General features: G+C 66.5%; 48 protein-coding genes and 1 tRNA gene. 20 read left to right on the forward strand and 29 right to left on the reverse strand.

Annotation, left to right across the window (positions count from 1 at the left end; all coding sequences use genetic code 11):
- Positions 1-594, forward strand: a 594-nt coding sequence (locus IP86_RS29005; RefSeq protein WP_502693987.1) for an alpha/beta hydrolase family protein, incomplete at its 5' end; no start/stop codon positions are given.
- Between the two features lie 138 nt (positions 595-732).
- Here IP86_RS29005 and IP86_RS07255 read toward each other — a convergent pair.
- Positions 733-826, reverse strand: a tRNA-Ser gene (locus tag IP86_RS07255).
- Positions 827-1494: 668 nt separating this feature from the next.
- On the opposite strand from IP86_RS07255, the gene IP86_RS07260 reads away from it, so the two are divergent.
- Positions 1495-2964, forward strand: a complete 1470-nt coding sequence (locus tag IP86_RS07260; protein ID WP_054161847.1) for a porin — start codon at positions 1495-1497, stop codon at positions 2962-2964.
- A 243-nt stretch (positions 2965-3207) separates the two neighbouring features.
- On the opposite strand, the gene IP86_RS07265 is transcribed toward IP86_RS07260, so the two are convergent.
- Positions 3208-5496, reverse strand: a complete 2289-nt coding sequence (locus tag IP86_RS07265; protein ID WP_156332432.1) for a lytic transglycosylase domain-containing protein — start codon at positions 5494-5496, stop codon at positions 3208-3210.
- A 220-nt stretch (positions 5497-5716) separates the two neighbouring features.
- Between IP86_RS07265 and IP86_RS07270 the strand changes: the two genes are divergently transcribed.
- A complete protein-coding gene (locus IP86_RS07270) occupies positions 5717-6616 on the forward strand; it encodes a DMT family transporter (protein WP_054161849.1) in 900 nt (299 codons plus the stop codon).
- Between the two features lie 57 nt (positions 6617-6673).
- On the opposite strand, the gene IP86_RS29685 is transcribed toward IP86_RS07270, so the two are convergent.
- On the reverse strand, positions 6674-6991 hold the full coding sequence (locus IP86_RS29685) for a BA14K family protein (protein ID WP_502693988.1): 318 nt from the start codon (positions 6989-6991) through the stop codon (positions 6674-6676).
- Positions 6988-7224 (reverse strand): hypothetical protein, encoded by a 237-nt coding sequence (locus tag IP86_RS29690; protein WP_502693989.1) that lies wholly within the window; start codon positions 7222-7224, stop codon positions 6988-6990. Before IP86_RS29690 ends, IP86_RS29685 begins: the two co-directional genes overlap by 4 nt.
- On the opposite strand from IP86_RS29690, the gene IP86_RS29010 reads away from it, so the two are divergent.
- Both IP86_RS29010 and IP86_RS07280 read left to right on the forward strand, forming a co-directional pair.
- Positions 7223-7417: a hypothetical protein gene (locus IP86_RS29010; protein ID WP_197279678.1), complete on the forward strand. Its 195-nt coding sequence runs from the start codon at positions 7223-7225 to the stop codon at positions 7415-7417. The genes IP86_RS29690 and IP86_RS29010 overlap by 2 nt on opposite strands.
- 124 nt (positions 7418-7541) lie before the next feature.
- Positions 7542-7952, forward strand: coding sequence for an NADH:ubiquinone oxidoreductase subunit NDUFA12 (locus tag IP86_RS07280; protein ID WP_054161887.1), 411 nt, complete (start codon positions 7542-7544; stop codon positions 7950-7952).
- 42 nt (positions 7953-7994) lie between these two features.
- Here the strand turns inward: IP86_RS07280 and IP86_RS07285 are convergent, their stop codons facing one another.
- A complete protein-coding gene (locus tag IP86_RS07285) occupies positions 7995-8699 on the reverse strand; it encodes a DJ-1/PfpI family protein (protein WP_054161850.1) in 705 nt (234 codons plus the stop codon).
- Between the two features lie 109 nt (positions 8700-8808).
- On the opposite strand from IP86_RS07285, the gene IP86_RS07290 reads away from it, so the two are divergent.
- Positions 8809-9747 carry a GlxA family transcriptional regulator gene (locus IP86_RS07290; RefSeq protein WP_054161851.1) on the forward strand — a complete coding sequence of 313 codons (939 nt, stop codon included), beginning with the start codon at positions 8809-8811 and terminating at the stop codon, positions 9745-9747.
- Here IP86_RS07290 and IP86_RS07295 read toward each other — a convergent pair whose 3' ends face one another.
- The 3 genes from IP86_RS07295 to IP86_RS07305 all read right to left on the reverse strand — a co-directional run bounded on the left by IP86_RS07295 (position 9748) and on the right by IP86_RS07305 (position 13080).
- Positions 9748-11103, reverse strand: a complete 1356-nt coding sequence (locus IP86_RS07295; RefSeq protein ID WP_054161852.1) for a glycoside hydrolase 5 family protein — start codon at positions 11101-11103, stop codon at positions 9748-9750.
- A gap of 223 nt (positions 11104-11326) precedes the next feature.
- Positions 11327-12271, reverse strand: coding sequence for a LipP1 family hormone-sensitive lipase (gene lipP1, locus IP86_RS07300; protein ID WP_054161853.1), 945 nt, complete (start codon positions 12269-12271; stop codon positions 11327-11329).
- A 29-nt stretch (positions 12272-12300) separates the two neighbouring features.
- The gene (locus tag IP86_RS07305) at positions 12301-13080 is read right to left on the reverse strand and encodes an SDR family NAD(P)-dependent oxidoreductase (RefSeq protein ID WP_054161854.1); all 780 of its coding nucleotides are present in this window, start codon (positions 13078-13080) and stop codon (positions 12301-12303) included.
- Between the two features lie 236 nt (positions 13081-13316).
- On the opposite strand from IP86_RS07305, the gene IP86_RS07310 reads away from it, so the two are divergent.
- Positions 13317-14267 carry a DUF2155 domain-containing protein gene (locus IP86_RS07310; protein ID WP_054161855.1) on the forward strand — a complete coding sequence of 317 codons (951 nt, stop codon included), beginning with the start codon at positions 13317-13319 and terminating at the stop codon, positions 14265-14267.
- 6 nt (positions 14268-14273) lie between these two features.
- On the opposite strand, the gene aat is transcribed toward IP86_RS07310, so the two are convergent.
- The 10 genes from aat to IP86_RS07360 form a co-directional block, all read right to left on the reverse strand.
- A complete protein-coding gene (gene aat, locus IP86_RS07315) occupies positions 14274-14948 on the reverse strand; it encodes a leucyl/phenylalanyl-tRNA--protein transferase (RefSeq protein ID WP_054161856.1) in 675 nt (224 codons plus the stop codon).
- A 46-nt stretch (positions 14949-14994) separates the two neighbouring features.
- A complete protein-coding gene (locus tag IP86_RS07320) occupies positions 14995-16212 on the reverse strand; it encodes a citrate transporter (RefSeq protein WP_054161857.1) in 1218 nt (405 codons plus the stop codon).
- A 195-nt stretch (positions 16213-16407) separates the two neighbouring features.
- Positions 16408-17079, reverse strand: a complete 672-nt coding sequence (locus IP86_RS07325) for a spermidine synthase (RefSeq protein WP_054161858.1) — start codon at positions 17077-17079, stop codon at positions 16408-16410.
- A 12-nt stretch (positions 17080-17091) separates the two neighbouring features.
- Positions 17092-18180, reverse strand: a complete 1089-nt coding sequence (locus IP86_RS07330) for a sensor histidine kinase (RefSeq protein ID WP_054161859.1) — start codon at positions 18178-18180, stop codon at positions 17092-17094.
- Positions 18177-18620: a response regulator gene (locus tag IP86_RS07335; protein ID WP_054161860.1), complete on the reverse strand. Its 444-nt coding sequence runs from the start codon at positions 18618-18620 to the stop codon at positions 18177-18179. Before IP86_RS07335 ends, IP86_RS07330 begins: the two co-directional genes overlap by 4 nt.
- Entirely contained in the window at positions 18617-20149 is a 1533-nt protein-coding gene (locus tag IP86_RS07340) for a sensor histidine kinase (protein ID WP_054161861.1), read from the reverse strand. Before IP86_RS07340 ends, IP86_RS07335 begins: the two co-directional genes overlap by 4 nt.
- Before the next feature lie 115 nt (positions 20150-20264).
- Positions 20265-21620, reverse strand: a complete 1356-nt coding sequence (accC, locus tag IP86_RS07345; protein ID WP_054161862.1) for an acetyl-CoA carboxylase biotin carboxylase subunit — start codon at positions 21618-21620, stop codon at positions 20265-20267.
- A gap of 104 nt (positions 21621-21724) precedes the next feature.
- Positions 21725-22213 (reverse strand): acetyl-CoA carboxylase biotin carboxyl carrier protein, encoded by a 489-nt coding sequence (accB, locus tag IP86_RS07350; protein WP_054161863.1) that lies wholly within the window; start codon positions 22211-22213, stop codon positions 21725-21727.
- A gap of 39 nt (positions 22214-22252) precedes the next feature.
- A complete protein-coding gene (gene aroQ / locus IP86_RS07355) occupies positions 22253-22708 on the reverse strand; it encodes a type II 3-dehydroquinate dehydratase (RefSeq protein ID WP_054161864.1) in 456 nt (151 codons plus the stop codon).
- A 327-nt stretch (positions 22709-23035) separates the two neighbouring features.
- Positions 23036-23746: a DUF1236 domain-containing protein gene (locus IP86_RS07360; RefSeq protein WP_054161865.1), complete on the reverse strand. Its 711-nt coding sequence runs from the start codon at positions 23744-23746 to the stop codon at positions 23036-23038.
- 239 nt (positions 23747-23985) lie between these two features.
- On the opposite strand from IP86_RS07360, the gene IP86_RS07365 reads away from it, so the two are divergent.
- From IP86_RS07365 to IP86_RS07375, 3 genes are all read left to right on the forward strand, one after another.
- Positions 23986-24198, forward strand: coding sequence for a hypothetical protein (locus IP86_RS07365; RefSeq protein ID WP_054161888.1), 213 nt, complete (start codon positions 23986-23988; stop codon positions 24196-24198).
- Between the two features lie 317 nt (positions 24199-24515).
- A complete protein-coding gene (locus IP86_RS07370) occupies positions 24516-25469 on the forward strand; it encodes a cation diffusion facilitator family transporter (protein ID WP_054161866.1) in 954 nt (317 codons plus the stop codon).
- Positions 25466-26149, forward strand: coding sequence for a TetR/AcrR family transcriptional regulator (locus IP86_RS07375; protein WP_054161867.1), 684 nt, complete (start codon positions 25466-25468; stop codon positions 26147-26149). The genes IP86_RS07370 and IP86_RS07375 overlap by 4 nt, the downstream gene beginning before the upstream one ends.
- A 63-nt stretch (positions 26150-26212) precedes the next feature.
- Here the strand turns inward: IP86_RS07375 and IP86_RS07380 are convergent, their stop codons facing one another.
- From IP86_RS07380 to IP86_RS07395, 4 genes are all read right to left on the reverse strand, one after another.
- Positions 26213-26980, reverse strand: coding sequence for a DsbA family protein (locus tag IP86_RS07380; protein WP_054161868.1), 768 nt, complete (start codon positions 26978-26980; stop codon positions 26213-26215).
- A gap of 222 nt (positions 26981-27202) precedes the next feature.
- A complete protein-coding gene (locus IP86_RS07385) occupies positions 27203-27832 on the reverse strand; it encodes a peroxiredoxin (protein ID WP_054161869.1) in 630 nt (209 codons plus the stop codon).
- A 211-nt stretch (positions 27833-28043) separates the two neighbouring features.
- Positions 28044-28406 carry a BA14K family protein gene (locus IP86_RS07390; RefSeq protein ID WP_054161870.1) on the reverse strand — a complete coding sequence of 121 codons (363 nt, stop codon included), beginning with the start codon at positions 28404-28406 and terminating at the stop codon, positions 28044-28046.
- 128 nt (positions 28407-28534) lie between these two features.
- Positions 28535-29917: a M48 family metalloprotease gene (locus IP86_RS07395; protein WP_502693990.1), complete on the reverse strand. Its 1383-nt coding sequence runs from the start codon at positions 29915-29917 to the stop codon at positions 28535-28537.
- A gap of 152 nt (positions 29918-30069) precedes the next feature.
- Here IP86_RS07395 and IP86_RS07400 point away from each other — a divergent pair, with 152 nt between their 5' ends.
- The gene (locus IP86_RS07400) at positions 30070-31275 is read left to right on the forward strand and encodes a pyridoxal phosphate-dependent aminotransferase (RefSeq protein ID WP_054161872.1); all 1206 of its coding nucleotides are present in this window, start codon (positions 30070-30072) and stop codon (positions 31273-31275) included.
- Between the two features lie 336 nt (positions 31276-31611).
- Positions 31612-32955, forward strand: coding sequence for a dicarboxylate/amino acid:cation symporter (locus tag IP86_RS07405; protein ID WP_054161873.1), 1344 nt, complete (start codon positions 31612-31614; stop codon positions 32953-32955).
- 549 nt (positions 32956-33504) lie between these two features.
- On the opposite strand, the gene IP86_RS07410 is transcribed toward IP86_RS07405, so the two are convergent.
- Positions 33505-36756, reverse strand: coding sequence for an Rne/Rng family ribonuclease (locus IP86_RS07410; protein ID WP_054161874.1), 3252 nt, complete (start codon positions 36754-36756; stop codon positions 33505-33507).
- A 694-nt stretch (positions 36757-37450) separates the two neighbouring features.
- Between IP86_RS07410 and IP86_RS07415 the strand changes: the two genes are divergently transcribed.
- The 5 genes from IP86_RS07415 (at position 37451) to IP86_RS07435 (ending at position 44610) form a co-directional block, all read left to right on the forward strand.
- Positions 37451-38755 carry an N-acetylmuramoyl-L-alanine amidase gene (locus IP86_RS07415; RefSeq protein WP_054161875.1) on the forward strand — a complete coding sequence of 435 codons (1305 nt, stop codon included), beginning with the start codon at positions 37451-37453 and terminating at the stop codon, positions 38753-38755.
- Between the two features lie 187 nt (positions 38756-38942).
- A complete protein-coding gene (locus IP86_RS07420) occupies positions 38943-41438 on the forward strand; it encodes a penicillin-binding protein 1A (protein ID WP_054161876.1) in 2496 nt (831 codons plus the stop codon).
- A 118-nt stretch (positions 41439-41556) separates the two neighbouring features.
- Positions 41557-42688 (forward strand): peptide chain release factor 2 gene (prfB, locus tag IP86_RS07425; protein WP_156332433.1). Its coding sequence is split into 2 segments (ribosomal slippage): positions 41557-41625 and positions 41627-42688, totalling 1131 coding nucleotides; the frame shifts between segments, so codons are not numbered across the junction.
- 2 nt (positions 42689-42690) lie between these two features.
- Positions 42691-43584: an NAD(P)-dependent oxidoreductase gene (locus tag IP86_RS07430; RefSeq protein WP_283804772.1), complete on the forward strand. Its 894-nt coding sequence runs from the start codon at positions 42691-42693 to the stop codon at positions 43582-43584.
- Between the two features lie 99 nt (positions 43585-43683).
- Complete coding sequence (locus IP86_RS07435) at positions 43684-44610, forward strand: DMT family transporter (protein WP_054161878.1); 927 nt, start codon at positions 43684-43686, stop codon at positions 44608-44610.
- Here the strand turns inward: IP86_RS07435 and IP86_RS07440 are convergent.
- Both IP86_RS07440 and IP86_RS27990 read right to left on the reverse strand, forming a co-directional pair.
- Positions 44607-46010, reverse strand: coding sequence for a M23 family metallopeptidase (locus tag IP86_RS07440; protein ID WP_054161879.1), 1404 nt, complete (start codon positions 46008-46010; stop codon positions 44607-44609). The genes IP86_RS07435 and IP86_RS07440 overlap by 4 nt on opposite strands.
- 86 nt (positions 46011-46096) lie before the next feature.
- Positions 46097-46759, reverse strand: coding sequence for a peroxiredoxin (locus IP86_RS27990; protein ID WP_082363879.1), 663 nt, complete (start codon positions 46757-46759; stop codon positions 46097-46099).
- A 188-nt stretch (positions 46760-46947) separates the two neighbouring features.
- On the opposite strand from IP86_RS27990, the gene IP86_RS07450 reads away from it, so the two are divergent.
- Complete coding sequence (locus IP86_RS07450) at positions 46948-50667, forward strand: YhdP family protein (protein WP_054161880.1); 3720 nt, start codon at positions 46948-46950, stop codon at positions 50665-50667.
- Positions 50668-50792: 125 nt separating this feature from the next.
- Here IP86_RS07450 and IP86_RS07455 read toward each other — a convergent pair whose 3' ends face one another.
- The 3 genes from IP86_RS07455 to tyrS all read right to left on the reverse strand — a co-directional run bounded on the left by IP86_RS07455 (position 50793) and on the right by tyrS (position 54113).
- Positions 50793-51353, reverse strand: a complete 561-nt coding sequence (locus IP86_RS07455; protein ID WP_054161881.1) for a cytochrome b — start codon at positions 51351-51353, stop codon at positions 50793-50795.
- 192 nt (positions 51354-51545) lie between these two features.
- Positions 51546-52778 carry an MFS transporter gene (locus tag IP86_RS07460; RefSeq protein WP_054161882.1) on the reverse strand — a complete coding sequence of 411 codons (1233 nt, stop codon included), beginning with the start codon at positions 52776-52778 and terminating at the stop codon, positions 51546-51548.
- Positions 52779-52856: 78 nt separating this feature from the next.
- Positions 52857-54113 carry a tyrosine--tRNA ligase gene (tyrS, locus tag IP86_RS07465; RefSeq protein ID WP_054161883.1) on the reverse strand — a complete coding sequence of 419 codons (1257 nt, stop codon included), beginning with the start codon at positions 54111-54113 and terminating at the stop codon, positions 52857-52859.
- A 157-nt stretch (positions 54114-54270) separates the two neighbouring features.
- On the opposite strand from tyrS, the gene IP86_RS07470 reads away from it, so the two are divergent.
- Positions 54271-55374, forward strand: a complete 1104-nt coding sequence (locus IP86_RS07470) for an anhydro-N-acetylmuramic acid kinase (RefSeq protein ID WP_054161884.1) — start codon at positions 54271-54273, stop codon at positions 55372-55374.
- 100 nt (positions 55375-55474) lie between these two features.
- Here IP86_RS07470 and IP86_RS07475 read toward each other — a convergent pair whose 3' ends face one another.
- The gene (locus IP86_RS07475; protein WP_054161885.1) at positions 55475-56122 is read right to left on the reverse strand and encodes an alpha/beta hydrolase; all 648 of its coding nucleotides are present in this window, start codon (positions 56120-56122) and stop codon (positions 55475-55477) included.
- Positions 56123-56356: 234 nt separating this feature from the next.
- On the opposite strand from IP86_RS07475, the gene IP86_RS27995 reads away from it, so the two are divergent.
- Positions 56357-56770, forward strand: a 414-nt coding sequence (locus IP86_RS27995; RefSeq protein ID WP_156332434.1) for an aminotransferase class V-fold PLP-dependent enzyme, incomplete at its 3' end; no start/stop codon positions are given.

The following is a 56770-nucleotide window of genomic DNA, read 5'->3' on the forward strand; positions in this document are numbered from 1 at the left end:
GGCAAGCCGGTGATCGTCGTTGGTCACAGCATCGGCGGGTTTTTGCCGGGGCTGGCCGACAATGCGCGCGATATCGACCGCATGCTCACCGTCGGCGCGCAGTATGCCTGGTGGCTAGATTACGTCGCGCATCGCCGGCTTGGCCTGTTCCTCAAATGGCACGTGGCCATGCCGGCTCTGACGTTGGCGTGCGGCTATTTTCCGGGCCGCCGACTCGGCTGGCTCGAGGATCTGCCGGCGGGTGTCGCGCATGAGTGGAGTTTCCGCGGCCCGCGCTTCGAACGCAGCCATCCGCGAGCGGAACGGCAAAGCGCGCTCGCCCGAATGGCAGCGGTCGCGGCACCGATCCTGGCGGTCGCCGTAGCGGACGACGAATTCGGAACCGCGCCGGCGATCCGCCGCACGCTGCGATATTATGGCAATGCCGACCGGACCGCGGTGATGTTGCGGCCGGCGGATTACAGCCGGCAGAGCATTGGCCATTTCAGCCTGTTCCACGACAGCCACGCGTCCGGCTTCTGGATCGATTCCCTGCGATGGCTGCGCGATGGCGCCAATCCCTGGCCGGACCGCATCATCGACCACCGCGCCTGAGCGCCGCCCGTGTCGCGATCCGCAACGCGCCGTCGCCTTATAGAAGAGTCGATCGAGCTGCGCTGATGGGATGAGATTCGAACGGCCGAATCGAGGCGGGGAGTTCGCCGGTCGGACGTGGATGATTCGGCTGCAAACTGGCGGAGACGGAGGGATTCGAACCCTCGATAGGGCTTTACAACCCTATAACGGTTTAGCAAACCGCCGCCTTCAGCCACTCGGCCACGTCTCCGGCTGGCCCGATATGCCCGACACGGTGGCGGGCCGCAAGCGGGATTCCTCGCTTGATAACCGAGACTTCCGGATCGGGCGTTGTTCTGCCCAATCTTCTTGCGCCTCGGGTGGCTGACCGGTCCGGCATCGTCGCACAACGTGGGAACTTCGCGCCCAGCGGCAGAGTGACTCCTCCGCTCCGGGACGAGTTCCCTGCGGCAGATTCGGGCCGGCTGCGAGGATTCGAATCTTAAAAGAGACAGTTTTCGGCCATGCCGGCGAGCCGCTCGACGGCTGATCGCGACCGTGGCGATTTTGTGCATAGCGGCATCGCGCTTCCCGAAGGGCCTAAAAAGTCCAACAGTTTCATGGTCTTGCGCGAGTTCCAGATCGGCCAAGCAGTGTTATTTGTGCAACACCCCCCTAAAAACGGCCGCACTCCGACCCTTCTGAGGCGTTCCTTTGTTGCGTGTGCATCACGCTTAGGTAATTCTCGTGACTGCGACGGAGGGGGGCATCCCGAGGTCGTCCCGTATTAGGTGGTTCGCTTAAGTCCCTCGCGTTCAGCGGGTGTGTCCGAAGGCGCGAAGCGGCTAGGCGGGTTTGATTGGGACAAGGGGACCACCCTGCGGGTGCCGCGTGCATCTGCGGAAGTAACCTTCCCAGAGAGCAAACTTGGAGGTTTACATGAAGATGGTTAAGGGCCTTTTCCTCGGCTCGGCGGCGGCTCTCGTTGCCATGAGCGGGGCGCAGGCGGCTGATCTCCCGTTGAAGGCCAAGGCGGTCGAATACGTGAAGGTCTGCTCGATCTACGGCGCCGGCTTCTACTACATCCCGGGCACCGACACCTGCATCAAGCTCGGCGGCTACCTGCGCGCTGACGCGACTCTCTACGGTTCGTCGAACTATAACGCCCCGGCCTGGAACGGCGCGGCGGGTGCGAAGAGCCGCCTGGCGAACAACACCATCATGTACATGCGCCAGGATATCAACATCGATACGCGCACCGCGACCGAGTACGGCGTGGTCCGCACCTACTTCGATGCGAACTTCAACTGGGGTTCGGGCGGTGCTTCGGGCGGTTCGACCGGTATCGCCAACGGCGGCCTCGGCGTGTACTACGCCTTCATCCAGTTCGCCGGGTTCACCTTCGGTAAGGCCGTGTCGCAGTTCGATACGCCCTGGACCGGTTATCCGGGCAACAACACTTCGTTCCTGATCGGCGGCTACGACGACGTCACCGGCATCAACCAGGTGTCGTACACCGCGCAGTTCGGCAACGGCGTGTCGGCCGCGATCTCGCTCGAAGATCAATCCGGCTACCTGCAGTCGGCGCTGTACAACACCTCGGGCCTGACCCTCGCGGGCTTCGCTCAGGGCCAGTACGGCACCAACTCCTACGCCGGCACGCAGATCCCCGACATCGTCGGTCAGGTTCGCGTCGACCAGGCCTGGGGCCTCTTCCAGGTGTCGGCTGCTGCGCACCAGGTTCGCGCCAGCTACTACAACACCGCTCTCGAGACCTCGGGCCACCCGAGCGACACGTGGGGCTACGCGGTGCAGGGCGCTCTGTCGATCAAGAACCTGCCGACCGGTCCCGGCGACAGCTTCAACATCACGGCGACCTACTCGAACGGCGCGACCCGTTACGTCATCGGCGGCGTGACCGGCAACTCGTTCTCGATCTATGGCAGCTCGAACATCGGCTACCAGAGCCTTGCGGTTGCGGCTGCGGCTGACGGCATCTTCGCCGGCACCGACATCACCAACGGCAGCGCGATCCAGAAGACGAACGCTTGGGGCGTCCGTGGTGCGTTCAACCACAACTGGAACCCCTACTGGTCGACTTCGGTGTTCGGTTCGTACTCCGCCATCGACTACAACGGCACTGCGACTGCTCTGATCTGCGGCGCCCCGGTTGCTGGCTTCTCGTGCAACCCGGACTTCAAGATCGCTCAGATCGGTACCGTCACCCGCTGGACCCCGGTCAAGAACCTGACCCTGTCGGGCGAAGTGATGTACACCTACCTCGACCAGAGCTACAGCGGCACGCTCGCCCTTCCGGCGGTGGCTGCGGTTGCGAAGCCGGGCGCTGTGTACGAGTTCAAGGACCAGGGCGTCTGGAGCGGCAACCTCCGCGTTCAGCGCGTGTTCTGATCTGATCGTTCCGCAAGGAACGTTCTGCGAAACCCCGGCGGGCAACCGCCGGGGTTTTTCGTTGTGAGCAGACGGTGATGATGGCGCGCTGACGGCGCCGCGCGAGATGACCCGCCCGAGCTTGAACCGACTTATAGTGATGAAAAGAGGCCGCGCGCGGCAGCCGACCGGGCGGGGGCCACGTGTCCCGAGCGTCCGCCGCAATCGGCCGCGTCGACGGGAACGGTGCTGGTCGGGCGGCTCTTATTCGACCTTGGCGGCGCCGCGGCGCAGGTCGGCGTCGATCTGCAGCCGGCTGCCACCGCCGAATCGCGCCCGATACACCTGAAGGTTCTCCATGATCCGCTGTACGTAGTTGCGCGTTTCGGAGAACGGAATCAGTTCGACCCAATCGACCGCGTCGACCTTCGGATCGCGCGGGTCGCCGTAGCGCTCCACCCATTTCCGCACGCTGCCGCGACCGGCATTGTAGGCGGCGAAGGTCATGATGTAGGAGCCGCGATAATCGTCGAGCAGACCGCCGAGTTCGGCGGCGCCGAGCGCGGCATTGTAGACCGAATCGGTCTTCAGGCGCTGCAGGTCGTAGCTGCAACCATGGCGACGGCAGACATACTTCGCCGCGTCGGGCGTTACCTGCATCAGGCCGTAGGCCTGAGCCGGCGAAACGACGGCGGGATTGAAGCCGCTCTCCTGCCGGGCGATCGCATACACAATGGCGCGTTCGACCTCGGGACCGATTTGCCGGAATTGCGGAATCCCCGCCATCGGGTAGGCGTAGTGATCGAACGGCAGACCGCGGTTCAGCGCCGCCTTGCCGACCAGCAGCATTGCACGCCCATCGTTGTTGCGAGCGGCGAGTTCGGAGAGCCCGAGCAGGGCGTCGACATCGCCGTTCTCGCCGACATCGGCGAAGATCGGAATGGCGACGTCACCTTCGCCGATCGCGTACAGCAGCTGCACGGCGCGCACCACCTCGAGGCGCTCGACGCCGCGTCCCTGGCTCGACGGCTGGCCGTTGAGGTCGAGCTGCGGCAGGCCGAGCTTGGCGCGCGCGAGCTGGCCGTAATAGCTGGTCGACTGCGCGGCCGCGGCCGAGTAGGCGGCGCGGGCGTCCTGGGTCCGGCCGATCGCCTCGGCGGCGCGACCCTGCCAGTAGCCGGCGCGAGCGAGCGCGGTGGGATTGGTGGTGTCGGTCCCGATTCGGGCGAAGTGCTGCGCGGCGGTGGCGGGATCGTTGAGGAAGCGCAGCGCGATCCAGCCCGCGGTGAATTCGTGCTCGGTCTTGTAGACCTCGCGCGTCGGCGTCGCGGCGTTGCGCGCCACCAGATAGGCGAGGCGGTAATCACCGATGTCGATCAGCTTGCGCGCCAGCAGCCGCCGCTCGATCCACCATTCGTCGAGATTGTACAGCCGGTTCGGATCGCGCGGCACCGTCAGCATCAGCCGGCCGGCCTCGGCGATCTTCTCGTCCCGGCGCAGCAGCTGAATCCGCGCGAACATGTAGCCGGGATCGCTGTGCAGATCCGACGGCACCGCATCGAGTAGCGCCTTGCCCTGCGGCGACTTGTTGTCGACGGCGAGCCGGGCCTTGCCGAGCGCGAACTGAGCGGCGCTGAGCCGTTTTGCCGCGCGCAGCCCGGGTTCGTTGTCGTTGCCGTAGAGAAACGCGTCCATGCGCGCCTTGTGGTCGGCCGGCGTCAGCAACGCGCCGAACATCTCGATCGCGGTGGTCTCGTTGGCGGCGGACATGGTGTCGTTGCGCCAGGCGTCGCGCACCAGCTGCTCGGCGGTGCGGCGATCGCCGCGCGCCAGCACGGCGCGCGCCAACGCCAGCTTGCCCTTGGCCGACAGCGGCGTCTCGCCCTCGAAATAAGCGAGCACCGCCGCGTCGTCGCGCTTGTCGTCCCACAGTGCGGCCTCGGCGCGGCGGCGGAAGAAGGTCTGCGACGGCCAGCTCGGATTGGCGCGGACGAAGGCGCGGTAGCGCTCGACGCTCGCGCCGTTGTACTCCGCGCGCAGGATGACCCACTCGGCAAGCTTGCGGGCGAGCGGATCGGAGATCGTGTCGGCGACCGGCGTCGCGTCACCGGCCTTGCGCTTGCGGACCAGCTCGATGACGTTCTCCAGCGCGTCCGCATCGGCTTGCGACGTCTGGCTCGTGGTCGCCACCGCCGATCGGGTCGCTGGTTTGCGTGTGACGATCGGCGGCCCGCCCTGAGGCCGCGGCACCGCGATCGGGGCGGTAGGCGCGGCATTGGCGAGCTGGCCGGATGGTTTCGGCACGGAGGCGACCGTCCCGGGGGCCGTCTTCGGCACGATGCTGCGCGAAATCGGGCGTGGCTTGGGCAGCGGGACGTGCTTCGGCGCCGCTTGGGCCGCGATCGACCATCCGCTCAGGCCGACGCTCAGCGCCAGCGTCGCCGTCGAGACGCGCAGCGCTGACGCGAAGGCAGTCACGCGTCGGATGGATCGATGATCAGGCAATCTCGCTGGTCCCAGGTGAGCGGGCGATTCGTGGGATTCTGTCAGCATCGGCTGAACAAGTGAAGGCGTTCGGGTGTCCCGGAACGTACGCTGCTTCCGGTTGCAGCCGATCAGAGCGGCGAAAACACGGCAAATCGCTCACTGCTGCGTGACGCGGACGCCGCACGCGACGAAATGACTCGTTCGCGCCGTGCTGCTTTTGCGGTGGCCGCGGCCATGCTTTTCAGTCATCGTCGTTCGAAAAGAAACAACAAGGGGCGACGCCGAGATGACGACGTTTGAAGCCGCGCCGGCGCGCGGGCGCATGTCGCCGGCGGGGCTGGCCTTCCTCGCCGTGGCGTCGATCGGCTGGGGCCTCAATTTTCCGATCATGAAGCATCTTCTCACCGAATGGCCGCCGCTGACGTCGCGCGGCCTGTCCGGCATTGTCGGCGCTTTGGCATTGGCGGCGATCGCCTGGGGGCGCGGGCAGGCATTGCGTGTGCCGCGCGTCCTATGGTCGCGACTGTTGCTGGTGTCGCTGCTCAACATCGGAGGTTGGGTCGCCTTCATGGGGCTGGCGCTGCTGTGGCTGCGCGCCAGCGACGCCGCCGTGCTGGGCGTGTCGATTCCGCTGTGGGTGGCGCTGGTCGCGTGGCCGGTCCTCGGCGAGCGACTGTCACCGACCCGCGCTGTGGCGTTGCTCGTCGCGCTCGGCGGCATTGCGGTGCTGATCGGTGGCGGCGGCCTGGATGCCAGCGTCGACAAGCTGCCCGGCATTCTCTGCGCGATCGCCGGCGCGATCTGCGTCGCTTTGGGCACCGTACTGACCAAGCATTTTCCGCTGTCCCTGCCGCCGCTGTCGCTCGCGGCCTGGCAGGTCGGCCTCGGCTGCATTCCGGTGGCGATCGCGGGGCTCGCATGGGAGGAGGCGCATGTCGCGGCGCTGTCGGTTAGCGGCTGGGCGTCGATGATCTATATGACGCTGGTGCAGTTCTGTGTCTGCTACGTGTGCTGGTTCGCGGCGCTGCAGCGCCTGCCGGCGGCGACGGCGTCGATCGGCACGCTGCTGGTGCCGGTGGTCGGCGTGCTGGCGGCTGCAGTCATGCTGCAGGAATCACTTGGGCTCCGCGAGGTCGTGGCGCTCGCCGTGACGCTCGGCAGCGTCGCGGTCGCGCTGCGGTCGTAGTGGCAAAGAAAAACGGCGCCCCGAGAGGCGCCGTTCGCGGTTGGGATGAGGCCGTTGTTACGGGCAGGGGTGCCGCTTGCCGTCGTAGCCCAGATACGTGCCCGAGGCCGGGTCGTAGGACTTGAAGCGCTGCGAGCAGTAGGCGTCGTCGCGATCGCCGCCACCCGGCACGACTGCGACCGTCGGCTCGTCGTAATAGCCGTAATCGTACGCATAGGGGTCGTTGTAGTAGTAGGACGATCCGAAGCCGAACGCGCCCGCATAGGCGCCCGGCCAGTATCCGCCGCCACGCCAATGGCGATGGCCGCCATGCCAGCCGCCGCCCTGCCAACCGCCGCGACCATAGCCGCCGCCATAGCGCGGTCCGCCTCTCATCGCTGGGCCGGGTCCGACATTGCCGCCGCCGCGAGCGACCGCGCCGCCGATTCCGAAGCCGCCACCACCGCGCGCAGCGCCGATCGCGGCACCGCCGACGCCAGCACGTCCGCCGCCCATTGCGGCGCCCATGCCTCCACCGCCACCGCCGCCGCCCATCGCGGCACCGCCGCCACCACCACCACCGCCGCCGCCTCCGCCACCAGCGACGGCCCCGCCGATGCCTTGGGCATGGCTCAGGCCGGTGGTCGCGAGCGGCATGGCGATCGCCAGCGCGGCCACGGCAGTCAAGGTTTTGAAGTTCAACATCATCGGCTCCATCAATGGGATCTTTTGATTGAAACAAGGTTCGAAGCCACAACACGCAGGAGCGTGCGTCGTTCCGGTCTGTTCTCCCTGGTCGCCACCTTGGCACGAACAACCTGACGCCATGCTGAACGGAAGTTCCAGCATCGGAACTGCGCCCTGGTGTTCGAAACCAGTCGCAACGGCTGGACATTCGTCCCGGCGGGTGGCATCAGGGAAAGTGTTGCCGCCCATGGATGCGCTCATGAAACTGTTTCTACTGCGGATTTTCACCTGGTGGTCGGGCTTTACGTTCGGCACCCAGCTTTGGACCTGGCGGTTCGGGGAGCTGGTCGGCACCGACGAGGCCGGCAACCGCTATTTCCGAACCAAGGGCGGCAAGATCGACCCGACGCTCGGCTTCGAGCGCCGCTGGGTGCTGTACAACGGCTATGCAGAGGCGACCCGGATTCCGCCGGCGTGGCATGCCTGGATGCACCACATCGTCGATGTGCCGCCGACCGAAGAGACCTATCAGGCGCGTGAGTGGGAAAAGCCGCACCATCCGAATCTGACCGGCACGCCTTACGCGTACCGGCCGTCCGGCTCGACCCTGGCGGCGGGTCGCCGTCCCAAGGCGACCGGTGACTACCAGGCTTGGACGCCGGGCAACTGAGCCGCGGCATCCGCAGCTTCGGATCACGGACTGGACGGCGGCTCAGGCCGCCGTTTCTGTTTCCGCCTCGAGCCGCCGCGCGGCGCGGGCCAAAGCTTCGCTCCGGCTCTGCCGCGCGCCCTGCATCCGCGAACGCAGCAGCTCGACCACTTCCTTTGGCGCGGTGTCGGGCGAACCGGCGTTGAACGGCGGCGCGGGGTTGTATTCCAGCATCAATTGAATGGCCTGCGCGGTGCCACGGTCGGCGAGCAGCGCCGCCAGGGTCAGCGCGAAGTCGATTCCCGCGGTGACCCCGCCGCCGGTGATCCGGTTACGGTCGATGCAGACGCGGCTGCGGTCCGGGATGGCCCCGAAGGCCGCGAGGTCGTCCACCGCCGACCAGTGCGTCGTCGCGCGATAGCCGCGCAGCAGGCCGGCCGCGGCCAGCACGAGCGCGCCGGTGCAGACCGAGGTGATGTAGCGCGCGCCCGGCGCCTGCTGCCGCAGGAAGGCAAGCGTCGCCTCGTCATTGATCATATCGTCGGCGCCCGATCCGCCGGGGACGCAGATCACATCGAGCTGCGGACACGCGGCGAAGCTGACGGTCGGCGGTAGCGACAGCACGGTGTCGCTCGACACCGTCTCCATCGTCTTGGCGGCAAGATGCACGGTCGCGCCGGGGACGCGTGAGAACACCTGAAGCGGGCCGGTGAGATCGAGCTGTGTGACCTTGGGAAACAGCAGCAAGCCGATCTGAAGTGCGCTCATCGAAAGCCTCCTCATTGTCCGATGCGTCGTCCTTGACGCGATTATCCTGGCATGATCGGCTGATGTCCGAAATGACCAATAACCCTCAATTCGAGACATCCGGTACGGCATGATCGGCGTTTTGATCTATCGCGACTTTCAACTGCTCGACGCGGCCGGACCGATCGCGGCATTCGAGATCGCCGGGCGCCACGTCTCCGGGCCCGAGCCGATCCGGATGTTGAGCGCGACGCCTGGCGCGGTGCGTAGTTCGTCGGGCATCGAGATGATGGCGCGTGGGCTGCGCCGGGACCACACCATGCGCACGCTGATCGTGGCCGGGGGCGACGGGGTACGCGCGGCGGCGCGATGTTCACGAACCCTGGCGTTCCTGCGTGCGGCCGCAGCCCGCGGCTGCCGCATCGCCAGCGTCTGTTCGGGCGCCTATCTGCTGGCGGAGGCGGGGCTGCTCGATGGTCGTCGCGCGACGACGCACTGGGGACGCACCCGCGATTTCCTGAAGCGCTATCCGCAGGTGCGGCTGGAGCCCGACCGCATCTTCGTGCGCGACGGCGACGTCTGGACGTCGGCCGGCATCACCGCCGGCATCGACCTGGCTCTGGCGATCATCGCCGAGGATTACTCCGACCCCATCGCGCGCGCCACCGCGCGACAGCTCGTGCTGGCGCAGCGCCGCACCGGCGGACAGTCGCAGTTCTCATCGCTGCTGGAGCTGCAGGCGCCGTCCGGTCGGTTCGCCGCGTTGCTCGACTGGGTGCGGGAGCATCTCGGTGAGCAGCTTCCGGTCGAGCGGTTGGCCGAGCAGGCCGGGATGAGCGCGCGGCATTTCACGCGCGCCTTCATTGCCGAGACCGGCACGACACCGGCGAAGGCCGTCGAACGGCTCCGCATCGAGCTGGCGCGGGCCCGCGTGCAGACGAGTAGTGAGCCGATCGAGCGTGTCGCGGAGGCGGCCGGCTTCGGCGATCCGGAGCGGATGCGGCGAGCGTTCATCCGGGCGTTCGGCCAGCCGCCGCAGGCGGTGCGTAGAGCGGCGCGGGCCGCGTGATCAGGCCGCGGGCGGCGTCGCCACTCGCCTGGCGGCCGCCGCGGCGGCTTCGTGCAGCCATTCGGCGTCGTCGTTGACGACGCGCATCGCCTCGGTCAGCTCGGGGTAAATCTCGTCGTGGATAGTGACGACGCCGTAGTTGGAGTTCTCGCCGTCCCAGCGGCCTTCGGCCGGCTGATCGGCGTGAACGAACCAGTGATAGCCGATCAGGTTCGGATGCCGCAGCGCCGCGCCGACATAGCGGGCGAAGCCGGCGGCGCGGTCGGCCTGCGTCTCGACACGCGGGCCGGCGCCTTGCGTGTTCGGCAGCCCGGCGTCGTCCCCGCGGAACGAGAACTCACCGATCAGGCAGGGCCGGCCCGTCGCCGCATAGGCCTCGATCACGGCGCCGGGCAGGGCCTCGTAGCAATTGACGCTGATGACGTCGCAGTACCGGCCGGCGGCGGTGATCACTTGTGGTGGTGGCACGTAGGCGAAGCGGCTGCCGAGCACCAGATGATGCGGCGCCGCCGCACGGATCGCCGCGGTGCTGACCGCGAAGTAACGCTCGGCGAGCACGCCGGCGAAGGCGTCGCAATCGGCGAAGTAGCGCGCCCGAGACGGGTCGCGCTCCTGCGCGTGATCGTGGGTGAGGAAGTTGCGCTTGAACGGCGGCGCGGCGATCGGCGTTCCGGCCAGCTCGTCCCAAGAGATCAACGCGCTGCGCCAGGCCGCGTTGAACGCGGCGATGTCCTTGTAGCGATCGCGCAGCAGCGCCACCGCGACGCCTCGGGAATAGGGCGCCGCAATGCCGCCGAGGATGGTCGGCAGCAACTCGTTCTCGCCGCGCCAGTCCGGACCCCATTGCAACTCGTTGTCGATGAACCAGCCCAGCACGCCGGCGTCGTCGCGCGACGGCCCGCAGATCTGCTGGGCGCGCTGCTGTGCGAAGCTCTCGAAAGCCGGATCGAACAGGTCGCATTGTGGCCAGCCGCGCCCCTCGCCATAGGCGGTCGCGAGATAGGCGACGCCGGCGGCTGACGCGAGCGGTGCGCCCCCGGCGCGAGCGAGCTCCGGCTCGGACCACGCGCCGAGCGTGTTGAATCCCCAGCCGCGCAGGCGGTCCGCGGCCGCACCGCGCCAGGCGTCGTGGCTGCCGTATTTGTGCAGGCAGGCCTCGCGGTAGGGGCGACGCTCGGTCCCCTTGATGTTATCGTGGTCGAACTGCACCGAGACCACGCCTTTCGACAGGAAGCGTCCGCCGTCCGGATCGATGAACCACCACACGCCGTCGATCTGGGCGACGCGGAAAAAGCCGGTGGCCTGGACCTTGCGCGTGGCGAGGCCGCCCCAGCGGGTGCGTGGAATGTCGGTCATGCAATCGGCTCGCGCGCGAGCTTCCCTCCGAGCGGAGAGAGCTACTTGCGCCTTTCCGCTGGACCGACGTTGATGCGGGTCAATTGCGGATGGCGATGCCTCCGAGAAACCAGCTCGTGACGCCCGGGAGGCCGGGCATCACGCGTGGAAGCGGCCGTTGCTGATCATGCTGGCGGCGCGCGGTCGGTCCGAAGATGCCGGCAACGTCCGCCGTATCGTCCCTCTACAGCGCTTTGAGCCAGTCGCCGATTTCGGTGACGGCGACGTTAGCCTGCTGCAGCAGCTTGCCCATGGTGAAGAAGCCGTGGAATTGGCCCGGATAGGTGCGGTGCTGCACCGGCACCCCGGCGTCTGCAAGCCGCCTCGCATATTCGTCGCCTTCGTCGCGCAGCGGATCGGCGCCGGCGGTGATGACGAAAGCCGGCGGCAGGCCGGCGAGCGTTTCGACGCGGGCCGGGGAGGCGCGCCAGTCCTCGGCATCATGGCTGGCGCTGAGATAGTGATCGCGAAACCAGCGGATGACCGAATGCGTCAGCAGCACGCTGGTCTCCGGCTCGCTGTGCGACGGGTGGCTCATCGCAAAGTCGGTGGCCGGATAGATCAGCACCTGACCCGCCAGCATCGGCCCGCCATGGTCGCGGGCGTGGATCGCCACCACCGCCGACAGGTTGCCGCCGGCGCTGTCGCCGCCGACGCAGAGCCGCTCCGGGTCCATGCCAAGCTTGCGTGCGTTGTCGGCGATCCACTGCGTCGCGGCGATCGCGTCGTCGACCGCGGCGGGGAATTTGTGCTCGGGCGCGAGCCGGTAGTCGACCGATATGACGATTAGCTGGCCTTCGTCGGCGATGGCGCGGCACACCACGTCGTGGGTGTCGAGATTGCCGATCACCCAGCCGCCGCCGTGGAAGAACACCAACGCTGGCGACAGGCCGCTCTCTTGCCGCAGCGTCTTCGGCGTGTAGCTGCGTGCCGGGATGTCGCCGGCCGGGCCGGGGATTGCGATGGATTGCACCGAGGCGAGCTCGCGCGGCTCCGGATTGCTGACGACGCGCGCCGCCAGATAATAGGCACGCGCCTCGTCGGCGCTGAGATCTTCATAGGCCGGACGGCCGGCGTCCTGGAACGCCTTGTAGACGGCGGCGGCATCGGGATCGAGCTTGGCTGGCATAGCAATACTACCTGTTAGGGAAACAAGAATTAGCTGGCGACGCGGCCGCCGTCGACCGTGTAGGCCGAGCCTGATACATAGCTCGCATCATCCGACGCAAGAAAGGCGACGATCGACGCGACTTCATCGGCGCGGCCGAGACGGCGCATCGGAATGCGTTCGACCACGCGATCGTTCGGCACCGGCGTCGGCCCCGGATTGCGGCCTTCGACGATCGCGCTCAGCATCCGGCTGTCGATCATGCCGGGGCAAACGCAGTTGACGCGCACGCCGCTGTCGCCGCATTCCAGCGCGGCGGTCTTGGTCATGCCGATCACCGCGTGCTTGCTGGCGGTGTAGGCCACGATGTCGTTGGAGCCGATCAGTCCGGCGATCGAGGCGGTGTTGATGATACTGCCGGCGCGCTGCTGCAGCATCACCGGCAGGACGTGCTTCATGCCGAGAAACACCCCGACGACATTGACGTCGAGCACGCGGCGGAAGGCGTCGAGCGAGGTCTGCACGATCGGCCTGATGTCGCCCTCGATACCGGCATTGTTGTAGAACACGTCGATACGTCCGCAGCGGTCCAGCGCGCTGCGGACGTAGCCGGCGACCTGGTCTTCCTGCGTCACGTCGGCGGTCAGGGCCAGCGGCTCCGCCGAGGCGGGCAGGGCGGCGATCGCCTGCTGCAGGGCGTCCGCGTCACGGTCCACCGCGACGATGCGGGCGCCGCGTGCGGCGAGCAGGCCGATGGTGGCGCGGCCGATCACGCCCGCCGCGCCGGTGACCAGCGCCACCTTGCCGTCCAGCCGAATTCTATCGGTCATGTTGTGGTTTCTCCCCGGTTCCTTCCGGTTTGCTCCGGAATGGCGAGCCGCCTCGGCGATGCGCGCCGGGCCGCTTCTCGGCCGGGATTATTTCAGGTGGAACGGTGAATGGCCAGTCGGCCGGGCAGGGTGGTCGCCCTTCCCCCGCCGTATTCGGCGTGTTAACCGGGACCGATGCAAGCGGCCGAAGCTGTAGAATGTCGCGAGCCTGATTCGTCATTTTGAAGCCGCGCGGAATGTCCCGAAGCCTCTGTCTCGTCGGCCTGGCGGCGCTGATCGCCGCACCGTTGATCGCGTCCGCGCCGCCCGCGCGCGCGCAGATCGGCAATATCTTCTCGGACCCTGCGCCGCGGCCGCCGGGCGCGATCCCGCGTGGCGGACCGCCGATGGATGACGAGGAAGAGGTGCCGGACCTTCCGCCGCAGGGCCGGGTGCTGCCGGCGCCGACCCGGCCGCCGCAGGGTTCGGCATTGCCGGGGCCGGTGCAGTCTCAGCCGTTGCCGCCGCCGCCCGGGACCAGCATCGTGCCGCAGACGCCGCCGGCCACCGCCAACGTGCCTCCGGGGACGGCGCCTCAGCCCGGCGCCCCGGCGCAGCCGAACAACGGCGTCGCCAATGCACCTGCTGGGGCCAATCCGCTGCCGGGCCTGCCGCCCGGCCAGCGTCAGCCGCGCAGCGCGCCGCCGTCGCCCGCGACGCTGCAGCCCGGCGACGAGATCGTCACCGAGCCGCCCGCGCAGAAGATCGTCAACAAGAAGGCCAGCTTCACCGGCCTCGACAAGATCACCGGCCGCACCATCAATTTCGACGCCGACATCGGCGAGACCGTGCAGTTCGGCGCGCTGCGGGTGAAGACGGACGCCTGCTACACGCGGCCCTCGACCGAAGCCACCAACACCGATGCCTTCGTCGAAGTCGACGAGATCACCCTGCAGGGCGAGGTCAAGCGGATCTTCTCCGGCTGGATGTTCGCGGCGAGCCCGGGCCTGCACGCCGTCGAGCACCCGATCTACGATATCTGGCTGACCGACTGTAAGAACCCGGAGACGCCGAGCGTCGCCACGGCCCAGCCCGACGCGCCCAAGCCGGCGGCCCAGCAACCGCAGCAACGCCGCCGCCAACCGCAGCCCGCTCAACAGCCTCGGCCGACTGCGCCGCCGCCACCGCCGTTCCCGCAGTTCAGGTAGCGCGTTCTAGTATTTCGCGATCACCTCTAGCGCATCAGCTCCGGACACCGGCCGATCCACCGTCAACGCCTTGAAATCGGCGATGCCTCCCAACGCATCGTCGAGCAGCGAGCGGTAGCGCTGGCGGGGGACTTCGATGGCGCCGAGGCTGCGCAGATGCTCGGTCACGAATTGCGTGTCGAGCAGTTCGTAGCCGCCGGCCAGCAGCCGGGCGACGAGATGGACCAGCGCCACCTTCGAAGCGTCGCGGGCGCGATGAAACATGCTTTCGCCGAAGAACGCGCGGCCGAGGCTGACGCCATACAGCCCGCCGACGAGATCGCCGTCCTGCCAGACCTCGACGCTGTGACAATGGCCGATGTCGTGCAGGCCGATATACAGCTCGCGGATGCGGCGATTGATCCAGGTATCCTCGCGGCCGGGCTGCGGCTCGGCGCAGCCGTCGATCACCGCCTTGAAGGCGCGGTCGACCGTGACGGTGAAGCTGTCCGAACGCACTGTGCGGGCGAGCCGCGAGGGCACGCGAAAGCCGCCGAGCGGGATGATGCCGCGTAGCTCCGGCTCGACCCAATGCAGGCTCGGATCGTCGACGCTCTCGGCCATCGGGAAAATGCCGCACGCATAGGCGCGCAGCAGCACTTCGGGGGTGATCTCGGCGGAGGCGGAGTCGCGGGAGGCCATCCGCACAGCATAGCAGGGGGCGGCCGGTGAGGCGACCCGCCCGGCGTCAGCGGATCGGATCCGGCATCCAGCCGAGCAGCGCCAGCATCGCGAAGAACCCGACGAAATATGCGATACCGACGTGCCAGCCGAAGCGCAGCCACAGGTACACCGACTTGCCCTCGGGGAACATGTTGGTGAGGGCGACGCCGGCCGAGGAGCCGAACCACATCATCGAACCGCCGAACCCGACCGCGTAGGCGAGGAAGCCCCAGTCGTAGCCGCCCTGTTTCAGCGCCAGCGCGGTGAGCGGAATGTTGTCGAAGCCCGCCGAGACGAAGCCGAGCCCGAGCGCGGTCTGCCAGCTCGCGACAGGAAGCTCTTCCACCGGCATCATCGATGCGGCGGTCACCAGCGCCAGCAGGAAGATGGTGCCTTTCAGGGTCGAGGGCATCAGCTGCCAATCCGGCCGGCGGATCGGCGCGGTGATCAGCAGCACCGCCCAGACGGTGAGGCCGAGCAGCGGCAGCTGATCGAGCAGCGCCGGGAATTTGACGTTGGCGACGATGTTGGCCGCAAGCGCCGCGATCAGGATCGCCGCGACGATGCCGACGCGGACCCATTCGATACGCAGGCCGCGCGGCGGATCCTTGACGATCGGCGAGAAGTTTTGCTGCTGGATCGAGGCCGGCACCGCAAACAGCAGCAGCGCGACGCCGGCCGCCACATAAGCTTCCACCACGCTGAGCGGGCTGACGCCGGCGATCCACATCATCGTCGTCGTGGTATCACCCACCACGCTGCCCGAGCCGCCGGCATTCGACGCCGCGACGATCGCGGCGAGATAGCCGATATGAACTTTGCCGCGGAACACGTGCCGCGCCACCATGCCGCCGATCAGCGCCGCGGCGATGTTGTCGAGGAAGCTCGACAGCACGAACACCAGCACCAGCAGCACGACCGGGCCTTTCCAGTCGTCCGGCAACAGCGCCGGCATCTCGTCCGGAATGCCGCTCTTCTCGAAATGCGCCGACAGTAGCGCGAAGCCCATCAGCAATAGAAACAGGTTCGCCAGCGTGACCCATTCGTGCTGCAGATGCAGCGCGAGGCCGAGCACGCCGGCGCCGGTCTTGAAGCCGGCGAACAGCAGCTTGTAGCCGGTGATCGTCGCAAGGCCACCGAGTGCGATCGCCATCGTGTGGCGATGAAAGATTGCGACGCCGAGCAGCGTCAGCGCGAACAGGATGAAGTCGACCGGGATGCCGAGGATCAGGAACGGAGTCACGCCGGCCCCACCGGGTCAGCAAGCTGCACGGCGCCGCTCACAGCGGCCGCATGATGTCGGATTTTCAAGGCGTCCATCCCGGCGAGAAGCCGCCGGCGCGCTCCCCCGAGGCGCCGGTCCGGCGCGGCGGAAGCTGCCCGAGCTGCGACAAAATGGCAAGATCGTCGGGACAGCGGCGCCTAGGTCTTTCGGCCGTCAGCTCCGCACGGCAAGCCAGATCCAGTGCCGCGACCCGCCGCGCTTGCCGACAGCGCGCACCGGCACCTCGTTGACGGCGAACCCGCCCTGCCGCAGCCGTCGGGTGAAGCTGTCGTCCGGGCCGGACGACCACAGCGCCAGCACGCCGCCGCTACGCAGCGCCGCGCGGGTGTCGGCAAGGCCACGGGCGTCGTACAGCCGGTCGTTGGCCTTGCGGGACAGCCCTTCGGGGCCGTTGTCGACGTCGAGCAGGATGGCGTCGTAGCGTCCGCTGCCCTTCTGGATCAATTCGCCGACATCCCGCGCGATGATGCTGACGCGCGGGTCGTCCAGACTGTCGCCGTAAAGCGCCGCCATCGGGCCGCGCGCCCAGTCGATCACCTCGGGCACCAGCTCGGCGACTTCGATGGCGGCAGCCTCGCCGAACACGGCGAGTGCGGCGCGCAGCGTAAAGCCCATGCCGAGCCCGCCGATCAGCACGCGCGGCTTGATGCGGCCTTCCAGCTTCTTGCAGGCGAGGGTGGCGAGCGCTTCTTCAGAGCCGCCGAGGCGGCTGTTCATCAGCTCGTTGGAGCCGAGCTTGATGGAGAACTCGTCGCCGCGCTGCATCAGCCGCAATTCGTCGCCACCGGGAATCTGCGCGGTGGCCAGCTTGATCCAGGGCAGCATCGGAATGGCTCGTCAGGCGGCCGCCGGGGTCGGGGCGGGCGCAGGGGTGTTGGTGCGGCGGAAGCGCAGCACCATGCGGGTGCCGGCATGGGCCGGGTCGCGCGCGACGCTGGCGTCGAGCTTGGTCGCCATGGCGTTGACGATCCGTTGCCCCATGCCGGTGGATTGCGGATGCGACTTGGCACCGAAGCCGACGCCGTCGTCGGAAATCGCCAGTTCGAGCTCGTCGCCGTCGACCTTGAGGTCCACATGGATCGGACCCTGGCCTTCCGGATAGGCGTATTTGACCGCGTTCATCACCAGCTCGTTGACGACGATGCCGATCGCCACCGCGCGGTCGGGATCGATCTCGACGGCTTCGGCGGCGAGCGTCAGCCGCGACATCCGGTTGCCTTCGGCGGAGCGGCGCAGGTCCTCGAGCAGCGCTTCGAGATACTGGTTCAGCATCACGCTCTTGAGGTCGTGCGAGGTGTAGAGCCGGCGGTGCACCTGCGCGACCGCGGCGACGCGGCCCATCGCATTGGTGAGCGCCGCCTTGACCTCGCCCTCCTTGCTGGAGGAGGCCTGCAGATGCAGCAGCGAGGCGATGATCTGCAGCGAATTGCCGACGCGGTGGTTGACCTCGCGCAGCAGCATCTCTCGCTCGGCGGCAAGCGCGGCGTAGCGGTCGCGCGAGGCGCGCACCTCGGCCTCGGCATCGTCGCGCGCCTTGCGGATGATCGCCTGACGCAGCGCCTGGTCGGCCGCGACCTGCAGCAGCGGGATGAAATCGCCCTGGGTGTCCTTGACCAGATAGTCCGCCGCGCCGGCCTTCAGCGCGGTGACCGCGATGCTGGAATCCTGCGACGCGGTGACGAACACCACCGGCGGTGCGTCGGGAATGTTCTGAATCTGCTCGAGCGTTTCCAGCCCGTCGAGGCCCGGCATGTACTGATCGAGCGCCACCACGTCGACGCCGCCCTGCCGCAGCCGCTCCAGCCCGGCTTCGCCGCTGAGCACATGCTCGACCGCAAAGCCCTGCCGTCGCAGGCCGCGCGTCACCAGCCGGCCGAGCGCCTCGTCGTCGTCGATATACAGCAGGGTCGGCGTGGCAGGCGTCATGTGGTTTCGGGCTGGGGGACCTGGATGACCGAGAAGAACAGGCCGAGCTGACGGATCGCGTTGGCGAAGCTTTCGTAGTTCACCGGCTTGGTGATGTAGACGTTGCAGCCGAGTTCGTAGCAGCGCTTGATCTCCTGGGCATCGTCGGTGGTGGTGAGGACCACGACCGGCGTGCACTTCAGGTGATCGTTCTCCTTGATGCGGCGGAGAATATCGATGCCGCTGGCGTCGGGCAGATTGAGGTCCAGCAGCACCAGCAGGGCGCGGTCGCGATGTTCGTATCCCGTGCCGTCGGGGCCGAACAGATAGTTCAGCGCGGCTGTACCCGAGGTGAACGGGATGATCTCGTTGTTGACGCCGGAGCGGCGGATGTTGCGCTCGATCAGGCGAGCGTGGCCTTCGTCGTCCTCGATCATGAGGATGGTGACTGGATTGCTCATGAGCGGGGTTCCCGGTTGGCTGCCGCAGTCCATTTCATCGGCAACGTGATGGTGAATGTCGAGCCCTCGCCAAGCGCCGAGGTCACCGACATGGTTCCGCCGAGCCTCCTGACGAGCGCACGGACGTGGGCGAGCCCGATCCCCTGACCGGGCCTGTCCTGTGTACCGGCCCGGCGGAAAAGATCAAAGATTCTCTGATGGTCCTTCGGATCGATTCCACGGCCGTTGTCGGTGATCTCGAAGATGGCGAAGCCGAGCTTCTGCTTGCCGCGGATGCGGATGTCGCCCGGCACGCCGGACTTCAGATATTTGAGCGCGTTGTCGATCAGATTGGAGAAAATCTGCTCGAGCGCGAGCCGGTCGCTGACGATGTCCGGCAACGGCTCGATCCGGATCTCGGCATTGGCCTCGGCCGCCTGATGCGCCATCGTCGAGGCGATGTTCTCGATCAGCTCGCGGGTGTCGATCGGCACCGGCTGGAACTGCCGGCGGCCTTCGCGCGTCAGATTGAGGATCGCGCTGATCAGCCGGTCCATCTTGCCGATCGAGGATTTGATGAAGCCGAGCGCCTCGGTGAAATCTTCCGACAGCTGCTGGTCGGGCGGTGTCAGTTCGGGCTCGCCGTCCGCGTCGGCCTTCTCCGGCATCTGCTTGTCGGCGACCTCGCGGCTCAGCGTCGCGATGCGTCGGAAGATGTCGCCGCGCAGTTCTTCCAGCTCGCTGGTGAACCCCATGATGTTGACCAGCGGCGAGCGCAGGTCATGACTGACGATGTAGGCGAAGCGCTGGATCTCTTCATTGGCCTCGCGCAGGTCGGCGGTGCGCTCCGAGACGGTGGATTCGAGGTTGAGGTTGTTGTCGCGCAGCTGCGCCTCGGCCTCGTCACGCGCGCGCGACGAGCGGCGCACCAGGAAGATCGACAGCCCGGCGAGCACAAGCACAAGGCCGGAGCCGGTGGCGGTGACGATCGAGGTCAGAGACTGACTGCTGTCGGCGGCGGCCGTCCGCATCACGAACAGCTTGTTCTCCTCGGCGCGCATTGCCGCCATGTAGCTGGCGAACTGATTCATCGCCTCGCGGCCGGTCGCGTCGCGCAGCGACTCGCGGGCTTCCTCGGCGCGGTTGTTCTGGCCGAGCGTGATCAGCTCCCGGAATTTGGCAATTCGCGCCTCGGCGAGCGGGACCGCCTGTTCGATCAACGGGCGCTGCACCGGGTTGTCGGTCACGAGCTGCCGCAGCCGCTGCAGCATCGGCAGCACCTGGGCTGCCGAATTCTCGAACTCGGCGACGAATTCGGGCTGGCCGGTCAGCAGAAAGCCGCGCTCGGCGCTTTCGGCGCGGCGCATTTCGAGCTGGGCCAGCGAGATCTGGTTTTCGACTTCGAGGGTGTGGGCGACCCAGGCGCTGTCCTCGCGCGCCCGCTGCAGCAGGAAAACCGACGCCACGCTGATCAGGATCAGCAGGGCGAAGGACGAAGCGAGCAGGGTGATTTGAATGAAAGCGCGACGGCGCGTGGCTTCCGGCGTCACCGCGCGCCCTCGAACAGACTGAAACGAAGCAAGAACATCCCCCGCAAGACGTTCGAATGTGGAACCACCCTAACGCCGCACAGGGGAACCGGTTCCGTCCCCGATCGAGATTTTTTCAGCGGCTCTCCAGCTTGGCACCCGCCAGATACTGCTCCAGCCAGTGGATATGGTAATCGCCGTCGATGATCGCGGGTTCGCGCACCAGCGCGCGGAACAGCGGCAAGGTGGTTTCGATGCCGTCCACCACCATCTCGTCCAGCGCCCGCCGCAGCCGCATCAGGCATTCGCCGCGGGTCTTGCCGTGGACGATCAGCTTGCCGACCAGCGAGTCGTAATAAGGCGGGATGGTGTAGCCCTGATAGACCGCTGAATCGATCCGGATGCCGAGGCCGCCGGGCGGATGATACCGCGCGATCTTTCCGGGCGACGGCCGGAAGGTCACCGGGTTCTCGGCATTGATGCGGCACTCGATGGCGTGGCCGTTGAGCACGATGTCGTCCTGCGTCACCGGCAGGTCGCCACCGGCGGCGATCCGGATCTGCTCCAGCACCAGGTCGATGCCGGTGATCATCTCGGTGACCGGATGCTCGACCTGGATGCGGGTGTTCATTTCGATGAAATAGAACTCGCCGTCCTCATAGAGGAATTCGATCGTGCCGACGCCGAGATACTTCATATCCTGCATCGCCTTGGCGCAGATGCCGCCGATCCGGGCGCGCGCTTCCGGGCTGATGACCGGCGAGGGGCTTTCCTCCCACACCTTCTGATGCCGGCGCTGCAGCGAGCAGTCGCGCTCGCCGAGATGGATCGCGCCACCACGGCCGTCGCCGAGCACCTGGATTTCGATGTGCCGCGGCTTCTGCAGGTATTTTTCGAGATAGACCGAGGCGTCGCCGAATGCGGCCTTAGCCTCGTTGCCGGCGGTCGAGATCGCCAGCGCCAGATCGTCGGCGGTGTGCGCGACCTTCATGCCGCGTCCGCCGCCACCAGCGGCGGCCTTGACCAGCACCGGAAAGCCGATCTCCCTGGCGATCGACATCGCGTCGTCGTCCGGCCCGACCGCGCCGTCCGAACCCGGCACCACCGGGATGCCGAGGCGCCTCGCGGTCTTCTTGGCTTCGATCTTGTCGCCCATCAGGCGGATGTGTTCGGCCTTGGGGCCGATGAAGTGCAGATTGTGGTCGGCCAGAATTTCGGCGAACCGCGCATTCTCGGACAGGAAGCCGTAGCCGGGATGCACGGCGTCGGCGCCGGTGATCTCGCAAGCGGCCAGTAGCGCCGGGATATTAAGATAGCTGTCCTTCGACGGCGGCGGACCGATGCAGACGCTTTCGTCGGCAAGGCGCACATGCATCGCGTCGGCGTCAGCGGTCGAGTGGATCGCGACCGTGGAGATGCCGAGCTCCTTGCAGGCGCGCAGCACCCGCAGGGCGATCTCGCCGCGATTGGCTATCAGGATCTTATCGAACATGGGGCCACCGGGTTGTGGGCCAACAGGGGCGGATGGCGAGCGACAAATGGCAAATACGCGAGGACTGACTCGACCGCTATTCGCCACTGGCCATTCGCGACTCGCTATTCAATCACGACCAGCGGTTCGCCGAATTCGACCGGCTGACCGTCTTCGACCAGGATTTGCGTGACCGTGCCGGCGCGCGGCGATGGGATCTGGTTCATCGTCTTCATCGCCTCGACGATGAACAGCGTCTCGCCGGCGGAGACACGCTGGCCGACTTCGATGAACGGCTTCGCGCCGGGCTCGGGGGCCCAGTACACGGTGCCGACCATCGGCGATGGGACGACGCCGGGATGCTTGGCGAAATCGATCGCCGCGGGGTCGATCGGCGCCACCGCCGCGACCGCAACCGGAGCATAGCTTGCCGGCACCGATGCCGCGACGGTGACGTTGCGGGCGACGCGCACGCGCAGGCCTGCGCGCTCGATCTCGATCTCGGTGAGATTGGTCTCGTCGAGCAGCAGCGCGAGTTCGCGGATCAGCGTGCTGTCCTGCATCGCCGGGGCGTCAGTCGGCTTGGCAGTCTTGGTGTCAGGCTGGCGGGCCATGTTTCGATCCAGATGGCTTGAGGTGAACGGGGCGCGGGGTCAGGCCTTGGCGACGGCGCCGATTTTGGTGGCGAGGCCGATGATGGCCAGCCGATAGCCGTCGATGCCGAAACCACACAGGCTGGCAAAGGCGGCCTTCGCGATGAAGGAGTGGTGGCGGAAGCTGTCGCGCGCAAAAACGTTGGAAACATGAACTTCCACCGTTGGAATTTGCACTCCGACCAGCGCGTCATGCAGCGCCACGGAGGTGTGGGTGTAACCGCCGGCGTTGAGCACGATGCCGACCGCCTTGTCGGTGCGCGCCTGGTGGATCCAGTCGATCAGTTCGCCCTCGCGGTTGGACTGCCGGCACACCGCGGTCAGGCCGAAGCTGGCCGCGGTCTCGGTGCACAGTTTTTCGACATCGGCCAGGGTGGCCTTGCCATAAATTTCCGGCTCTCGGGTCCCGAGCAAATTGAGGTTCGGGCCATTGAGCACGTAAATCGGTTGAGGCATCCGAAAATCCGGCAATGTCAGCGAAGGGTCCGCGGCGGAAGGCGCCGATCGGGCCAAAATCCGGTTCTGCAGGAGCCGGCTTCCTGGCGAAATTCAGCTTGATTGCGGGCGTTATAGGTAACCTCAAGCCTGAGGGGAAGCCTCAACATGTTCCCAGGCCACATGAATCGGCTGATGCTTTGGACGAGCATGATCGACCAAAGTACCGCCTGATCTCGAAAATCTCTCGCGTCGAGATTTGAAGGTGCCGGGTTAGGTCGCGGCGCCGTGCACAAGAAAGGGCGACCCGAAGGCCGCCCTTGCTCAATTTCCGGACATGCCGCGCCGTTAGGCGTCAAGCACCGCGACGATCTCCAGGGTGCGCGGATCGACTACGATGATCTCGTCCCGGACCATGAAGAATTCGTAGCCCCGCCACGCCGGATAGATCGTGAAGATTTCGGTCGGCAGCGGGTGGAAGCGGACCTCGCGCGGCACGCGGGTGCCGACCGAGATCGAGAAATTGACGTTGGTCTGCGGCTCGATCCGCTGGTTCTTGATCACGGTGGTGATCTTGGTGCGCTGCTCGGTCGACAGCTTGGCGCTGGCGCCGGCCTGACCGGTGGTGGTGCGGTCGCGCTGGCTGTCGGCATTCTTGTTCATCTGGCCGTCGCGGTCCTTCTCGGCCGCGTTGCGGTTCATCTGCTCGCGTTCGTTGCCGGCCTTGTGGTCCATGTCGCCGGCCTTGCGGTCCTCGGCCTTCATGTCCTTGCCGGCGCGGCCGTTGTCGGAGCTCATCGAGCCCTTCGGCGCGCCGTCTTGCGCCCGCTGCTGGCTCGCGGCTCCGCCGGGCGACCGATCGGCCGCTCCCGGCCCGGTGCCTTCGGAGCGGTTCATCTGCGGCGCGGTCGATCCGCGCTCCGCCGGTGCCGTTGATCCAGCCGACGGGGACGCGCCGGTGGAACCTCCGGCCGCGCCGCCGACGCCTTGGGCGTGCGCAGCAATGCCGCTGGCGATCAGCGCAGCGGCGGCGACTGAAATCATGAAGCGATGAGTCATTCCGTCTTCCTCCCGTTGAGCCTGCCCGCGCGCGACAACCCGACGCAGAGAATACGGTTCCGGCAAAAAGGGTCTCGCAGTTTTGTTTTGCTGCGCGCAGGGAGGAGGACTAAGTTTGCAACGACGAGCTGCGATCCTCAGGAACGCGCAAGACTGGACCGCCGCGCGGAAACCCGCGGTCCACTAGCCTGTTATCAGGCATGGCGATTGCATCGCCCATGGCTCGACCGGGAGGCATGATGGCTCATTACGTTGTACGTTTTATGAAGGACATCCTCGGCGAAAATGGGCGACATGCCGAGGTGTGCCAGCGCCTGCTGGAAGTCGAGGCCGCCGACCGGCACGAAGCGACCGAGATCGCGAAACGGAAATTCTGCGAGATGGAGCGACTCCACGAATGGTCGCTGCATGCCGACCGCGTCCACGTCGCCGAATCCGAGTTCCCGTCTTAGCCGTCCCAGACATTTCGCCACCATCGAGAATGCATAATGAGCGCTGGCCGCCGGCCGGCGCGACGGCTGCGTGTGAGGGCGAGGCCCATCGGTGCGACACGACCCTGCGTTCTTGACGATGGCATTTCTACAGTGTAGAAATTCTCCGCGGTCAGGGCTTCAAGCGTTGCGAGAGCTCTGACGCTGGCATCGCAGCCTGTGCGCGCGATCCCTCAATCAAGCTCTTTTGCCGGATGGCCGGTCCTGGGTGCATCTGCGGAGCGCCCCGACATGCGTCGGGGCCAACTCGCGACGCGCAGCATGACTGCGAGCCCATCATGAGCGGACTGCTCTCCTTTTTCGATCTGTCGGACGAACGCGGCGTACTTCGCACCTCGATCGCCGTGACGTTTATCATCTCTTCTCTCGGCATCGGTTTCGGGCTGATCTCGGGATCGTTCTCGATCGCCTTCGACGGCGTGTATGCATTGATCGACGGCGGCATGAGCCTGCTGTCGCTCGTCGTGGTCAATCTGATCACTTCCTATGCGCTCGCCGGCCAGTCGTCGCGCAAGCTTCGGGAGCGCTTCTCGTTCGGGCTGTGGCACCTGGAGCCCATGGTGCTGGGGCTGAACGGCACCTTGCTGATCAGCGCGGCGCTCTATGCGTTGGTCACCGCCGTCGGCAGCCTGCTGCGCGGCGGCCGCGATCTGGAGTTCGGCGCGGCGCTGACCTACGCGGTGGTCACGGTGATCGTCTGTTCGGCCATCGCGCTCGTCGAGTGGCGTGCCAATCGAACCATCAAGTCCGAATTCATCAGGCTCGACGTTCGCGGCTGGATCATGTCGACCGGTATCACCGCCGCGTTGCTGATCGCCTTCCTGATCGGCTGGGCCGTGCAGGGGACGTCGTGGCAATGGATCTCGCCCTATATCGATCCTGCGGTCCTGGCGGTGGTGTGTGCGCTGATCATTCCGCTGCCGATCTCGACGGTTCGGCAGGCGCTTGCGGACATCTTTCTGATCACGCCGAGCGATCTGAAAGCGCGTCTGGACACGGTCGCAGCGGCCTTCGTCGCGCAGCATGGCTTCGTGTCGTATCGCGCCTATGCGGCGCGGGTCGGCCGATCGAAGATGATCGAGCTCTACTTCATCGTTCCTGCCGATGCCCCGGCGCGGACCATCGGCGAATGGGACGTATTGCGTGACGAGATCGGAGCACTGGTCGGTGACGAAGGACCGGATCGCTGGTTGACCATCGTTTTCACGGGGGACCCTGAATGGGCCGAATGACGACGACGAAAGAAGCCGGATTGACCACCAAGACCCGCGCGGGGGCCGGCCCGCGCGGTCTTGCGAAAAGCGAGATCCTCGACACCGCCGTGAACCTGATGGAGGAGGTGGGGGAGGCGGCCTTCAGTGTGCGCAAGCTCGGCGAACGGGTCGGCTGCGATCCGATGGCGATCCTGTATCACTTCAAGAACAAAGACGGCATGTATCGGGCGATGGCGGACGCGTTGGTGGCGAAGCTATCTCCCGTCCACGACGACCAGCCCTGGCAGGATCGGCTGCGCGTCCACGCGCGCGATCACCGCGCGCTGGCGCTGCGATATCCCAAGACGTTTCCGCTGCTACAGCGATTTCTCAACACCGGAGTTTCGGACTTCGCCCACATCGAAATGGTTCATCGTGCGCTGACCGAAGCCGGCATGTCGGACGAGGACGCGCCGGCCGTCTGTCTCGCCTGGTACGCAAGCGTGATCGGTTTGTGCACGGCAGAGATCAGCGGTCTGGTGCGGCCCGCGAGCGAGTCCGAAGTGGCGGAAATGGAGCAACTGCCTCCGGCCGAATTTCCAGCGCTGCGGAGACTGGCGCGATCCTATCGCGGCCTCGAAACCGAGACCGTATTCGAGGCCGCCAATGAGTATTTTATCGATGGGCTGTGCAGCCGCCTGGGCCGCGCCAAGGCCTGAAACGTCTGTGTGCTGCAGCCCGCGACAAGCCGCCGGCGCCGGCCGGCCGCCTCGCGATCACGCTCAGCACTGTTCCTTGCCGCAGCGGGCCAGCGCCACCTTCTGGCGCAGCGTGTCGAGGCCGACGGCACCGACCACCACCTGCTTGCCGATCACGTAGCTCGGCGTGCCGTTCATGCCCATCGACTCGGCGAGCTTGAAGCTCTCTTCGATCGTCGAGCGCACTTCCGGGCTCTGCATGTCCTTGTCGAGCCGGGCCATGTCGAGGCCGGCGTCCTTCGCGGCGGCGAGCGCGCGCGCCTTGTCGGCTTGACCGCGGCCGCCCATCAGCTTCTGATGGAAGTCGAGATACTTCTTGCCGCTCGGATCCTGCATCCGCACTGCGATCGCGACCTGAGCGGCTTCCACCGAGCCCGGTCCGAGCACGGGAAATTCCTTGAGCACGACCTTCAGCTTGGGGTCGTCCTTCATCAGCTCGAGCATATCGGCCATCGCGCGCTTGCAGTAGCCGCAGTTGTAATCGAAGAACTCGACGAAGGTGACGTCGCCGCTCTTGTTGCCGAGCACCACACTGCGCGGCGAATTGAAGATCGCGTCGGCATTGTCCTTGATGGCGGCCTGGTGCTTCTCGGCCGCGGCGTTCGCCTGCCGCTTGCTCAGTTCTTCAGATGCCTCTTCCAGCACCTCCGGATGCGTCACCAGGTAGTTCTTGATGATGCTCTCGATCTCGCTGCGCTGCTCGTCGGAGAATTTCTGCGCCGAAGCGGCTCCGGGCGCGCCGATCAGAGCGAGCGCGAACAGGGCGGCAGCGAGCGGGCGGAACGACGGCATGGACAATCCCTTCGAGACGGAAGAATGGGCCGACAGGCAGCAGAATCGGCATTTCATAGCGCTTTTCCCGCCGAATTACGCGTAATTTGTGAACACGTTTCGGTCAGGAAGGCCCCGCCCGCCGGCTCCGGACAGGGCCGATGGATTGCTCGCTCTGCAGCCCCGCGTCCGTTCGCGGGAACGCGGGGTTGGGCCGGTGCGAAGCGTCACGACGCCGCAGCTTTACTTCACCGTCGTCAGGCGCAGATAGGGGCGCGGCTCGTCCCAGCCCTGCGGGAACGCCTTCACCGCATCCTCGCCCTTTACCGACAGCGGGATGATGACCTTGTCGCCGGCGCGCCAGTCGGCCGGCGTGGCGACGCGGTGCTTGTCGGCGAGCTGCAGCGCGTCGATCACCCGGAGGATTTCCTCGAAGTTCCGGCCGACATTCATCGGATAGGTCATGGTCAGCCGGATCTTCTTGTTCGGGTCGATGATGAACACCGAGCGCACCGCCGCGGTGTCGCTCTGGTTGGGATGGATCATGTCGTAGAGCTTAGCCACCGTGAGATCAGGGTCGGCGACGATCGGAAACTGCAGATCGGTCTGCTGGGTGTCGTTGACGTCGGCGATCCACTTCAGATGCTCGGAGACGTGGTCGGTCGAAAGCCCGAGCGGCTTGACGTTGCGCGCGGCGAACGGCTCCGACAGCTTCGAGGTCTTGCCCATCTCGGTGGTGCAGACGGGGGTGAAGTCCGCCGGATGGCTGAAGAAGAACACCCAGGAGCCGCCGGCCCATTCGTGCAGCGAGATCCGGCCCTTGGTGGTGTCGGCCGTGAAGTCGGGGGCGGTGTCGCCGATATGCAGAGACATGTGAACTCCTGTTGGGTCGCAAAGACAGTCGAGCAGCCCGCCGTGGTCGCGTCGGGCTGCTCGGGGTTTAAAAGAGACGAACAAAGTGGGTTTGCGCCGCATCAAGGCCGGTCACGCAAAACGCGCGTGACCGTGGACGGGTTGCTGCGCGCGAATGCACGGCAGCCGCCTTTTCCCGGTGGTCGGCCGAGCGCGGGCCCTGGAGCCTCGATCAGGGACAGGGCCGCGCGCGGCCATCCTTGCCGATGTAGGTCATGGTCTCGGGATTGAACGAGCGATAGCGCGAGGCGCAGTAGTTGATCGCGTCGTCGCGGCGGGCTTGCTCAGCGGCGCTCGCCGCGATCGCACCCCCGACGATGGCTGCGCCGACGCCGAGACCGATTGCAGGACCGGGCCCCCAGCCGCGCCCTCGGCCGCGGCCGCGCCACGCCTGGGCCGGTGTGGTCGAGGCGGTGATCGCGATGCCGGTGGTGGTGATCAGCCCGAGCGCGTACATGCCGAGCAGGACGCTGCTGGCCAGGGTCCGCGAAATCAGCTTACGGGCCCTGCCGTGTGACCGTGTAGGGGTGGTCATCGCTGTCTCTCCCTTGGGTTCGCCGCGCGCTGAACTGGGCGACGTGCGGCACTGGCGCATCGAGGCATCCCGGCCACGCTGCGGATTTGATCTGCATCAAATCTCGCCCATTCGGCCGGAGCTGTCGACTATTTCGCCGGGCCCTTGGCCGCGACGATATCGTCGGCCCGGACCCAGCCGGGCGAGCCCACCGGGAAACGGGTCTTGGCGCGGGAGGCCAGTTCGCGGGCGGTCTTGTTGTCGCCGCGTAGATACGCGGCCTGGGCCGAAGCGAGGTCGGCTTCGGCGTAGTCACCCTTGCGGCCGTAGGCCATCGCGAGCTGGCTGTAGCCGATCGGAGCTTCGCCCTCGCGCGCCAGCGCGGCCTTCAGAATGCGGATCGCTTCGTCGGTGGTGCCGGGATTGTTCGACGCGACCAGCGCCTGGCCGAGCAGCATCTCGATCAGCGGCGCGCCGCGGGTCATCGACACGGCCTTGCGCAGCGGCGCGATCGCGTCCTGCGGCCGGCCGCCTTCGAGCAGGGCCTGGCCGCGCAGCTCGTAGAAATACGGATTGTTCGGTTCGGCCTGGATCAGGCTGTCGATCTGCGCCAGCGCCGAGCGTGGATCGCCGTGCAAATAGGTCGAGATCGCGCGGGCGTAGCGGGCGGGCAGGCTGGTGTTGGATTGCGGATAGCGCCGCGCCACGGTGTCCGGCCGCTCCATGAAGCCGGAGGTCTTGGCGCGCATCATCTCGTGACGCAACTGCAGCGCGGCGTCGTCCTTCTTGTCCCAATTCGGGCTGGAGCGCGCCAGCTCTTCCAGTGCGCGAACGCGTTCTGCCGGCATCGGGTGGGATTGCGCGTACGGATCGGCGCCGCGCGCGGCGAACAGACTCTCGTCAGTGAAGCGGCGAAAGGTCTCGTACATGCCCTTCGCCGACTGCCCGGTGGCGTCGAGAAATTTCACCGCGGCCTTGTCGGCGTTCTCTTCCTGCTGGCGCTGATAGGACAGCAAATTGCGTCGGATCAGCTCCTGCGGCGCTGACACCGCCGCCGCGCCGATATTGCTGGCGCCGCTGTTCGGTCCGCTGCGCGAACCTGCCACCATGGCGCCGACGCCGAGCAGCATGGCGACAATCATCTGGGTCTGCGCTTGGGCCAGCTGGGTGCGCAGCTTCGACAGATGTCCGCCCGCGAGATGTCCGGTTTCGTGCGCCAGCACGCCGATCAACTGGTTCGGAGTCTGCGACTGCATCAGCGCGCCGTAATTGACAAAAATGCGGCGGCCGTCGGCGACGAAAGCGTTGAACGTCGGATCATTGATGATCGCGATGCTGATGTTCTGCTTCTCCAGCCCGGCGGCGCGCAGGATCGGCCGTGTGTAGTCGCGCAGCAGATTCTCGATTTCGGTGTCGCGCAGCAGCGGCGGCCCCTTTGGCTGCGGCGCCTGGGCATGGCTCGGGATCGGCGCGAACGCCAGCGCGGCGGCGCACAGCACGGCGGTGAGCCGCGAGAGTTGCGCGCGGGCCATATGGCGTATGCGCCCAGGCAGAGCTTCAACCGTCACTTTGATCATTGGCCGAGGTTCGAATACCGGTTATTGCCATGCATCAGCCCAGCTTTGCGGCAGCAGCGCGACGCCCGCCGGGTTTCGCCGAACCGCGCGGGGGATAGCAGATTTCCATGTCCGATGCGACCAAGACCGACGCCGTGCGTCGATTGCTGATGCCGTCGGCGCGCAGCGACGTTCCGCCTTTCATGGTGATGGACGTGATGGCGGCGGCCGACAAGATCGAGGCCGCAGGTGGCCACGTCATCCACATGGAGGTCGGCCAGCCCTGGGCGCCGGCGCCGCGCAGCGCGATCGCCGCGGCGCATGCTGCGCTAGAGCAGGGCCGGATCGATTACACCTCGGCGCTTGGGATTCCTTCACTGCGCGCGCGAATCGCCCGGCACTATCGAGAGACCTATGGCTGCGAGGTCGCGCCGGAGCGAATCGTCGTCACCACCGGCTCGTCCGGGGCCTTCATCCTGTCATTCCTCGCGCAGTTCGAGCCGGGCGACCGCGTCGCCGTCACCGTGCCAGGCTATCCGCCGTATCGGCATATCCTCAACGCGCTCGGCTGCGTGCCGGTGCCGATTGAAACACACGCCGAGACGCGTCACGCGCTGACCGGCGAAGCGCTGCTTGCCGAGCACCGCAAGGCGCCGCTGAAAGGCGTGCTGGTCGGCAGTCCGGCCAATCCGACAGGCACCATGATGACTCGCGCCGCGCTGAGCGAATTGATCGCGGTGGCCGAGAGCGCGGGCATCCGCTTCATCTCCGACGAGATCTATCACGGTCTCGACTACGCGTTTCCGGCGGTCACCGCAGCCGAGTTGTCGCCGCATGCGGTGGTGATCAACTCGTTCTCGAAATACTTCTGCATGACCGGCTGGCGCGTCGGCTGGATGGTGCTGCCGGAGGCGCTGGTGCGGCCGGTCGAGCGGCTGCAGCAGAACCTGGCGATCTCGGTGCCGACACTGTCGCAGATCGCCGCCGAGGCGGCCTTTGATGGCCGCGACGAGATGGAGGCGGTGAAGCACGGCTACGAAATCAACCGCCAGATCCTGATCGCAGGTTTGCCACAGGCCGGGCTGACCGAGTTCTTGCCGGCCGACGGCGCGTTTTACCTCTATGCCGACGTGTCGAAATTTACCTCCGACAGCTTTGACTTCACCAAGCGGATGCTGGCTGAGGCGCATGTCGCAGCCACCCCCGGAACCGACTTCGACCCATTGCGCGGCAAGGACTTCGTGCGGTTCTCCTACGCCCGTTCGGCCGACGACATGCGCGAAGCCGTGCAGCGCATCACGGCCTGGCTCGGCGGAAAATTCTCGCCAAGATGACGGTCTTGGGCGAATCGTCCCTTGATCTGAGCGGCAATTCGTCGCTATAGGCACCCGCGAATAATTCCTTCCGGGAGAATTGCGTTGCCGATCCGTTCCTCTGCGCACCGTGCCCGCAAGGGGCATGTCGTGCTCGCGGCGGCTTCGGGACCCTGGCTTGCGGGCAACGGTGCCCAAGCCGGCCGTTATCCGGTGTCGATCCCCGTCGGCGGCCGGCGAGGGTGAACGTCACGCTCCTGATCTGGACCATCCATCGACTTGGCCGACCAGTCTGCCTGTGGTCGTCCGCGACGTCGTCCTCAACGACAGGCACATCAAGGTCAGTGGAGTGACGCCATGTCGACGATGACCGACCTCGGGGCGCACAGCGTGCCGAGCCCGAAAGCCCAGCCGCGCAAGCCCTGGTACAAAGTCCTCTACGTGCAGGTGCTGATCGCGATCGTGCTCGGCGTGCTGCTGGGGTGGCTGTCACCGCAGCTCGCGACCAACGAATGGATCAAGGCGCTCGGCGACGGCTTCGTCAAGCTGATCAAGATGGTGATCGCGCCGATCATCTTCTGCACCGTGGTGTCGGGCATCGCCCACATCCAGGACGCCCGCAAGGTCGGCCGCGTCGGCGTCAAGGCGCTGGTGTATTTCGAGGTGGTGTCGTCCTTCGCGCTGCTGCTCGGCCTGATCGTCGGCAACATCTTCCAGGTCGGCCACGGTCTCGCCGCCAAGCCGGACGCCGCCGCGGTGGCGAAATACGTCGATCAGGCCAGCCATCTGAAAGCGGTCGACTTCGTCCTGCACATCATCCCGGACAGCGTGGTCGGCGCCTTCGCGCAGGGCGACATTCTGCAGGTTCTGCTGTTCGCGGTGCTGTTCGGCTTCGCGCTGATGGCGCTCGGCGAGCGCGGCCACCGGCTGCGCGACGTGATCGACGACGCCGCGCACGCGGTGTTCGGCGTCATCGCCATCGTCATGAAAGCGGCGCCGATCGGCGCGTTCGGCGCGATGGCGTTCACCATCGGCAAATACGGCCCGGCGGCGCTCAGCAACCTGATCGGGCTGGTGCTGCTGTTCTATGCGACCGCGGCGCTGTTCGTGTTTGTGGTGCTCGGGCTGATCGCCAAGTTCGTCGGCTTCAACATCTTCAAGTTCATCGCCTACATCAAGGACGAGCTCTTGATCGTGCTCGGCACCTCGTCGTCGGAAAGCGCGCTGCCGCAGCTGATGGAAAAGCTGGAGCGGCTTGGCTGTTCGAAGTCGGTGGTCGGCCTCGTGGTGCCGACCGGCTATTCGTTCAACCTCGACGGCACCAACATCTACATGACGCTGGCGACGCTGTTCATCGCGCAGGCGCTGGGTATCGAGCTGACCTTCAGCCATCAGGTCGCGATCCTGCTGGTCGCGATGCTGACCAGCAAAGGCGCCAGCGGTGTCACCGGCGCCGGCTTCGTGACGCTGGCCGGCACGCTCGCCGCGGTCAATCCGGCGCTGCTGCCGGGCATGGCGATCGTGTTTTCGATCGACAAGTTCATGAGCGAAGTCCGCGCGCTCACCAACATCACCGGCAACGGCGTCGCCACCGTGTTCGTGTCGTGGTGGGAAGGCGAACTCGACCACGACCGCCTGCACGCCAACCTCAACCGCACCGTCGATCCGTCCGACGTCGAGACCGCCGTCACGACCGGCTGATCAGCGATCGACCGAACTACCAAAGCCGCCCGGCTGACGCAGCCGGGCGGCTTTGCTGCTTCCATCCCCCGCAAGACCTTCACCGTGTCCCGGACAAGGTGCCGCGCGTAGCGCGGCGCCGCCGATCCGGGACCCCGGTTGCTCCACGCGTAGCAGAAGCGGGGCCCCGGATCTGCAGCGCACCACGCCGCCAAGGCGGCGCGCTGCGCAGCGTCCGGGGCGCGGGCGGTAGCGCGATGGGCTATGTGGATGTCGGGGCGGCGAAGCGGCGAGCCGTCGAGGCTTCGAGCCGTGCAAGTCACCGGCTGCATCAATTCTCGCACTCACGTTCACCGTGTCCCGGACAAGGTGCCGCGCGTAGCGCGGTGCCGCCGATCCGGGACCTCGGTTGCTCCACGCGTAGCAGAAGCGGGGCCCCGGATCTGCTGCGCACCACGCCGCCAGAGCGGCGCGCTGCGCAGCGTCCGGGGCACGGGCTTGGCGGCTATGGGCTCATGAAAAATGCCCGCGACCAGCGCGGGCATTTTGCAGATTGATTGTGACCGCGGCTTAGTTGCCGCCGCCGAAGCGGCGGGACCACCAGCCGGCGCGGCGCGGGGCTTCCGGCGCGGGCTCCGCGGCGGCTTGCGGTTCGGGGGCCGGAGCAGGCGCGGCCTCGACCGGAGCCGCCTCGGCAGGCGGGCTCTCGAGCGACGCGGGTTCGATCGCCAGCGGCGTGGAGACCTCCGGCTTCGGCTCGGAGCTGCTGCCGAAATTCACCTTCTCGCGCACCGTCGAACGGCGCCGTGCGGTACGCTCGGCCGGCGTTTCCTCGGCGGCGGCCGGAGCTGGTTCGCTCGCCACCGGCGCGGGCTCGGGCGCAGCCTTCTCGGCGTTCTCGACTTCCGCCGCGAGGGCCGCTGGAGCCAGCGGAGCGGGGGGCGTGTCCTCGGCATCCGGCTCATGGCGCTTGCCGAGCCAGGGTTCGTCGGAGCTTTCCGCGGCGACCGCCTCGTTGGCGCCCTCCGCGTCGGCAGCAGTCTCGTCGGACGGCTCACCGGCGCCGAATTCGTCGGTCGCGCCGAGTGCGGCGTCATCGCCGCCTTCCTGACCGCCACGCCGGCGGCGACCACCGCGGCGACCGCGGCGACGCGGGCGGCGTTCGCCATTGGCCTGGTCGGCCCGGGCTTCGCCATCCGCCTCGGCGGCTTCGTCGGAGTCTTCGCCCTCGTCCTCAGCGGCGGCTTCGCCGGCCTCGGCAGCGAACGGAGCCTCGCCGTCCTCGAGCGGTGCGCTGGCTTCGCGGCCTTCGCCACTGCGCGACCGGCGCCGCCGGCGGCGCTTGCGCTTGCGCTCGCCGCCTTCGCCTTCACCCGCTTCGCCGGCCTGTTCATCGGCAAGGCCGATGGTCTCGTCGGTCTCGATCTCGGCTTCGAAGTCGTAGCCTTCGTCGTCCGCATAAATCTCTTCGGGCTGCGGCACCACGGCCGCGACCTGCGCCGCCAGCAGCGCCTTGGCGGCTTCCAGCGTGTGCACCTGCTCGCCGCGATCGATCACGAACGACTGCTGGCCGGTCACCGTGCGGTCGGCGATCACCGACAGCGACACCTTGAAGCTGGTCTCGAGATCGCGGAGATGGCCGCGCTTCTGGTTGAGCACGTAGAGCGCGACGTCGTTGCGGGTGCGGACGATCAGATTGTGGGTCGCGCCCTTCATCAGGATCTCTTCGAGTCCGCGCAGCAGCTGCAGCGCCACCGAGGAGACCGATCGGACGTGACCCGAGCCGCCGCAATGCGGGCAGGGCTCGGTCGAACTCTCCAGCACGCTGGCGCGGATGCGCTGGCGCGACATTTCCAGGAGGCCGAAATGCGAGATGCGACCGACCTGGATGCGGGCGCGATCCTGCCGCAGGCAGTCGCTGAGCTTGCGCTCGACCGCACGGTTGTTGCGCTTCTCGTCCATGTCGATGAAGTCGATGACGATCAGGCCGGCGAGGTCGCGCAGCCGGAGTTGCCGGGCGACTTCCTCGGCAGCCTCCATGTTGGTCTTGAGCGCGGTGTCCTCGATGTGGTGCTCGCGGGTCGAGCGGCCCGAGTTGACGTCGATCGAAACCAGCGCCTCGGTCTGGTTGATGACGATGTAGCCGCCGGAGCGGAGCTGCACCGTCGGCGAGAACATCGCGTCGAGCTGGCTCTCGACACCCATCCGCGAGAACAGCGGCTGGCCGTCGCGATACAGCTTCACCGCGCGGACGTTCGACGGCATCAGCATCTGCATGAAGTCGCGGGCTTCCTGATAGCCGGCTTCGCCGGCCACCTGAATTTCATCGATCTCCTTGTTGTAGAGATCGCGCAGCGAGCGCTTGATCAGCGAGCCTTCTTCATAGACCAGCGTCGGCGCCTGCGACCTCAGGGTGACGTCGCGAACCGTCTCCCACATCCGGATCAGATATTCGAAATCGCGCTTGATCTCCGGCTTGGTGCGGGTCGCGCCCGCGGTGCGCAGGATGATGCCCATGCCTTCCGGCACGTCGAGATCCTGCACCACTTCCTTGAGGCGCGAGCGGTCCTGCGCCGAGGTGATCTTGCGGCTGATGCCGCCGCCGCGCGCGGTGTTGGGCATCAGCACGGCGTAGCGGCCGGCGAGCGACAGATAGGTGGTCAGCGCCGCGCCCTTGTTGCCGCGCTCTTCCTTGACGACCTGCACCAGCATCACCTGCCGGCGCTTGATGACTTCCTGGATCTTGTACTGGCGGCGCGGACGGAAAGCGCGCTCCGGCACTTCCTCGAGCACGTCGTCGCCGCCGACGGACTCGACGATGTCTTCCTCGGCGTCGTCGTCCTCGTCGTCGTCGGCCTCGACTTCGCCTTCGACCAGTTCGTCGCCGGTTTCGTGGTCGTGGTCGTGGTCGTCTTCGCCATGCTCGTGATCATCGTCGTGCGCCGCCTCAGCGGTCTCGGCGATCGGGAACGGCGCGTCGTCGGCGTAGCCGGCATGGTCCTCGGAAAACTCGCCGTGCGCGGCGTGCTGTTCGTGATCGTCCGACGAATCGTTGTCGGCGCCTTCAGCCGCCTGGGAGGTCGGAGCGGCTGCGTCATGCGCGGCGGGTACCTCTGAGGTGGCCACGATCGACGGCGTGGCTTCAGACTCGGCGTGGGTGTCGCCGGCATCCTGATGGGCGGCCGCCGCCTGCTCGGGGTTCTGAGCTTCGTGACCTGCGGTGTCGACAGCGGAAGCCGGGCCGGCCTCGTGCTCCGCCAGTTCGTGCATCAGCGGTTCATGGTCCCGGTGATCATGGTCCGCGTGATCGCCGTGATCATGCTCGCTATGGTCGTGGCCCGCGTGGTCGTGGTGATCGTGCCCGGCGTCCGGGTGGCCATCGCCGTGTTCGGCAACGAACTCGTGCGGCTGCTCGGCGGCGGCCTCGATGATCTCGCTCTGCACGCGCTCGCCGTTGCCGCGGCGGCGGTGGCTGCGATGCCGCGAGCGCCGGCGGCTGGAGCGCTGCTCGCTCTCTTCCTCGGCTTCGCGGTGGGCGCGTTCGTCGGCCTCGATCAGGGCCTGCCGATCGGCGACCGGGATCTGGTAATAGTCCGGATGGATTTCGCTGAAAGCGAGGAAGCCGTGGCGGTTGCCGCCGTATTCGATAAAGGCGGCCTGCAGCGAGGGTTCGACCCGGGTGACTTTGGCGAGGTAGATGTTGCCGCGCAGTTGTTTGCGCTGGGCGGTCTCGAAATCAAACTCTTCGACGCGGTTGCCGCGGACCACGACCACCCGGGTCTCTTCCGGGTGGGTGGCGTCGATCAGCATCTTGTTCGGCATTTTTCAACTCATGGCGGCGGAAAGCGCGCGAGACGGCCAGCGCAAGGGGCGCGGCCGGATAGCGCGACGGTCCACCTGATTCGGGGGTGAGGGGAAGGCCGAAACGCAACTCACCGCGCCGTGCCGTGAGACCCGAGGCATTGCGCGTGGCGAAGCGGTTGCTTCGCGGCGGCGCGGCCTTTGCGTGGGTCCGGTTCGGCATCGCAATTTGGCGCATCAAGCGTCGGCCCGTCTGAACGAGTGGCGGCAAAGCATCCGCCGTGTCTTCTTGCTGAAGGACCGGCCTCGCGCCGAAGCGCTCACCGGCATGGATCATCCGGCCTTGAGGCCGGACGGATCGGTCATGAAGAGTCTGAACCGTCCCTGGTACGAAGAAGCCCGGGGACCGGACGCCGCTCGGGCCTCACCGACGTTCCTGCCTGGCCGCGCACTGCGCTGACGAGGAGGGGCCGGAAAAACGCAAAATCCCGCTTGTTGAGGTTCGAGGGATCGGGCGCTGCACCAAGTGGCTGAACGCGACACAACCGGAAGGATTAGACCGTCAGCACTAGATACATACGTGGATTGGCTCTCGCTTGCAAGGAGAGCGTCGCCGGCCGGTCACACTGCGGTTTAATCGGATCGCGCCGCTTAACAGCCGATTAACCACGCAGTTCTATTGCGGTAGAAGACCAGCGGAGAGGGGCTCGAATCCTTGCAGGGGCGCGCAAATCATTTTGTTTTGTTCCGCGCCCTCCTGGCGTGCGCTGCAGCATTGGTGTGCCTGCCGGCAGCCGCTGCCACCGCCGCGCCCGACCAGCCGGCGCCGGCCGCCATCCCCAATAACAGCTTCCCGATCGCCTCCGACGCCCGCCTCGCCGGCGACGACACGCAGACCCGCTTCATTGTCGACCTCGACGCCAAGGTGCCGCTGCGGGCGTTCACGCTCGCCGATCCCTACCGGGTCGTGATCGATCTGCCGCAGATCAATTTCCGGCTGCCCGCGGCGGTCGGCACTTCGGGGCGCGGCCTGATCAAGGCGTTTCGCTATGGCCTGGTGATGCCGGGCGGCTCGCGAATCGTGCTCGAGCTGGCCGGACCCGCCAGGATCGCCAAGGCCGACATGCTGGACGCCGCCAACGGCCAGCCGGCCAGGATGGTGATCGAGCTCGATTCGGTCGATCGAACCGCTTTTGAAGCGCAGCTCGGCGCCGAAAAGGGCCCCGAATTGCGCCCGTCGGTCGGTGCGGCCGACGGGACGGCCTCGGTGACGGGAGGCGTCGAAACCGCCAAGCCGGAGGCGACGAAGGACGACCTGCGGCCGGTGGTGGTGCTCGATCCGGGTCATGGCGGGATCGACAACGGCACGCAGTCCGCCAGCGGCATCGCCGAAAAGACCCTGGTGCTGGATTTCGCCCTGGCGCTGCGCGACCAGATGGAGAAGGCCGGCAAATATCGGGTGGTGCTGACGCGCGCCGACGACACCTTCATCCCGCTCAACGATCGGGTGAAGATCGCCCGTGCCCGAGGCGCGGCGCTGTTCGTGTCGATCCACGCCGATGCGCTGCCGCGCAGCGAGGGTGACGCCCAGGGCGCCACCATCTACACGCTGTCCGACAAGGCCTCCGACGCCGAAGCGCAGCGGCTGGCCGATGCCGAAAACAAGGCCGACGCGATCGGCGGCGTCAATCTGACCGAAGAGCCGACCGAGGTCGCCGATATCCTGATCGATCTGGCGCAGCGGGAGACCAAGACGTTCTCCAACCGCTTCGCCCGCACGCTGATGCGGGAGATGAAGGGGACCACCCGGCTGCACAAAAATCCGCTGAAGTCCGCCGGCTTCCGGGTGCTGAAGGCACCGGACGTGCCTTCGGTGCTGCTCGAATTGGGGTACGTCTCCAACAAGGGCGACCTGCAGCAGCTCGTCTCGGAGCAGTGGCGGACCAAGACCGTCGGCGCAGTTGCCCAGGCGATCGATTCGTTTTTCGCCAAGCGGGTGGTTTCGGCCAAGCCGGACTGAGCGCCGCCGGGCAGAGCCCTAGTTTGGCCACAGCGTAAGTTCTATAAGACGAGCAGTGCTGTTCGTGATTTCGGCCTGAATCGAGGCCGGTCCCGGTGAGCGTGATCGCAGGGTTGCGGACCGCGCCAATCTCGTTCAAGGGACATTTCGCCGCGTCGCGCGGTCCTCGTGATACGGAACTCCATCGATGCGCTTGCTGCTGCGGTTCTTCGGCTTTCTATTCGCGGCCGGGACGATCGTGTTTCTGGTCGGCGTCGCCGCCGCAGCCGGGCTGATCTGGCATTTTTCCAAGGACTTGCCGGACTACTCTCAGCTGCAGGATTACGAGCCGCCGGTGATGACGCGCGTCCACGCCGCGGACGGTTCGCTGGTCGGCGAGTACTCCAAGGAGCGCCGGTTGTACCTGCCGATCCAGGCGGTGCCGAAGCTGGTGATCAATGCCTTCCTGGCGGCCGAGGACAAGAATTTCTACGAGCACGGCGGCATCGATTATTCGGGCATGGCCCGGGCCGCGGTGTTGTACGCGCAGAATATCGGCTCCAACCGCCGGCCGCAGGGCGCCTCGACCATCACCCAGCAGGTCGCCAAGAACTTCCTGCTGACCAATGAGGTGTCGTTCACCCGTAAGATCAAGGAAGCGCTGCTGGCGATGCGCATCGAGCGGGCCTATTCCAAGGACCGCATCCTCGAACTGTATCTCAACGAGATCTATCTCGGCCTCGGCGCCTACGGCATCGCCGCCGCGTCGCTGGTGTATTTCGACAAGTCGGTCAACGAGCTGACGGTCGCCGAAGCATCGTATCTGGCTGCGCTCCCCAAAGCTCCGTCTTCTCTGCACCCGGTGAAGAATCACGATCGCGCCGTCGAGCGTCGCAACTACGTGATCGACCGGCTGCTGGAGAATGGCTGGATCAAGCAGGCCGACGCCGACAAGGCCCGCAAGGAGCCGCTGACCGTCGCCACCCGCGGCACCGGCGCTCATACCTTTGCGGGCGAATATTTCGCCGAGGAAGTCCGCCGCGACGTGCTCGAGCGTTACGGCGAGAAGAAGCTGTACGAGGGCGGTCTGTCGGTGCGTGCCACGCTCGATCCCAAGCTGCAGGTCGAGGCTCGCAGGACCATGACCGCCGGGCTGGTCAAATTCGACGAGGCGCAGGGCTGGCGCGGCTCGCACACCAAGCTCGATATCAGCGGCGACTGGGGCGTGAAGCTCGCGGAGGTCAAGTCGCTGTCGGACATCTCGCCCTGGCGGATGGCGGTGGTGCTCGAAACGTCCGACCAGTCGGCCCGGATCGGCTTCCAGCCGGGACGTGAACTCGGCGGCGCCGTGTCCAAGCAGCGCGAGACCGGACTGATCACGCTCGACGGCGTGCGCTGGGCCAAGGCTGCCGCCGGCCCGCAACGCGGGCGGACCCCGAGCACGGTGTCGCAGGTGTTGTCGCCCGGTGACGTGATCTATGCGGATCCCTTGCTCGACAAGGAAGGCAAGATCGTCGACGGCCAGTACCGGCTGCGGCAGATCCCGGAAGTCTCCGGCGCGATGGTGGCGATGGACCCGTCCACCGGCCGCGTGCTGGCGATGGTCGGCGGCTTCTCGTTCGACCAGAGCCAGTTCAACCGCGCCACCCAGGCGTATCGGCAGCCGGGCTCGTCGTTCAAGCCGCTGGTGTATTCGGCCGCGATGGACAACGGCTACACGCCGTCCACCGTGGTGATCGACGCGCCGATCGAAATCGATCAGGGCCAGGGCGTCGGCGTCTGGCGGCCGGAGAACTATTCGACCGGCAAGTACTACGGCCCGACGACGCTGCGTAACGCGCTGCAGCGCTCGCTCAACACCGTGACGGTGCGGCTGGCGCAGGACATCGGCATGCCGCTGATCGGTGAATACGCCAAGCGGTTCGGCGTCTATGACGAACTGCCGAACTATCTGTCCTATGCGCTCGGCGCCGGCGAGACCACCGTGATGCGGATGGTGACCGCTTATTCGATGTTCGCCAACGGCGGGCGGCGGGTGAAGGCGACGCTGATCGACCGTATCCAGGATCGTTACGGCCACACCATCTTCAAGCACGACGCCCGCGAATGCCGTGGCTGCGACGCCCCCGAGGGCTGGAAGAACCAGCCCGAGCCGCAACTGGTGGACCGCCGCGAGCAGGTGCTCGATCCGATGACCGCCTATCAGATCACGTCGATGATGGAAGGCGTCGTCCAGGCCGGCACCGCCACCGTGCTGCGCGAAGTCGGCAAGCCGATCGCCGGCAAGACCGGCACGACCAACGACGAGAAGGACGCCTGGTTCATCGGCTTCTCGCCGGACCTCGTGGTCGGCATCTACTTCGGCTACGACAAGCCGCGCAATCTCGGCCGCGGCGCTACCGGCGGCCATCTCGCGGCGCCGGTCGCCAAGGACTTCTTCAAGCTCGCGCTCGCCGACAAGCCGGCGGTGCCGTTCCGCGTCCCGGCCGGCATCAAGCTGATCCGCGTCGACGCCAAGTCCGGCATGCGCGCCGGCCCGGGCGACGGCGGCCGCACCATCCTCGAGGCGTTCAAGCCCGGCACCGCGCCGCCCGACAATTACTCGGTGATCGGCGTCGCCGACGCCGACGGCCGCCAGCAGCAGCCGGCACCACCCCCGGACGACCGCGGCTTCTTCCGGCCCGGCACAGGCGGGCTGTACTAAATCGGCGATCAATCGCCGCGCGGTCGATCGCGGCGATTGCGCTTTGCCGCTGCGCCCGCTAAATCGCCTGCATCATCCTGGCGGCCACGAAGGCCGCATTGTCGCCATCAGAGTTTTCATGCGCGCAGAAATCGAACGCCTCGTCGAAGAGATCAAGCAGTCAGTCGGGCTGCTGAGGAGGCATCTTTGACGTCGATCAGTCGACCGTCCGCCTCGCGGAGCTGAACAAGCTCGCCGAAGATCCCGACCTCTGGAACGACCCGCAGAAGGCCCAGAGGCTGATGCAGGAGCGCACCTCACTTGAGGATTCGCTCACCGGCATCGGCAAGGTCGAGCAGGAGCTCGCCGACAACGTCGAGATGATTGAACTCGGCGAGGCCGAAGGCGATGACAGCATCGTCAAAGAGGCCGAGGACGCGCTCAAAGCGCTGAAGAAGGAAGTGGCGCGCCGCGAGCTGGAAGCGCTGCTGTCCGGCGAAGCCGACAAGTTCGACACCTATCTCGAAGTCCACGCCGGCGCCGGCGGCACCGAGAGCCAGGACTGGGCCTCGATGCTGCTGCGCATGTACACGCGCTGGGCGGAGAAGCACGGCTTCAAGATCGAGTATCTCGAAGAGTCGGAAGGCGAAGAGGCGGGGATCAAGTCGGCGACGATTCAGATCTCCGGCCACAACGCCTATGGCTGGCTGAAGACCGAGGCAGGGGTGCACCGTCTGGTTCGGATCTCGCCGTTCGACTCCAACGCTCGCCGGCATACGTCGTTCTCGTCGGTGCAGATCTTCCCGGTGATCGACGACAGCATCAAGATCGACATCAAGGAATCGGACGTGCGCACCGACACCATGCGGTCGGGCGGCGCCGGCGGTCAGCACGTCAACAAGACCGAGTCGGCGGTGCGCCTGACGCATATTCCGACCGGCGTCGCGGTGGTCTGTCAGGCCGGACGCTCGCAGCACAAGAACCGCGCCCAGGCATGGGACATGCTGCGCGCGCGCTTGTACGAGATCGAGTTGAAGAAGCGCGAAGAGCAAGCTGCTGCCGATCAGGCCGCCAAGACCGAGATCGGTTGGGGTCACCAGATCCGCTCCTACGTGCTGCAGCCGTATCAGATGGTCAAAGACCTGCGCACCGGCGTGCAGACCTCCGACACCGCCGGCGTGCTCGACGGCGACCTCGACGAGTTCATGGCCGCGACGCTGGCGCAACGTGCGTTCGGGACCGGGCCGGGAGCGGTCGAGGACGTGGACTAAGCGTGGGCGAGGGCGCCCGCGCGAAGGTCGCTTTCCTCGGCCTCGGCAAGATGGGCCGCGGCATGGCCGGCCGCCTGCTCGACGCGGGCTTCGACGTTGCGGTGTGGAATCGCAATCCCGCTCCGGCCGAAGAACTAATCGCCCGCGGTGCGCGCCACGCGGCGACCCCGGCCGAGGCCGCGCGCGAGGCGCAGGCGATCTTCACCATGGTCTCCGATGACAATGCGTCGCAGTCCGTTTGGCTGGGAGCCGATGGTGCGGCCACGACGGTAACCGCGGGTGCCCTGCCGATCGAGTGCTCGACGGTATCGCATCAGCACGCGCTCGATCTCGCGAAAGCGCTGCGCGCACGTGGTCTCATTTACATCGATTGCCCGGTCACAGGTTTGCCACAAGCCGCAGCGGCTGGAGAATTGACGCTGCTGGTCGGCGCCGAAGCGGGCGATCTCGACAAGGCGAGGCCGTTTCTCGCGCCGTTGGGCCACACGATCCGCCACTTCGGCCCGGTCGGCGCCGGCACGGTCTACAAGCTCATCAACAATCTGATGGGCGCGATCCAGATCGCCGGCATCGCCGAAGGCATCGCGATCGCCGAGCAGGCCGGCCTCGACATGGCGTTGGTACGCGAGGCGCTGGAGAGCAGCGTCGTCGCAAGTCCGCAGGTGCTGCGCCACGCGCCGCGCATGATCGCCCGCGACTTCAGCAACCCGACCTTCACGGCCGCGCTCCGCCACAAGGACGCACGCTACGCGGCCGCACTCGCCGAGACGCTGCGATTGGAATTGCCGCTCTCGCGTGCCGCAGTGACAAGTTACGAGCGCGCGACCGATGCGGCGCCGGACGACGATGAGGGCAGGATCGTCGAAGTGATTTCGACGCCGCATCCGCGCGACTAACAGGCAGCGCCGCTCGTGATCGGCAAAGCCCCGCGCATGTCGGAATTCGGGTGGCGGCGCGCACGCGCTGAATGCTGACTGACGTCGCGAGGTGCGATCATGGCGTCAGGCAATCATCCTCTTCATCCGCGGGATTGGGTTCTGCTGATCGCATTGTCGATCTTGTGGGGTGGATCATTCTTCTGCGTCGGCGTCGCGCTGAAAGAGCTGCCGCCTTTCACCATCGTATTCTGTCGGGCCGCGATCGCCGCAGCCGTGCTGCTACCCGCTGTCTTGTTGCGCGGAATTCCGATGCCACGTCGCATCGTCGGCTGGTGGCCGTTCGTCGGGATGGCCTGTCTGAACTTCGTCGTGCCGTTCTCCTGTCTTGTCGTCGGCCAGACCTTCATCTCGACCGGCCTGGCATCGGTGCTCAACGCGACGACACCGTTGTTCACCGTCGTGGTGATGGCAGCAGCCGGGGAGGAGCGACTGACGGCGCGGCGTGTCATCGGCGTTTCGGTCGGCATCTTTGGAGTCGCGATTCTGCGCGGCGTGGATCTGCGCGAAGCCCAGACCGGGATCGGCGTCGGGCTGTGCTTGCTCGCGGCGCTGTCATACGGCTTGTCGGCGCTGCTCGCGCGCAGGCAACTGGTGGGATTTACGCCGCTGACCACCGCGACCTCGCAAATGGTTGCAGCCGCGATCATCACCGGTGTGATCGCGGCGAGCGTCGATCAGCCCTGGCGCCTGCTGGCTCCGAGCTGGCCGGTTATCGTGGCTGTGGTCGCACTCGGCACGCTGTCGACCGCGCTCGGTTACGTGCTGTTCTTCCGCATCGTCGCGCGGTCCGGATCGACCAACGTCATGCTGGTAACGCTGCTGATTCCGCTCACGGCAATTTTGCTCGGCACCGTCGTGCTTCGCGAAGCCATCGGTGCTTGGGAGCTAATCGGTGCAGGTGTGATCGCGAGCGCGCTGCTGATCATCGACGGCCGCGTCTTGGCGTGGCTCGAACCGCGGCGCTGGCGGAGCGAGCGATCCTAACCCGCCCCCGCCAGCCTCACGCCCGCGCGCAGAAACTTCTGCGGATCGACCGCCTCACCATCGATGCGGGTTTCGTAGTGCAAATGCGGGCCGGTGGAGCGGCCGGTTGAGCCGACTTCGCCGATGATTTGGCCGATCTGAATGCTCTGGCCGACCTTGGCGATGATCTTCGACAGGTGGCCGTAGCGGGTCGACAGGCCGTTGCCGTGGTCGATCTCGACCATCTGGCCGTAGCCGCCCTGCCAGCCGGCGTTGACGACCTTGCCGACCGCAGTGGCGCGGACCGGATCGCCGGTCGAGGCGCGGAAGTCGAGCCCGGTGTGCATGGCCGGCCGACCGAGGAACGGGTCGGTACGAACGCCGAAGCCGGACGAGAACTCGACCTGGCCCAGCACCGGCTTGCGATACGGCACCAGCGACAGCGCACGGTTGAGACGATCGAGCTGAGCGCGGCCGAGATTGATCCGGTAGAGCTGGCGATCGAAGGCGCTGGCGGTGGACGAGGGCGCCTTGACCGGCACGAACGGGCCGCCGATGCCGCCGCGCGGCGCCGACGCTTCTAGCCCGCGGGCATTGAGGCCGAGGTCGGTGAGCACGCCGCGCATCCGCCGCGCACGGGATTCAAACGACTCTTCGACTGAGCCGAGCATCGCGATCTGCCGCCGCTCGATCTGGTCGAGCGACTGGTCGAGCTTGGACAGCGCGGTGCCGACGCCTTGCGCCTTGGCATATTGCGTCGTCGGCAGCGCCGGCGCCGTGGCCGGGGTTCGCGACTCCAATCGCGCCTCGCGATCGGGCGGGGCGACGAAGATCACGGTGTCGTTGATTGGCGAGGGTTTCAGTGGTCCGGCCGGAGCTTGATCGGCCGACGGCGAACGCCCGCCCTTGATGCTGCCAGTAACCGCGACGTCGGGCAGGGTGCTCAAAGCGTTCGCTCGGGATTCCAGCATGCTCTGGCGGCGCATGATCTGGTCGAGCTTCTGGTCGAACTGCTCCTGATCGAGCAATTGCCGGCTGGTGGTGCGGTCGACCTTGGCGCGCAGCTCGGCGATGCGATCCTCATAGGCGTATTGCATCTCGGCCTGGCGGGCGATCAGCCTGGTCAGCACGTCGTCGCGGAACGCGAAGTAAGTCGCGGTTGCGGCCGACCAGACGCCCAGCGCCACGATGGTCCCGACCACGATCCAGAACACCACGGGCCCGATCCGGACCTGCCTGCCCGCATGGGCGATGGTGTAGCTGCTGCCTTCGACGGCTGCGGCCGCCGCTGGCCTCGGCGGCTGAGCCAGCTTGGGGTGAGGAGGGTGCGGGCGCGGCGCACGGTGCGGCGGCTGCGGGCGACCTTGATGTGGAGCGTGGTGCTGTGGGTGGTCGGGCTGGTGACCGGGACGGTAGGACATCGATACTCCCGCGCCGACAGAACAGGTCGTCGGCTCAACGCGCGGGCAGATTTGACCCCCTCATGGTTAATTTTCGGAAAAGGGAGTCACAACAATTGTGCGGCAGCGAGGACCTGGTCGGCATGACCGTCGACCTTCACATTACGCCAGACGCGGGCGACCTTGCCGTCGCGCCCGATCAGAACCGTGGTGCGAATGATCCCCTCGAACTTGCGGCCGTACAACGATTTCTCGCCCCAGGCGCCATAGGCCGCGAGCATCTCGTGGGCCGGGTCCGAGAGCAGCGGCGTCGCCAGACTGTGCTTGTCGCGGAAGGAATCCTGCGCCTTCACCGAGTCGGCCGAAACGCCGACCACGTCAGTGTCGCAATCCGCGAAGGCGGACTTCAGGCGGGTGAAATCGATGGCTTCCTTGGTGCAGCCCGGCGTGTTCGCGCGCGGGTAGAAGAAGATCACCAGCTTCCGGCCTGAAAAGCTTGCCAGGGTGACGGTTTCGCCACCGTCGCGGGGCAGGGTGAAGGCTGGCGCCTTGCTCCCCTCGGCGAGCCCGCCGGAGACTGCAGCCTTCGCCGGTTTGGCCTTGCCGGCGACTGCCGGCTTGGCCGAAGTGGCCGTCCTGGCCTTGGGCTTGGCCGCTGGGACGGCTGCCTGAGGAGCTGTTGCTGAGCTTTTCCGGGGTGCCGCCGGTTTGGCCGTGGCCCGGCCGGGGGGCGCGGACTTTGAGGGATTCTTGCGCGTTTGCTTGGACATACGCCTTCCTTTCGTCGCTTTCAACAGGTCAAACAAGCGTCGCGGAGTTTGCTGCGGCGCTGCCACTGCTGGGCAAATCCGTCAGCCTCAGGATATGGTTGCAGGGATTCGTCGTCCCGGCCACACGATTGTTGCGTAGGCCTTCCGGCCCGGCGGCGAGTCAATAGTTCAACCGAGGATAGGCAGAGATGCCGCCACAGGAGCGTATCCTGCGCGTCGGCGCGCAAACCTCCCTCGGCGATCAGGCTGCGACCGAGCGCGTGCATCGAGAGGCTATGGCCAGCTACCCATCGCCCGACGCTTCCGGGCCGCATTCTCCCCGTGACGATGATGACGGCCATCGCTGGCACGAGGGCGGCTGGGATCACGAACACGAGGAGGCGTGCCGCAACCGCGCCCGCAAGCTGCTGTCGCGGCCCAATCTCGGATTGCATCGCGTCGACGACTCGATGCGCCGCTGGGGACATCGGCTCGCCGGCGCGCCCTGGATCAAGCGGACGCTGGTCGCGCTGCTCGTGGTTTGCTTCGTGCTGGCGGCTGGGTTTGGTGGATTGTGGCTGCGGCTCGGCGCCGGACCGATCAATCTCGATCTGGCCACGCCCTGGCTCGCCGATGCCATCGAGGAGAACATCGGCCACGGCAACACCGTCGAGGTCGGGGGCACTCAGATCGAGCGCGCCGGCAGGATTCGGGTAGCGGTTCGGATCCGCGACATCGTGGTGCGCGACCGCGACCACGTCATCGTCGCCACGGCACCAAAGGCCGAAGTCCGACTGTCGGGCTGGGCACTGCTGATGGGCCGGCTGCGCGCCGAGAGCCTTCGGCTGGTCGATGCCGAGTTGGCGATCCGGATCACGCCGGACGGCCAGGTGACGGTGTCGACCGGCGACACCGCGCGTCCGATCGCCACCGGTGTCGCCACCGCGCGTCGTGCGCCGGAGTTTACGCTGCCCATCCAGCCACCGGCCGCGCCGCCCGGCGGTTCGCCGCAGGCCATGCCATCGGACAAAGCGGCTCCCCCCGACAGCAACGACGCCATGAAGAGCCTGCTTGCCGGACTCGACTGGCTCGACAGCCTGAGCCTCACCGGGCTCGACGGGCAGAACCTCGACGAGATCGGTCTCAAGAACGGCAACCTCGTCGTCGACGATCAGCAGCGCGGCAACCGGTGGAATTTCGAAAACATCAGCCTGAGCCTGCGCCGGCCGAGCCGCGGCGGCGTCGCCCTCAGCCTTGGCGAGGAGGGCAAGAAGGCGTGGTCGCTGCGGGTCCAGGTCGGGCCGCCGCAGGATGGTGTCCGCTCGGTGGAACTGCACGCCAACCAGGTGCCGACCCGCAATATCCTGCTGGCGCTGCGTCTGAAGAACCTGACCTATGGGGCTGATTTTCCACTCACCGGTGACTTGCGCGGCGAGCTCGGTCGCGATGGTCTGCCGACCTATTTGCGCGGCAAGCTCATGGCCGGCGCCGGCACCGTGACCGACTACGATACGCCCGACTACCCGATGGCGATCGATCAGGCCGAGTTCAATTTCGAATGGGACGCCAACCGCCGGGTGCTGATGGCGCCGTTCAAGATCATCGCGGGTGCCAACCGGATCACGCTGCTGGCCTCGCTCGAACCGCCGAACGGCAACGCAACGGATTGGCGGCTCGGCCTTTCCGGCGGCACCATCGTCCTGCCCGGCGCCGAGGGGGAGGCACCCCTGATCTTCAACCGCATTGCGGTGCGGGTCCGGTTCGATACCGACAGCCGCCGGATCCTGCTGACGCAGGCCGACTTCAGCAACGGCGAAATCAGTATCGCCGGCTCCGGTGGCGTGGACTATTCGGGCGAACCGCGGCTCAAGCTGGGTCTCGCCGGCACACCGATGTCGGTGTCGGCACTGAAGCGGATGTGGCCGATCCTGATCGTGCCGGAAGTGCGCGAATGGGTGAACGAACGCATTGAAAAGGGGACGGTGCAGAGCATCGACATCGCCGTCAACTCGCCGATGAAGAACCTGTCGCGGCGCGGTCCGCCGATCCCGGACGAGGGCCTGCTGGTCAATATCATCGGCACCGGCGCCACGATTCATCCGGTCGACGGTCTGCCTTCGGTGCGAGACGCCGATATGCGGGTACGCGTCACCGGTCGGACCGCCTCGGTCGCCATCGCGCAGGCCAATGCGGATACGCCGAGCGGTCGTCGCGTGGCCGTGTCGGACATCCTGTTCGAGGTCCCCGACATGGCGCCCAAGCCGTCGCCGTCGCGGGTCAAATTCAAGCTCGATGCCCCGGTCCCGGCGATTGCCGAGCTGCTGTCGTCGGGGCGGCTCAGCGACGTCGCCAGCGTGCCGATTGATCCCGGTAGCACCAAGGGATCGGTCACTGCCCAGGTGATGCTCGGCATGCCGATCCAGCGCGAACTCACCAAGGCCGATACGACCTACACGGTCAACGCCGATCTCAACGGTTTCGCCGCCGACAAGATGGTGATGGGGCAGAAGCTGGAGGCGAATACGCTGAAGCTGCTTGCCACCAACCAAGGGTATCAGGTCAAAGGCGACGTCAAGATCAACGGCCAGCCGGCGACGCTGGACTATCGTAAGCCGGCGGACGGCGACGCCGATGTCAAGCTGCAGTCCACCTTGGACGATGCCAGCCGCGCCAAGCTCGGCTTCGATTTCGGTCCGGCCATCAGCGGCGCCATGCCGGTCAAGCTCGCCGGCAAGATGGGTGACAACGAGCAGGACACCAAGCTCGGCCTCGACATCGACCTCACGCAGATGAAGTTCGACAACGTGCTCCCCGGCTGGACGAAGCTGTCGGGCAAGCCGGCCCGCGCGACTTTCAACGTCGTCAAGAAGCCGCAATCGACCCGGTTCGAGGACATTCAGATCGAAGGCAGCGGCACGCTGATCAAGGGCTCGCTCGAAATCGACGAGGACGGCGACATCATCAACGCGAACTTCCCGGTGTACTCGCCGTCGGAAGGCGACAAGGCGACGCTGAAGGCGGAGCGCGGGCAGGACGGCGTGCTCAAAGTGGTGGTGCGTGGCGATGTGTTCGACGGCCGCGGCTTCATCAAGTCGGCGCTGTCCGGCACGCAGCCTGAGCCGAAGAGCAAGACCAAGAGCCTCGATTTCGATCTCGATCTCAAGCTCGGTGCGGTCGCGGGCTATTCCGGCGAGGCTCTGCGCAGCGTCGACGTCAAAATGGTGCGCCGGAGCGGTGCGTTCCGGACCTTCACCTTCAGCGGTAAGCTCGGCCGCGACACCCCCGTCACCGCGGACCTGCGCGGCAAGAACAAGGGGCGAGAGGTGATCTATCTCGAGACCAACGACGCCGGCGCGTTCTTCCGGTTCTCCGACACTTATTCGAAGATGTACGGCGGCCAGCTGGCGCTGGCGCTGGAGCCGCCCACGGCGGAGCCGCGCGAGAAGGAAGGCCTGATCAACGTCCGCGACTTCACCGTGAAGGGGGAAACCGCACTCGAACGCGCCGCCGCCGGTGCGCCGGGCGGCACCTCCGGCGGTCTGGCATTCTCGCGGCTGCGCGCTGAATTCACCAGGCAGAACGGCCAGCTCACCGTGCGCGACGGCGTGGTGAAGGGGCCGACGGTCGGCGCGACTATCGAGGGGTCGATCGACTACCCGGCCAATCAGGTGCGGATGAGCGGCACCTTCGTGCCGATGTACGGGCTGAACAACATGTTCGGCCAGATCCCGATCGTCGGCCTGTTCCTTGGCGGCGGCAGCAATGAGGGCCTGATCGGCGTGACCTACGAGGTGGTCGGCACACCCGGCCAGCCGGTGCTGCGCGTCAACCCGATCTCGGCGATGGCGCCCGGCGTGCTGCGCAAGATCTTCGAATTCAATACCGGCCGGCAGAACAACGGCGTCGATTTCCCGACGCCGGCGAACTAAATATCAGGTGATAAAGCAGTCGCCGCCTCAGCGCGTCATTGCGAGGAGGCGAAGCCGACGAAGCAATCCAGACCCGTGTGCTGAGCCGGATTGCTTCGCTTCGCTCGCAACGACGGAGCGGATTGCTACTTCGCTCGCAGCCAGGGCACCATGCGGCCGAGCGTGGCGTCGTGACGGAAATACTGGTGCCACAGCGCGCCGATGATGTGGATCAGCACAACCGCGACGGTCGCCAGGAACAGCGGCTCGTGGGCCGCATGCAGTGCGCCGGCCAGCGCCTCGTTCTTGGCGAGCGGCGGGATGCCGAGCAGATCGACGCCGCGGCCGGAGAACAGCGACATGCCGAGGCCGGTGGCGGGTACGGCGATGAGCAACAGATACAGCAGGCCGTGGCTGATCCGGGCGAGCACCTCGGTGACGCGCGGTGAAGGCACCAGCTCCGGCGCGCCATGGATCTTGATCCAGAGGATCCGTAGCACGGCGACGCCGAGCACAATGGTGCCGATCGCCTTGTGCCAGTCGTACAACGTGCGGCGCAGCGGGTCGGCCTTGTCGAGTCCGTGCGCATAATTCATCGACGCGAACAGCGCGATCACCGCAAAGAAGATCGCCCAGTGGATGGTGACGGCGAGGGCGCCATACTCCCGAGGACTTTTGTCGGCGGAATCGAGGGTGGTCGTGGTCATGGTGTCTCCCGAAATGAATCTGTTTGGCGCGCAAAATCGTGCGGCGCGAGCAACCCGCGGAAGCATCATGAGCAACATCACCGGTGCCGCGATGTGATCGAGCGCAAAAGTCGGGAACACATTTTTCTGATCGGCGACCTGATGCCGCAGAGTGCAACGTGGTAGTTGCGAGTGCCTCGCAAGAATTGCGGATTAGCGTTCGCGCAGCGCCGGCACCACCAGAAACGGGATCATGCCGAGCAGCACCGCGACAAGCGCAAACGCGATCACCGGATTGTAGCTGGCGCTGAGGTCGTGGATCAGACCGCCGCACCACGATCCAAATGCCGATCCGAGCCCGCTGCCGATCGAGATGGTGCCGTAGATCAAGCCGACCTGCTTGCCGCGAAACACCTTCATGGCGGTCGCGGTGATCAGCGGTCCGCGCGAGCCGATCATGCTGCCGAAACACAGCACGAAGCCGGAGAGCACGATGTAGTTCGGATACCATTGCAGCAGCCACAACAGGCCGATGCCGGTGATCGAGATCGCATAGCTGAACAGGATCGACGGCCGCCGCCCGATCACGCCGTCGAGCCAGCTCACGCTCAGCATGCCGATCACCAGCACCACGCCGGAAAAACCCCAGGCGGTCGCGGCCTGCAGCGGCGGGAAGCCGGCATCGACCAGATAGGCGACCACCTGCGCGGAGATCGCGTACATGCCGATCGCCGTGAAAAAGAACGTGGCGAACAACGCCCAGAACGCGTGATGGCGAAGCGCCAAGCGCAGCGTCCAGCCCTTGTCATCCGGCGCTTCCAGCGTCGGGGCGGGTGATAGGCCGGCGGTCCCGGCCGCATAGCGGCGCCACGGCAGCATCAGCAGCGGCACGATGAGCAGCAGCATGGCAGCGCCAAGCATCTCGTACGCGCCGCGCCAGCCGGAGCGGTCGATCAGCAATTGTGCAACCGGCAGTATCACCAGCACGCCGGCGCCGGTCGCCGAATACACGACAGCCATCGCGGTCGGCAGCCGGGCCCCGAACCAGCGGCCGAGCAGGATCGAGTTCGGTACGTTGCCGGTCAGCGCAATGCCGAGGCCGACGCACAAGCCAACCGCGATCTGCAACTGCCAGAGCTGCTGCGCGATTGCCGCGCCGAGAAATGCGCCGCCGAGCAGCAACAGGCCGAGCATGTAGACGAGGCGGGGGCCTGAGCGGTCGAACAACCGGCCGACGAACGGCGAGGCGAGGCCGCTGCACAGCGCCGTCAGCGAATAGATCGACACCACCTCGGCGCGATCCCAGCCGAACGATTGCGAGATCGGCAGCAGGAAGACGGTGAAGCTTTCGCCAAGCCCGCGGCCGAGTAGCGACAGCACGAAGCAGACGCCGAGCACAGCGAGGCCGGTGCGCTGCGACGCGCGCGAGGGCGACGATTGGTCCAAGAGCGGTCCTTCCCGGGAAGCGTTTGCGCCATGGAGCGCGCTTCCGCGGGAAAAGAACAGCGCCTGCAGCGAATGGGCCTATGCGGGCTTCAGCAGCACGTGCTTCTTCTTGCCCATCGACAGCTTGATGACGCCGTCGGCGGTGAGGTTCGCGGCCGTCAGCGCCATCTTCTCGTCGGTCACCGCGACGTCGTTGACCCTGAGGCCGCCAGCCTTGATCTGCCGGCGCGCTTCGCCGTTCGAGGCGACCAGCCCGGCCTTCTCGGCGAAGGCCGCCAGCACGCCGATGCCAGCCTCGAGGTCCGCGCGGGCGATCTCGACGCTCGGCAGGTCCTGCGCGGTGCCGCCTTGCTCGAAGGTGGTGCGCGCGGTCGCTTCCGCTTTCTCTGCCGCCTCGCGGCCATGGATCAGCGCAGTCGCCTCGGTGGCCAGCACCTTCTTGGCGTCGTTGATCTCGGCGCCCTGGAGCTTCGACAGCCGCTCGATCTCGTCCATCGGCAGCAGCGTGAACAGCTTGAGGAAACGTCCGACGTCGGCGTCCTCGGTGTTGCGCCAGTACTGCCAGTAATCATAAGGCGGCAGCATGTCGCCATTCAGCCAGACGGCGCCGGCGGCGGTCTTGCCCATCTTAGCGCCGGACGACGTCGTCAGCAGCGGGCAGGTCAAAGCGTGGAGCTGATGCGTGCCCATGCGGCGGCCGAGGTCGACGCCGTTGACGATGTTGCCCCATTGATCGGAGCCGCCCATCTGCAGGTTGCATTTGTAGCGCCGCGCCAGCTCGACGAAGTCGTAGGACTGCAGGATCATGTAGTTGAATTCGATGAACGACAGCTCCTGCTCGCGTTCGAGCCGCAGCTTCACCGAGTCCATCGTCAGCATGCGGTTGATCGAGAAGTGGCGGCCGACGTCGCGCAGCATCTCGATGTAGTTCAGCTTGGTCAGCCACTCGGCGTTGTCGGCCATCACCGCATCGCTCTGGCCGTCGCCGAACTTGATGAACTTCGAGAACGTGCCCTTGATCGAGTCCTTGTTGGCGTCGATCTGCTCGTAGGTCAGGATCTTTCGGGTTTCGTCGCGGCCCGACGGGTCGCCGACGCGGGTCGTGCCGCCGCCCATCAGCGCGATCGGCTTGTTGCCGGTGGCCTGCAGCCAATGCAGCATCATGATCGACAGCAGGTGACCGACATGCAGCGATGCCGCGGTGCAGTCGTAACCCACATAGGCCACCACCTCGCGCTTCGCGGCGAGCGCGTCGAGCGAGTCCGGGTCGGAAATCTGATGAATGAAGCCCCGTTGTTGGAGCACATTCATAAAATCTGACTTAAAGGCGGCCATCTGTATCGATCTCTGATCACTGATCCTTCACGTTCGGCGCAGATCGCCGAGAACGTGGTGCAGGAAGGTCTTTCAGGCGGGTTACCGTGTGGCATTATAAGAACTGGGTGTTTGACACAAGTTGGACCTTCCGCGGCGCTGGGAAAGGCGCAAGGCCATGATGTTGACGGCGATCGGACTGATGAGCGGGACCTCGCTGGACGGGGTCGATGTCGCCTTGATCAAGACCGACGGACGGCGGGTCGCGGCGCTCGGACCGTCCAGCTATCGGCCTTACACCGAGGCCGAGCGCGCTCTTCTGCGGCAGGCGCTGGCGGAGGCGACGCAGCTCGAGCGGCGCGAGGCGCGGCCGGGCAGCCTCGCCGAGGCCGAGCGCGTGGTGACGATCGCCCATGCCGAGGCGGTGGCGGCCTTCGTCGCCCAGCACAAGATCGCCAAGGACGCGGTCGATCTGGTCGGCTTCCATGGCCAGACCGTGCTGCACCGGCCTGCATCGAAGCTGACGATCCAGATCGGCGACGCGCAGGCGCTGGCCAAAGCGATCCGGATTCCCGTGGTGTACGATTTCCGTGCGGCCGACGTGGCGTCGGGGGGGCAGGGCGCGCCGTTCGTGCCGGTCTATCACCGGGCACTGGCGCAGTCGCTCGGGCGCGACGGGCCGGTGCTGGTGGTGAATATCGGCGGGGTGTCGAACGTCACCTATATCGACGGCCACGACACGCTGATCGCCTGCGACACCGGGCCCGGCAATGCGCTGCTGGACGATTTCGTGTTCCGGACGATGGGGCAGGCGTTCGACTGCGAAGGACGGCTGGCGGCGCAGGGGCAGGTGGACGCGGCCTGGCTGGCTCAGGCGCTGCAGCATCCGTTCTTCGCCAAGCCGGCGCCGAAGTCGCTGGACCGCAATGACTTCGCGGGGCTGGAGCAGGGCAAGTGGTCGGCCACCGATGGCGCGGCGACGCTGACGGCGTTCACCGCCGGGGCGATCGCGGCAATCGTGCCGCTGCTGCCCAAGCCGCCGCAGAGCGTCGTCATCACCGGCGGCGGCGCGCGGAATCTGACAATGATGCGGATGCTCCGGGAGCGGCTGGCGCCGGCGCAGGTCGAGAGCGCGGATGCGCTCGGCTGGTCGGCGGATGCCATGGAGGCACAAGCCTTCGGCTTCCTTGCCGCCCGCGGTCTCAAGGGCCTGCCGCTGAGCTATCCGGCCACGACCGGCGTGGCGTTCCCGATGACCGGCGGGCTTGTGGCAAGGCCGTAAATTAGGTCGTCATTGCGAGCGAAGCGAAGCAATCCAGGAAGCCGTGCACGGCGCTGGATTGCTTCGTCGCTGCGCTCCTCGCAATGACGCAGGCGAAGGGCTAACGGACGTTGGCGAGCCGCATGTCGAGATAGGACGTCACCGTCTCCATCAGCGGCTCCATCTTGTCTTCGAAGAAGTGGTTGGCGCCGGGGATAGTCTGCTGGTCGATGACGATGCCCTTCTGGGTCTTCAGCTTTTCGACCAGGGTGTTGACGTCCTTGGCGGGCGCCACGATGTCCTTCTCGCCGTGGACGATCAGGCCCGACGATGGGCAGGGCGCCAGGAACGAGAAATCGTAGCGGTTCGGTTCCGGCGCGATCGAGATGAAGCCTTCGACCTCGGGGCGGCGCATCAGCAGCTGCATACCGATCCAGGCGCCGAACGAGAAGCCGGCGACCCAGCAGGCCCGGGCTTCGGGGTTGATGGTCTGGGCCCAGTCGAGCGCCGAGGCGGCGTCGGACAGTTCGCCGGTGCCGTGGTCGAACGAGCCCTGGCTGCGGCCGACGCCGCGGAAATTGAAGCGCAGCACCGAGAAACCACGGGCCACGAAGGCGTAATACACCTGATAAACGATCGGGTGGTTCATGTTGCCGCGGAACTGCGGGTGCGGGTGCAGCACCATCGCGATCGGGGCATTCTTCTGCTTGGCGGGGTGATAGCGGCCTTCGAGGCGGCCCGCCGGACCGGTGAAAATGACTTCAGGCATCAGCGATCCTTGGTAGACATCTTGGCATTCGGCCTGGCGCGTCGTGCGCGCCGGTCTGAACTGCGACGGCCGCCAAAACCCGTCGCGCGGGTCTGACACATGGCCGTATGAACGGGGAGTTGCGTTCTAGCATAGGGCGCAGGGCGAAATGCAAGCATATTGAACACGAACAGGATTTCGGATGCGGGTATTGCGACACCCGGTGTGGGAAATGGAACAAAGGAAGCGCGCCGCGTGACGACGGAGCGAGTTTACCTCGACTGGAATGCCACGACGCCGCTGCGGCCGGAAGCGCGCGCGGCCATGGTGGCCGCGCTGGAACTCGCCGGTAACCCGTCCTCGATCCATGCGGAGGGCCGGGCGGCTCGGGGGCTGGTGGAGCAGGCGCGGGCGGCGGTGGCTGGCGCGGTCGGGGCTGCGGCCCGGGACGTGGTGTTCACGTCAGGAGGTACCGAAGCGATCACGTTGGCGCTTACGCCAGGACTCCGGGTTGGTTCCCAACCTGTTGAGCGGCTTCTGGTTTCGGCGGTCGAGCACGCAGCCGTGCTGAGCGGCGGGCGGTTTGCTCCAGCGCAGATCGAAGTTGTTGAAGTGACGCGTGAAGGCGTGCTCGACCTCGATCACCTGCGACGGCTTCTCGCCGGCGGG

It is taken from the genome of Rhodopseudomonas sp. AAP120, assembly GCF_001295845.1.
Lineage (GTDB): Bacteria > Pseudomonadota > Alphaproteobacteria > Rhizobiales > Xanthobacteraceae > Rhodopseudomonas.

What these genes read in the sequence shown, in the direction of transcription:
- IP86_RS07380 (WP_054161868.1), bottom strand. Translation starts at nt 26,980, where the DNA reads ATGCCGTCGTTCCGCCCGCTCGCTGCCGCCCTGTTCGCGCTCGCTCTG.
- IP86_RS07290 (WP_054161851.1), top strand. Translation starts at nt 8,809, where the DNA reads ATGATCGGCGTTTTGATCTATCGCGACTTTCAACTGCTCGACGCGGCC.
- IP86_RS07410 (WP_054161874.1), bottom strand. Translation starts at nt 36,756, where the DNA reads ATGCCGAACAAGATGCTGATCGACGCCACCCACCCGGAAGAGACCCGG.
- IP86_RS07280 (WP_054161887.1), top strand. Translation starts at nt 7,542, where the DNA reads ATGAAACTGTTTCTACTGCGGATTTTCACCTGGTGGTCGGGCTTTACG.
- IP86_RS07390 (WP_054161870.1), bottom strand. Translation starts at nt 28,406, where the DNA reads ATGACCACCCCTACACGGTCACACGGCAGGGCCCGTAAGCTGATTTCG.
- accB (WP_054161863.1), bottom strand. Translation starts at nt 22,213, where the DNA reads ATGGCCCGCCAGCCTGACACCAAGACTGCCAAGCCGACTGACGCCCCG.
- IP86_RS07455 (WP_054161881.1), bottom strand. Translation starts at nt 51,353, where the DNA reads ATGACCACGACCACCCTCGATTCCGCCGACAAAAGTCCTCGGGAGTAT.
- IP86_RS07265 (WP_156332432.1), bottom strand. Translation starts at nt 5,496, where the DNA reads ATGCTGACAGAATCCCACGAATCGCCCGCTCACCTGGGACCAGCGAGA.
- IP86_RS07260 (WP_054161847.1), top strand. Translation starts at nt 1,495, where the DNA reads ATGAAGATGGTTAAGGGCCTTTTCCTCGGCTCGGCGGCGGCTCTCGTT.
- IP86_RS07325 (WP_054161858.1), bottom strand. Translation starts at nt 17,079, where the DNA reads ATGCTGCCCTGGATCAAGCTGGCCACCGCGCAGATTCCCGGTGGCGAC.
- IP86_RS07370 (WP_054161866.1), top strand. Translation starts at nt 24,516, where the DNA reads ATGAGCGGACTGCTCTCCTTTTTCGATCTGTCGGACGAACGCGGCGTA.
- IP86_RS29685 (WP_502693988.1), bottom strand. Translation starts at nt 6,991, where the DNA reads ATGAGAGGCGGACCGCGCTATGGCGGCGGCTATGGTCGCGGCGGTTGG.
- IP86_RS07375 (WP_054161867.1), top strand. Translation starts at nt 25,466, where the DNA reads ATGACGACGACGAAAGAAGCCGGATTGACCACCAAGACCCGCGCGGGG.
- IP86_RS07405 (WP_054161873.1), top strand. Translation starts at nt 31,612, where the DNA reads ATGTCGACGATGACCGACCTCGGGGCGCACAGCGTGCCGAGCCCGAAA.
- accC (WP_054161862.1), bottom strand. Translation starts at nt 21,620, where the DNA reads ATGTTCGATAAGATCCTGATAGCCAATCGCGGCGAGATCGCCCTGCGG.
- IP86_RS07335 (WP_054161860.1), bottom strand. Translation starts at nt 18,620, where the DNA reads ATGAGCAATCCAGTCACCATCCTCATGATCGAGGACGACGAAGGCCAC.
- lipP1 (WP_054161853.1), bottom strand. Translation starts at nt 12,271, where the DNA reads ATGCCAGCCAAGCTCGATCCCGATGCCGCCGCCGTCTACAAGGCGTTC.
- IP86_RS27990 (WP_082363879.1), bottom strand. Translation starts at nt 46,759, where the DNA reads ATGTCCAAGCAAACGCGCAAGAATCCCTCAAAGTCCGCGCCCCCCGGC.
- tyrS (WP_054161883.1), bottom strand. Translation starts at nt 54,113, where the DNA reads ATGGCCGCCTTTAAGTCAGATTTTATGAATGTGCTCCAACAACGGGGC.
- IP86_RS07360 (WP_054161865.1), bottom strand. Translation starts at nt 23,746, where the DNA reads ATGACTCATCGCTTCATGATTTCAGTCGCCGCCGCTGCGCTGATCGCC.
- IP86_RS07270 (WP_054161849.1), top strand. Translation starts at nt 5,717, where the DNA reads ATGACGACGTTTGAAGCCGCGCCGGCGCGCGGGCGCATGTCGCCGGCG.
- IP86_RS07400 (WP_054161872.1), top strand. Translation starts at nt 30,070, where the DNA reads ATGTCCGATGCGACCAAGACCGACGCCGTGCGTCGATTGCTGATGCCG.
- IP86_RS07435 (WP_054161878.1), top strand. Translation starts at nt 43,684, where the DNA reads ATGGCGTCAGGCAATCATCCTCTTCATCCGCGGGATTGGGTTCTGCTG.
- IP86_RS29010 (WP_197279678.1), top strand. Translation starts at nt 7,223, where the DNA reads ATGGCTCAGGCCGGTGGTCGCGAGCGGCATGGCGATCGCCAGCGCGGC.
- IP86_RS07395 (WP_502693990.1), bottom strand. Translation starts at nt 29,917, where the DNA reads ATGGCCCGCGCGCAACTCTCGCGGCTCACCGCCGTGCTGTGCGCCGCC.
- aroQ (WP_054161864.1), bottom strand. Translation starts at nt 22,708, where the DNA reads ATGCCTCAACCGATTTACGTGCTCAATGGCCCGAACCTCAATTTGCTC.
- IP86_RS07285 (WP_054161850.1), bottom strand. Translation starts at nt 8,699, where the DNA reads ATGAGCGCACTTCAGATCGGCTTGCTGCTGTTTCCCAAGGTCACACAG.
- IP86_RS07295 (WP_054161852.1), bottom strand. Translation starts at nt 11,103, where the DNA reads ATGACCGACATTCCACGCACCCGCTGGGGCGGCCTCGCCACGCGCAAG.
- IP86_RS07330 (WP_054161859.1), bottom strand. Translation starts at nt 18,180, where the DNA reads ATGACGCCTGCCACGCCGACCCTGCTGTATATCGACGACGACGAGGCG.
- IP86_RS07440 (WP_054161879.1), bottom strand. Translation starts at nt 46,010, where the DNA reads ATGTCCTACCGTCCCGGTCACCAGCCCGACCACCCACAGCACCACGCT.
- IP86_RS07365 (WP_054161888.1), top strand. Translation starts at nt 23,986, where the DNA reads ATGGCTCATTACGTTGTACGTTTTATGAAGGACATCCTCGGCGAAAAT.
- IP86_RS07450 (WP_054161880.1), top strand. Translation starts at nt 46,948, where the DNA reads ATGCCGCCACAGGAGCGTATCCTGCGCGTCGGCGCGCAAACCTCCCTC.
- IP86_RS07475 (WP_054161885.1), bottom strand. Translation starts at nt 56,122, where the DNA reads ATGCCTGAAGTCATTTTCACCGGTCCGGCGGGCCGCCTCGAAGGCCGC.
- IP86_RS07420 (WP_054161876.1), top strand. Translation starts at nt 38,943, where the DNA reads ATGCGCTTGCTGCTGCGGTTCTTCGGCTTTCTATTCGCGGCCGGGACG.
- IP86_RS07470 (WP_054161884.1), top strand. Translation starts at nt 54,271, where the DNA reads ATGATGTTGACGGCGATCGGACTGATGAGCGGGACCTCGCTGGACGGG.
- IP86_RS07385 (WP_054161869.1), bottom strand. Translation starts at nt 27,832, where the DNA reads ATGTCTCTGCATATCGGCGACACCGCCCCCGACTTCACGGCCGACACC.
- IP86_RS07310 (WP_054161855.1), top strand. Translation starts at nt 13,317, where the DNA reads ATGTCCCGAAGCCTCTGTCTCGTCGGCCTGGCGGCGCTGATCGCCGCA.
- IP86_RS29690 (WP_502693989.1), bottom strand. Translation starts at nt 7,224, where the DNA reads ATGCCCAAGGCATCGGCGGGGCCGTCGCTGGTGGCGGAGGCGGCGGCG.
- IP86_RS07305 (WP_054161854.1), bottom strand. Translation starts at nt 13,080, where the DNA reads ATGACCGATAGAATTCGGCTGGACGGCAAGGTGGCGCTGGTCACCGGC.
- aat (WP_054161856.1), bottom strand. Translation starts at nt 14,948, where the DNA reads ATGGCCTCCCGCGACTCCGCCTCCGCCGAGATCACCCCCGAAGTGCTG.